Origin of the sequence: Luteimonas sp. BLCC-B24, assembly GCF_028550595.1 — a bacterium.
Taxonomy (GTDB): domain Bacteria; phylum Pseudomonadota; class Gammaproteobacteria; order Xanthomonadales; family Xanthomonadaceae; genus Luteimonas.
In genome coordinates, this window is the sequence record NZ_JAQQGN010000012.1 from 1 (window position 1) to 50,460 (window position 50,460).

Here is a 50,460-nt window from a genome sequence, read left to right on the forward strand (position 1 = left end):
AACAGAGCTTCCGCGCTGTTCGCGCGGCTTACTTTTGTCTTGTCAAAAGTAAGCACGACAGCGCCGATGCGCTGGCGAACGGCGAAGCCGGCCCGAAGGGCGAGTGCCGAAGGTGCGAGTCAAACCGCCATCGCCGGACGCGATCCGCCGCATGACGCCGCGGCGGGTCCCTGCGCTTCTCGGTCAGCGGGGCACGCAGCCCAAACTCGCTGCGCTCAGACATGGGCTGCTCTCCGGCCCCGCCGCCCTGCGATGCTCGGCTCGCTTTACGGCTCGAACGTCAAGGGCTGGAAGCCAAAGCCAAAGCCAAAGCCAAAGCCAAGGCCAAGGCGAGCGCCAGAGCCGAAGTGGACGCTCGAGCTGAAGCAGCCATCGAGGCAAACGCTGCCGAGAACAGTGCCGAAGGGCGAGTGCCTGCAAGGATCCTGCAACCGCCTGCGAGCCTCGACCAGCCCGGACGCACCAAAATCTGTCCCTCGCCGACCGGCGCCATTGTTTCGTGCGCAAGAAAAAAGCCGCGCGATTGCGCGGCTCTTTCCGATCGAACCAATTCTCAGCGCTGCGCGATCGCAGGCCGCAGGTCGCGGCGCAGCCAGTCGTCGATCAGCTGCTTCTCGTACCGCAGGGCATCGTTGTTCATCGCGCTGCCCGCGCGATTGAGAAAGCCCATGTCGCGCAGTTCGCGCGGCCCCTCGGCGATCACCCGGCCGTCGGTGTCGCGCAGCACGAAGTCCAGATCGATCCGCGGCGGGTAGTGGTCCTTGATGATCCGCACGTGATCCATCTGCGGGCCGCGCCAGGGCTCGTACATGCCGGCGCGGCGGATGTCGCGGATGGTCACGTCCAGCGTGCTGCCGGCCGGCAGTTCACGCTCGGCGCGCTGGCGCACGTAGCGGGCGATCTGTTCCACCCAGTCGCCGCGCCGTGCCTCCCATCGGTTGCCGCTGAACCGGATGTCCGAAAACGCTTCCGGATCGGTCCACTGCACCGCCACCGGGCTGTCGCCGGCCAGGCTGCGCGGCAGATCGGCATCGGTGACGTTGCGGGCGGCGAGCGCAGGGGCCGCGATCGCACTGAGCGCAGCGGCGAGCAGCAGGGGCAGGGAACGGCGGTTCATTGCAGTTGCTCCGGTTGCGCGGGCCGAGCGCGGCCCGCTGACGTCCCCGATCATGCGCCCGTCGGGCTTAACCTGCCATCAAATGGCCCGGCTCGTTCAGGCCAGCAGACTGGCGGGTCCGGACGCGGAACCGTCGCCCGCGTCGCCGCCTGGGCGCTGCTCCGCCGGCACGGATGCGTCCGGTCGCCGCCGCACCTCCGCATCGCCGATGATCCGGAGAAAGGGGCCGCCCCCATGGGAGCGGCCCGGTCGTGACCCGTGTCAGCCTTTCACGCACACCACCTGACGCAGGGTGTGGACGATTTCCACCAGATCGGACTGCGCCGTCATGACCGCATCGATGTCCTTGTAGGCAGCCGGTGACTCGTCGATCACCGACGCGTCCTTGCGGCATTCGACGTGTGCGGTCGCCTCCCGGTGCTGCGCCAGCGTGATCTGCTGGCGTGCCGCGGTACGGCTCATGACGCGGCCGGCACCATGGCTGCAGCTGTGGAAGCTGTCCGCGTTGCCCAGCCCGCGCACGATGAAGCTCTTCGCGCCCATGCTGCCGGGAATGATTCCGAGCTCGCCGGCCTTCGCGCTGACCGCGCCTTTGCGGGTCACGTAGAGCTCCTGCCCCGAATGGGTCTCCTTCTCGACGTAGTTGTGATGGCAGTTCACCGCCATCTTCTCGAGCTGGAACTTCGGCAGACGATGGCGCAGTTCGGCGAGCACCCGCGCCATCATCGCCTCGCGGTTCTCGCGCGCGTAGTCCTGTGCCCAGGAGACGGCTTCGACGTAGTCGTCGAACAGCGGTTCGCCCTCCATGAAGAACGCGAGGTCCTTGTCCGGCAGATGGAAGCCCAGCACGCGGTGCTCGAGCTGCGTGCGCGCCTGTTCGATGAAGTAGCTGCCGATCAGGTTGCCGGTGCCGCGCGAGCCCGAATGCAGCATCACCCACACGGCGTCCGATTCATCGAGGCAGAGCTCGATGAAATGGTTGCCGCCGCCGAGCGTGCCGGTCTGGCAGCCCAGCTTGTCGGTGCGCACCTTGCGGTGCTTCTGCTTGATCACGTCCAGACGCTCGACCAGGCCGGACCGCGCGATGCGCGTGGCGATGCCGTCGGGCAGCTTCCAGTGCTCGCCGCCGCGACCGTTGCCAACCGGCACTGATCGCTCGATGCCCGAACGGATCTGCGCGAGGCTGTCGGGCAGGTCCTTGGCGCGCAGCGTGGTCCGCACCGCGGCCATGCCGCAGCCGATGTCGACGCCCACCGCGGCCGGAATGATCGCGCCGCGGGTCGGGATCACCGAGCCCACGGTCGCACCCTTGCCGAGGTGTACGTCCGGCATCACCGCGACCCACGGTCCGACGAACGGGATCGATGCGATGTTGCGCAGCTGGTCGTGCGCCTGGTCTTCCAGCGGCACGCCGCGCACCCAGCCCTTGATCGGTGTGGTGCCCTCGGCGTGCAGAAATTCGAATTGCGTACTCATATCCGTGTCCTTTGCGTTCCATCGAAGCCCGCGCGACGCATCCCTGCATCGCACGGGTGTCCTACTTCATCGTCACCAGCTGCTTCAGCACGCCATCCAGGCCGCCGAACACGGTGAGCGTGTCGATCTTCTCGGTGACCTTCTCCAGCGCCTCGAGTTCCTTGAGGCGCATGAGGATCGGACTCTCCTCCACGAGCTTCGCGGTGTTGAGCAGGGAACGCGTGGCGTTCGCCTCCTCGCGACGGCGGATCACGTTGGCCTGGGCCGCCTTCTCCGCCTGCACGACGCCGTTGAGGATCGCCTTCATCTCGCCCGGCAGGATCACGTCCTTGACGCCCACGCCCAGCACCTCGATGCCGAGCCCGCCGACCTGACCGCGCACGTACGCGAAGATGTCGGCATCGAGCGAGGCCTTGTCACCGAGCAGCGCGTCGAGCGTTCGCGACGCGACCACCTTGCGCAGGCCGTACTGCAGTTCGCGGTAGAGGTGGTCGCCGAACTTCGCCACCTTGGTGCGCGCGGCGACGGGGTCGGTCACGCGCATGCTGGCGGCGAGGTTCACGCGCAACGACACCCTGTCGCGCGTCAGCAGCTCCTGGCCCGACACCTCGACCGATTGCACGCGCAACTCGATCACCTCGGCGACCACGTTCTTCTGAAAGTTCCAGAAGGCGTACGCGCCCGGGCCCAGCGTATCGAGCAGCTGACCGTCCACGAACACCAGACCGGCCGACTCCACCGGCACGTCCACGACGACCGCGACCTTCGACAGCGTGCCGAGCTGGCGCAGGCGGCGCATGACGTCCGCGCGCACGGCGAGGCCGGCGGCGAGCGACACGCGCTCGACCGCCACCTCGACCAGTCCGCGCCAGTACAGGCGGCGCGAGCCCGGCGGCAGCACGTCTTCCAGCTTGCCGTGCTTCGACACCAGGCCGACCTCATCGGCGCCGATGTCGGCACGCACGAAATGCGCCTCGAGCGCGGGTCCCAGTCGGGCAATCAGCGCATCGACATCGTGCCCGGCATATTCCGGTGCTGTGATGTTGAAGGTGCGCACCTCGACCCGCGACAGCGGGTCGAACATGCGATGCACGCCGGGGCCGAGCACGCGCTCGAACTGACGATTGCGATACACCAGGCCGCGCTCGCCGTCACCGATCACGACCCGCTTGGTCCAGAACATGCTGTGGATGTTCACGGCACTCTCTCCATGGTTTGGCACTGGTGGTCCGATCCGAAGTGTCGTCCCGCCGCGGTGGATCGGTTCCCGCGGCGGTCGTGCGTACACATCGCGCTGTGACGCGCGATGCGGTGCGGGACGAACCCCGCGAAGAAGATGGACACGGCCCTGGCAGCGCTGCCGCGGAGCGGGCGTGCTCCCGGCGCGGAGACGCGGTCCGGACGCACGCGACGCAATGGATTGCGGTTGCGCACGTTGCGAACCGGTCCGCGTGCCTCGAGGACGCGGGCCCGGCGACGGATCTGCTGCGGCGGCCGACAGGGCGACACGCCGGAGCGCATCGGATGACGGCACGCCGCGCAGGCCGTGTCCTGGTGTGGAACTCGCGTTCCGGTGTCATGACGTGACAGGTCATGATGTTTGGAGCGGGAGTCGAACCCGCGACACTCGGTTGACTAGACCGATGCTCTTCCTCTGAGCTATCCAGTGGTGGACGAACCGGATTCGAACCGGTGACCTTCGGCCTGCGCCGCTGCTCTCCCTCTGAGCTATCGCCCGCTTCGGTACATCGCCTCGCACGCGACGGCATACGCCGCGGCAGTGCCGTGCGCACCGGATGGGCGGCAAACCCAATACCGCTGGCGCGTGCTCGTCGATGGTCCGATCGATACCGCGTGGCATCGATTCTTCAAGCAGGGCCGGACCCGCCCGCTGCCCGTGCCCGGCATCGGGGCACAGCGTTCCACGCCATTTACCGGCGAACGCCTGGCAGCTGGATTCCCATAATCGGAACCGGGGTTCCGGATGCCTCGGGAAGATAATGTCGGCCCTGCGGATTCATTGAACTCGCTTCGCGAACGCGCAAACGAAAAACGCCCCCGGACAGATGTCCGAGGGCGTTCGCGTGCCTCGGAGATCGGGGTGGCCGATCTCCATGGACGTGAAGATCAGTCGGGAATACGGCTCAGTCCTGCCTGCAGTGCAGGCTTCGCGCACGCGTCAGCTGCGCGCTGGAAGCGCGGCCGGAGAAGCATGTAAGCGTGTGAGCGTGCGATTTTCATGGAAGGTCCGTTTGCGGACGTGCCGGTCTGGAGGATCGGCGCGCACGATACATCGACTTAATCGGGTGCGCAAGGTTTATCGGAAAATAATCCTGCGGACCGATGAGCGGTCGAATATCCGGAAGCAGCGGATGGGACGTGTTGACGCATCGCGCAGCACCGACGCGCTAGGCTCCGGCCATGCGCGCATGTCGTCTCCATTCGATCTGGCTGGCCGGTCTGCTGGCCTGTTCTTCGGTGCGCGCCGCCGACGCCACGCTCGACACGCTGGCGGCCGCGGCGCCTGCACTCGATCGCGAGGTGCTGTCGCTCGCACTCGATGCGCGCGCGTGCGCGGCGCGGGATCGCGACGTGGGGCGTCGACTCGCGATCATCGATTACGGGCGCCCGTCGACCGAGATCCGCATGTGGATCTTCGATGTCGAGACCGGGCGCCTGCTGCATGCCGAGCACGTGGCGCACGGACGCGGGAGCGGCGGCGACCTGGCCACCGCGTTTTCCGATGTCGAAGGCAGCCACCAGTCCAGCCTGGGGCTGTTCGCGACCGCCGAGACCTACATCGGCGAGAACGGCTATTCGCTGCGCCTGGACGGCCTCGAGCCCGGCATCAACGGCCGTGCGCGCGAGCGGCTGATCGTCATGCACGGCGCCGATTACGTGGACCCCGACCAGGCACGGCGCCAGGGCCGGCTGGGCCGGAGCTGGGGTTGCCCGGCGGTCCGCAGCGCGGCGGCGCGCCCGGTGATCGATGCGCTGAAGGATGGACAGGTGCTGTTCGCCTACGCCCGCGACCGCGCGTGGCTCGACGGCTCGGCCTTCCTGCACTGCGGCGCACGCTGAGCACCCGAGTGCCGGGCTTCACGCCGGGGCTGCGCCACCAGCCGGCAGGATGCGGGCCACGTCCGCACCCGGATCCTCTGGAGGTCGCATGTCCACACGCCACTCACCGCGCGCACTGGCCTGGTGCCTCGCGCTGCTCGTCGCCTGCCTGCCGCTGCATGCCGCGCTGGCCCGGGACGCCGCACTCGACGTCGATGCCGTGAATGCCGCCGCGCACGATGCCGGCGATGCCGCGCTGCTGCGCGCGCAGGTGTTGCTCGATCGCGCGCATTTCTCGCCCGGCGAGATCGATGCGCGCGGCGGCACGAACACCACACGTGCGCTGGCCGCGTTTCAGCGTCACCGCGGCCTCACGCCCAGCGGCGAACTGGACGCCGAGACCTGGCAGGCCCTGACCGCGGACGCGCCCGCGGCACTGATCGAGCACACCATCCGCGCCGAGGAGCTGGCGGGCGCGATGCGCGCCTTGCCTGAGGACATGATGGACAAGGCCGAACTCGACGCGCTGGGGTTCGAAACCCCGCTCGAAGCGCTGGGCGAGCGTTTCCATGCGGCGCCGGCGCTGCTGCAGCGGCTCAATCCCGGTGTGGCGTTCGCAGCCGGCCAGCGCATCGTGGTGCCGAACGTCCGCGATGCGGCGCCGCTGCCCACGCCCGAGCGCGTGGTCGTGAGCAAATCGGACTCGGTGGTCCGGCTGGTGGATGCCGAGGGCACGGTATTCGCGCAGTTCCCGGCCTCGACCGGCAGCGAACGCGACCCGTTGCCGATCGGTGAGTGGACGATCGACGGCGTCGCCACCGACCCCACCTTCCACTACAACCCGGCGCTGTTCTGGGACGCCGATCCGGCCCACGCGAAGGCCGTACTGGCGCCTGGTCCGAACAATCCGGTGGGTACGGTCTGGATCGACCTGTCGAAGCCGCACTACGGCATCCACGGCACGCCGGAGCCGGCGAACATCGGCAAGACGCAGTCGCACGGCTGCATCCGGATGACCAACTGGAGTGCGCGCCGGGTGGCCGAGGTGGTGCGTCCGGGCATGACGGCCGTGCTCGAGGAGTAAGCCGATGCGCCGGATCGGCCTGTGGGGCGCACTGGCGGCGGTGCTGCTGCTGGTGAACGTGGCGGTGTTCGTGTGGCGCTCGCCGGCGCCGCCGCAGCCGGCGGCCGCGTCCCCCGCGCCGATCGCTCCCGCAGCGGAACTCACTCGCGAGGACGCGGTGATCGATCCGGACATCGGGCCGCGGCCGACGACGCAGGCCCCGAGCCCGGTCGCGCCTGTGCGCGTACCCACGTCATCCGCGTCAGATACGCATCCACCCACGCTGCTGCTGCCGGTGCAGGGCGTCGACATCGCGGACGTCCACGACACCTTCGACGACGCGCGCGGCAGCGAGCGGGTCCATGAAGCGCTGGACGTCATGGCGCCCGAGGGCACGCCGGTCCTCGCCGCGGCCGATGGCCGCGTCGAGAAACTCTTCACCAGCGACCGCGGCGGCCTGACGATCTACCAGTTCGACCCCACCGGCACGTGGAGCTACTACTACGCCCACCTGAAGGCCTACGCCCCCGGGCTCGCCGAAGGCATGCAGGTGCGGCGCGGTCAGGTGCTCGGCACGGTGGGCAGTACCGGCAACGCCGATCCCTCGGCGCCCCATCTGCACTTCGCGGTGTTCCGGCTCACGCCGGAGCGGCAGTGGTGGACCGGCACGCCGGTGAACCCGTGGCCGCTGCTGGCCCGGGACCCCTGACGCCGTCAGCGCAGCAGCGGACGCAGCGCCGGCCAGACGTGATCCAGGATCTTGGCCTGCGCCTCCACCGTGGGGTGCAGGTTGTCGTCCTGGAAATTCGCGCGGTCGGTGGCGATGGGTTCGAGCAGGAACGGCAGCAGCGGCACGTCGAAGGTGTCGGCGAGCAGCCGGTAGTTGGCTTCGAAGCCGCGCGTGTACTCGGTGCCCAGGTTCGGCGGCATGCGCATGCCGACCAGCAGCACCTGCGCACCGACGTGCTGCGAGGCGCCGATCATCCGCGCCAGATTGCGGCGCGCCTCGGCCAGCGGCAGGCCGCGCAGTCCGTCGTTGGCGCCGAGCGCGATGACCACCACCGCCGGCCGCTCGCGCACCACCGCCTGCACGATCCGTGACGCGCCGCCGGCGCTGGTCTCGCCCGAAATGCTGCCGTTGACGACGCGCCAGCCGGGGGCCTCGCGCTGCAGGCGGCGTTCGAGCAGGCCCACCCAGCCCTGGTCGGCGGACATCCCGTAGCCCGCCGAGAGCGAATCGCCCATGACCAGTACGGTCTTCGCCGCGCCAGCGGGCGAGGGCGCGGGTGCGGTCTGTGCCGGCGCGACGAACGCACACAGCATCAGCAGGCAACCGATGGCACATTGCATGGAGGCGCGGATGGCCTCATACCGGACGCGCTTAATCATCATTTAAACCTCGTCTTCGAAGATGGCCGCCATTCGTGCAGGCCCATCAAAGGAACATCATGGCCGATTCCAACCCAGCGCAGGCTGAAACCCGCCGCGCCCTCGTCGTCGAGGCCCTCGGCAAGCGCGTCGCGCTGCCGTCGGGCGAACTGACCATCCTGCAGGACGTGGGCTTCGCCATCGGTCACGGCGATACGGTGGCGATCGTCGGCGCCTCGGGCTCGGGCAAGAGCACGCTGCTGTCGCTGCTCGCGGGTCTCGACACGCCGAGCACCGGCACGGTGGTGCTCGACGGCGCGCCGATTTCGACCCTCGACGAGGACGGCCGCGCGAAGGTGCGCGGCGAGAAGGTCGGCTTCGTGTTCCAGAGCTTCCAGTTGCTGCCGTCGCTGACCGCGCTGGAAAACGTGATGCTGCCGCTGGAGCTGCGCGGCGACCGCGACGTCGAAGGGCCGGCGCGCGACGTGCTCGCGCGCGTGGGCCTGGGTGAGCGCCTGGGCCATTATCCGCGCCAGCTCTCGGGCGGCGAGCAGCAGCGCGTGGCGCTGGCGCGTGCCTTCGTCACGCGGCCGTCGCTGCTGTTCGCCGACGAGCCCACCGGCAATCTCGACACCGCGACCGGCCAGTCGATCATCGAGCTGCTGTTCGCGCTCAATGCCGATGCCGGCACCACGCTGGTGCTGGTCACCCACGACGACCACCTGGCGCAGCGCTGCACGCGCCGGCTGCGCATCGACAGCGGGCGCCTGGTCGCCGACGAGGCGATGCCCGCATGAGGACGGCTGCGCTCGCGTGGCGCCAGCTGCGCCGCGATTTCACGGCCGGCGACATCCGCATCCTGTTCGCCGCTCTGGTGCTGGCGGTGGTCGCGGTCACCGCGGTCGGGTTCGTCACCGATCGCGCCGAACGCGCGCTGGCGATCGAGGCCAACCGTCTGCTCGGCGGCGATGCGGTCGTGCGCGGCGATGCGCCGATCGAAGGCGCGCTTCGCGATGCGGCCGATGCGCCGGGTCTCGAATCGGTCGACACCGTCGAACTCGACAGCATGATCCGCGTCGGCGCGGGCGATGCCGCGGCGTTGCAGCTCGGCGACGTGCGCGCGCTCGGCGACGGTTTCCCGCTGCGCGGCAGCTTCCTCATCGCCGGCGCCGACGGCGTCGAACGCAACGCCGAGGCCGTACCGGAACCCGGCACCGCCTGGATGAGCCGCGCCGGTGCCGACACGCTGGGCGCGTCGGTCGGCGATACCGTGCTTCTCGGCGACCGCAGTTTCCGTCTGACCGCGCTCGTGCTGCAGGAGCCGGATGCGTCGATCGACTATTTCAACGTGGCACCCAAGGTCTTCCTGCACCTGTCCGATCTCGAAGGCACAGGTCTGATCCAGCCGGGCAGCCGCATCCGCTATCGCCTCGTCATCGCCGGTGACGCGAACGCGGTCGACGGCTTCGCCACGACCGCGCGCGCGACTCTCGGCCGCGGCCAGCGCCTGGAGACCATCGGGGACGCACGCCCGGAAGTGCGCTCGGCGCTCGACCGTGCCGGTCGCTTCCTCGGGCTCGCCGCGCTGGTCTCGGTGATCCTGGCCGCGGTGGCGGTCGCGATGGCCGCGCGCCAGCATTCGGCGCGGCATCTGACTTCGGTCGCGGTGATGCGCTGCATGGGCGCGCAGCAACGCACGCTGGTCGGCATCCATGTCGGCGAACTGCTGCTGCTCGGCGTGATCGCCTGCACGCTGGGTGTGGTCATCGCGTTCGGTCTGCAGTGGGGCATCGGCCGCTGGCTGGAATCGCTGCTGGGCCTGTCGATTCCCGCCGCCGGGCCGATGCCGGCGCTGCAGGGCTACGGCGTCGGCCTCGTCGTGCTGATGGCCTTCGGCGCGCCGCCCGTGCTGGCGCTGCGCCGCGTGCCGGCACTGCGCGTGCTGCGGCGTGACCTCGGCGGCTTCGAGCCGAGCGCCTGGCTGGTCGGCGGTGCCGGTTTCGTCGGTCTCGCCGCACTGCTGTGGTGGAAGGCCGGCTCGGCGACGCTCGGGGCGGCGATGCTCGCGGGCATCGCCGCGACGTTCGCCGTGCTCGCGCTGCTGGCCTGGGGCCTGATCGCGCTGGTGCGCGCGCTGCGCACGCGGCTGCGCGGCAGCCTGCGCTACGGCCTGGCGAACGTCAGTCGGCGCGCCGGCACCAGCGTCGCCCAGGTCACCGCGCTCGGCCTGGGCCTGATGGCGTTGCTGTTGCTGACCTTTGTGCGCACCGATCTGCTCGACCGCTGGCAGCTCGCGCTCGGGCAGGACGCGCCGAACCGCTTCATCATCAACGTGCAGCCCGAGCAGCTCGATCCGGTGCGTGCCTTCATCGCCGAGCAGGGCGTCGATGCGCCGGTGCTGTTCCCGATGATCCGCGCGCGCCTCATCGAGCGTAACGGCGAACCCGTGCGCGGCGAGGATTACGCCGGCCGCAGCGGCGACGAGGCGCAGGACCGGCAGGCCCAGCGCCGCGCCGAGCGCGAGTTCAACCTGTCGATGCAGACCGATCTGCGCGACGACAACCGGGTCACCGCCGGCACGTTCTGGGGCGAGACCGCGCCGGCGACGCCGGAAATCTCGGTCGAGGAAAACTTCGCCAAGGACCTCGGTTGGCAGCTCGGTGATCGCATCGTCTTCGACATCGCCGGCCAGCGCTTCGAAGCGCCGATCACCAGCTTCCGCAGTATCGAGTGGGAGAGTTTCCGGCCGAACTTCTTCGTCGTCGCCTCACCGGGCGCGCTGGACGGCTATCCGGCCAGCCACATCACCGCGGTGCGCGTGCCGCCCGAGGCGACGCGGTTCACCGCCGATCTGGTGCAGCGCTTTCCCAACCTGTCGGTCGTCGATATCGATGCGGTGCTGAACCAGGTGCGCAGCACGGCTGATCAGGTATCCACGGTGGTGCAGGTGGTGTTCTGGTTTTCGCTCGCCGCCGGCGTACTGGTGCTGCTGGCCGCGGTGAGCGCCAGCCAGGACGAGCGCCTGCTCGAAGGCGGCGTGATGCGGGTGCTCGGTGGCAAGCGCGCGCAACTGCGACTGGCGCAGGCTTCGGAATTCGCGGCGATCGGACTGTTGTCGGGCCTGGTGGCGGCGATCGCCGCCTCGGTGCTGGCCGGCGTGATCGCCGTGCGGGTGTTCGACCTGCCGTGGACGCCGAACTGGACCCTGGCCGCCGTGGGCGGCGGGATCGGTGTGCTGATGACGTTGCTCGCCGGGCTGTGGGCGACCCGTCGCGTGCTCGATGCGCCGCCGTCGGTGACCCTGCGCGCATTGCAGGAGTAGGACCACGCGCGCCCGGCATTGCATGCCGGGCGCGCGCACGCTCAGCCGACGATGGTTTCCTCGGCCTCGAACCGCCGCGCGTACTCGCGCTCCTCGCTGACCCGCTGCACATCCTCGTGTGCGATGTCCGGCCCGCCGTAGACCGCATAGACGATCTCGTCGTCGCGCTTGCCGATCGCGTGCAGGCGGTACCGCGACTGGCCGCCGCCGGTGTCGGGCGGGTAGCGGTGCGGTGGCTCGGCGCCGTCGAGGTCGAGTTCGCTGTTGTCGATCGTGCCGCCGACGAACAGGGCGTGGATGGGCATCGGGATCTCCTCTGTCTGGGAATGCGCCCTCATCGTGCAGACCGGGATGTTGCGGTTCCATCAATCTCGCGTTGGCATGGCGTGCGGAGGCCGCCTCGGCCGGTGGTGCGGGTGGGCCGGTAGAATTCACGGCCGTCCCGTTCCGTCCGAGCCGATGTCCGATCCCGCACTCGATGCCCTGTTCCTGCCGCTCGAACAGCGTCAGCTCGCCTGGCCCGACGACGGCGCGCTGTTCCTGCGTGCACGTGCAGGCGTGCCCACCACCGGTGGACGCTGGCCGGGCCTGGTCTGCGAACAGAGCTTCAAGCCGCTGCATGCGGCCCTGCAGCGCGCCGGGCTGGACGCGCTCGACGGCGAGCCCGACGACGCGGTGTTGCCGCGCAGGTCGCTGGTGCTGGTGCTGCCGCCGCGTCAGCGTGACGAGTCGCGCGCGGTACTGGCGCGCGCGCTGCAGGCGGTGAGGCCGGGCGGCTGGGTGCTGGCCAGCGTGGCCAACGACGAGGGCGCGAAATCCGCGCAGGACGATCTCGCGACGCTCGCCGGCAACATCGGCGCGCTGTCGAAGCACAAGTGCCGTGTGTTCTGGGCCCAGGCCGGAGAGACCGTCGACACCGCGCTGGTCGAGCGCTGGGCCGCACTGGACCGGCCGCGCGACGTGCTGGGCGGCCGGTTCCGCAGTCGCCCGGGTGTATTCGCGTGGGATCGCATCGATCCGGCCTCCGCCCTGCTGGCGTCGCACCTGCCGACCACGTTGGCCGGGCGTGTCGCCGACCTCGGTGCGGGCTACGGCTATCTGTCGGCCGAGCTGCTGCAGCGCTGCCCGGGCATCACCGCGCTGGATGTGTTCGAGGCCGAAGGTCGCGCGCTGGCACTGGCCCGGCACAACCTCGCCGCCATCGACACGCGCGCCGCGCTGAATTTCCATTGGCACGACGTCACCACCGGCGTGCCGCCAGGCTACGACGTCGTGGTCAGCAATCCGCCGTTCCATGCGCACGGCCGCGAAGGCCGGCCCGACATCGGCCGCGCGTTCATCGCCGCCGCCGCGGCCGCGCTGAGGCCGGGCGGCGCGCTGTGGCTGGTCGCCAACCGCCATCTGCCCTACGAGGACGTGCTGGATGCGCGCTTCGGCGAGGTGAGCGAGGTCGCGTCCAGCGGCGCGTTCAAGGTGATCCACGCCGTGCGTGCGCGCGCGTCGGCGGCGAAGGCGCGCGCGTGAAGCTGGTCAAGCTGCTGGCGAACCTCGGCTATGGCAGCCGCAAGCAGGTGACGTCCATGTTCCGCGAGGGCCGGATCACCGATGCGGCCGGCGAGGTGCTGTACACGGACGACCAGGTCGGTCACGACACCATCCGCGTCGACGGCGAGCCGCTCGACCCGCCGCAGGGCCTGACCCTGATGCTGCACAAGCCGGCCGGCTACACCTGCTCGAACAAGGACATCGGACGCCTGGTCTACGATCTGCTGCCACCGCGGTTCCGGCTGCGCGCGCCGGCGCTGTCGAGCGTGGGCCGGCTGGATCGCGAGACCAGCGGCCTGCTGCTGTTCACCGACGACGGCCAGCTGCTGCACCGGATCATCTCGCCGAAGGCCGCGCTGCCCAAGGTCTACGAGGCCACGCTGGCCGAGCCGCTGCGTGGCAACGAAGGCGTGCTGTTCGCGAGCGGCGCGCTGCTGCTGGAGTCGGAAACCACGCCGCTGAAGCCCGCGGTACTCGAGGTGATCGCCCCCACGCATGCGCGGCTGACGATCACCGAAGGCCGGTATCACCAGGTGCGGCGCATGTTCGCGGCCGTGGGCAACCACGTCGACGCCCTGCATCGCTGCCGGGTCGGTGGTTTGTCGCTCGGCGATCTGCCCGAGGGCGCCTGGCGCGTGCTCGACGCCGGCGACGTCGCGACGCTGATGGCGGCCCATGACTGAGGTCGCTCCGCTGGCGTTCCGCCCTGCGGCGGTGATCTTCGACATGGACGGCCTGCTGCTCGACAGCGAGCGTGCGATTCTCGACTGCTTCCGCGCCGCTGCTGCCGGGGAAGGCGCGGACATCGAGCCCGACTGGTGGCTGGGCATGATCGGTCTGGGCGATGCGGTCTGCCGCGAGATGCTGGTGGAACGCGTCGGCGCGGCCGCCGCCGACGCCGTGCTGGCGCGCGGACGGTCCGCCTACGTGGCGATGGCCGAGGCCGGTCTGGCGCACCGCCCGGGCGTCGTCGCACTGCTCGATGTCCTCGCACGGCACGCCATCCCGCGCGCCGTCGCGACGTCCACGCGCACGCCACTGGCCCAGCGCAAGCTCGCGGCCGCCGGCTTGCTCGCGCATTTCGACGCGGTCTGCACCAGCAGTGACGTGGAGGCGCCGAAACCGGCGCCGGATGTCTATCTGCTCGCCGCCGCGCGGCTCGGCGTGCCGCCGGCACAGTGTCTGGTGCTGGAGGACTCGCCGACCGGCGTGCGCGCCGCGCTGGCGGCCGGAATGACCGTCATCCAGGTGCCGGACCTGCTGGCACCCGACGCGGACGCGCGGGCGCTGGGGCACCGCATCCTCGACTCGCTGGATGATGCGCGGGCGCTGCTGGCGCCGCACTTGACGATGCGCTGAGTGGCCGGCGCCCGGTCCGGCCGCTGCTCACGCGGCCCGACCGGCCTCGCCTGCGCGCGCGCCGCTGGGCGCGTGGCCTGCCCCGTGCGCGCCGCCGCTGCGCCTGGGGACACCGGCAGCGGGCAGCGGCGCTGGAACTGCTCGCGCCGTCGCGCCGTTGTTCCGGTCCGGCGGCCGGCGCGGGCTCCGGGGCGACCTCGACCGGCCTCAGCGGCGTCCGTCATGCGGCGGGTCGCCGCCGGCGTGCCCATGCCGGTGCGCGACCGCGCCATGGGCGTGCACCGGGCCCGACGGCGCTGCGGCGACCAGTGCGCAATCGTCCGGCGGCGCGTGCACCACTTCCACCGTGGAATGCTCGATCGCGAAGCGTTCGGCGAGCGCGCGTTTGACCGCAGGCACCACACGCGCCGGCTCGGCGCCGTCGGCGAGGCCCAGCTCCAGCGTCGCCAGCACCCGGCCGGAGGTGATCGACCACACATGCACGTGGTCCACGGCGGCAACCCCGGGCACCGCATCGAGCAGATGCCGGCGCAGCACCGCGATGTCGACATCCGGCGGCGTGCCTTCCATCAGGATGTGGAAGGCGCCGCGCAGCAGAGCCCAGGCACTGCGCAGGATCAGCAGGCACACCAGCACCGAGAGGATCGGATCGATCGCCATCCAGCCGGTGAAATGGATCACCAGCGCCGCGACGATCGCCGCGACCGAGCCCAGCAGATCACCCAGCACGTGCAGCGTGGCGCCCTTGATGTTGACGTGCGCCTGGTCGCCGCGGTGCAGGATCCAGAACACCAGGCAATTCACCAGCAGGCCGACCACGGCGACCGCCAGCATCGGCCCGGCCAGCACGTCGCCGGACATGCGCAGCCGCCGGATCGCCTCCCAGACGATCCAGGCGACCAGCGCGAACAGCGTGAGCGCATTGATCAGGCCCGCCAGCACCTCGAAGCGCATGTATCCGAACGTGCGTCGGGCGTCGGATGCGCGGCGTCCGATCCGGAACCCCACCCAGGCCAGCAGCAATGCCGCCGCATCGGTGAGCATGTGCCCGGCATCGGCGATCAGCGCCAGCGAGCCCGACAGCACGCCGCCGACCACTTCGACCAGCATGAAGCCCGCGGTCAGCACGAAGCCGGTCAGCACCACCCGCTCGTTGTTCGACGAGACCGTCGGCGCGTGGCCGTGACCATGTGCATGCTCGTGATCGTGATCGTGATCGTGATGGACGGGATGGACGGGATGCGGCGTCATGCGGGAATCCGGAGCGATCCGGCGGGGACGCCGGCACATGCGCATGGTGCGCCATCCCGCGCGCGCCCGGCGCGTTCAGGCATCACGCACATCCGGCCGGCGGGCATGCGCTAGGCTGGCGGTCCGGTTGCGTCGGGATGCGCGAAGGATCGCTATGACAGGGATGGAATCGACCCGCGGCCCGGGCGGCATCACCGGTGCGACACGCACCTGCCGTCTCGTGGCGCTGCTCGTCGCGGCGTTCATGTTGTCCGCCTGTGTGCTCGCGGTGCCGTCGGCGGACATTGCCGGCGAACGCGCCGCCGCGGCCCGGGCGTTCGACGATCCCCGGGCGCAGGCCCTGGCGGTCGCGGCGGCGACCGGAGATGCCGACGCCGTGCGCCGGCTGATGCAGGGCGAAGGCGTCGATCCCGACACGATCTTCTGGGGATCGAGCGCCGGCACCCCGTTGTTGGCCTGGCCGATCGTCCGCGGCAATCCCGACGGCCTGCGCGCGATGCTGGAGAACGGGGCGGATCCGAATGTCGCCAAGGCCTACGAGACGCAGGACCGTGGGATCAGGAACAACGCCAACGCGATGGTCTGGGCGGCCGAGCAGGACGATCCCGTCTATCTGCAGATACTGCTGGATCACGGCGGAGACCCGGACACGCGCAATGCCAACAACGAGGCGTTGCTGTTCCACGCCTTCATCAAGCAGAACCAATGGCGCAATGTTCACCTCCTGATCGAGCGCGGCGCGGACATCGATGCCCAGGTGTCGCCGGGCAGCACGATCGTCTCGAAGTACGCGGTGCGTGGCGGTTTCGAGATGACGCACTGGTTGCTCGAGCGCGGTGCCGATCCGACGCTCGACTACGCTTACAGCCAGCCGGTGCGCTCCACGGATTCACACACGATCAGAGCGATTTTCTGGCACCCCGGAAATCCCGACGACCCGAGCTGGCAGATCGCCTGTCAGCGTTGGCTGCTGGCACGCGGGATCGCACGCCCGCCGATGCCCGAGCAGTACCGCAGGATGCGACAGACGTTCGGCTTTCCGTATGAGGAAGACCGGATCCCTCTGCCCGACACGGATGACACGGGGAACGCGACATGACGTCACCACACGAAATTGCGCGAGAACCGGTGCCCCGGTTTCCGTTACGCGGTGCGGCGCGGCCCTGGCGTCTGCTGTCGGTGCTCGTTGCGGCGCTCGTACTGTCCGCCTGTGTGCTCGCGGTGCCGTCGGCGGACATCGCCGGCGAACGCGCCGCCGCGGCTCGGGCATTTGACGATCCCCGGGCGCAGGCCCTGGCGGTCGCGGCGGCGACCGGCGATGCCGACGCCGTGCGCCGGCTGATGCAGGGCGAAGGCGTCGATCCCGACACGATCTTCTGGGGATCGAGCGCCGGCACCCCGTTGTTGGCCTGGCCGATCGTCCGCGGCAATCCCGACGGCCTGCGCGCGATGCTGGAGAACGGGGCGGATCCGAATGTCGCCAAGGCGTATCCGCGCGAGGCCGGTCGCTCTCAGACCAACCATTCGAACGCGATGGTCTGGGCGGCCGAGCAGGACGATCCCGTCTATCTGCAGATTCTGCTGGATCACGGCGGAGACCCGGACACGCGCAATGCCAACAACGAGGCGTTGCTGTTCCACGCCCTGATCAAGCAGAACAAGTGGCGCAATGTGCAGACGCTCGTCGAGCGCGGCGCCGACGTGAACATCCTTGCGGGGATGGGCGGCACGATCATGGGGCACTACGCCTCGAGCGGTGAGTTCCCGAAGGTGCACTGGCTGCTCGAGCACGGCGCCGATCCGACGCTCGACTACGCCTTTGGCGAACCGGTGCGGTCGCCCAGTTCACATACGATCGAAGGCGTGTTCTGGCACCCCGGAAATCCCGACGATCCGAGCTGGCAGATCGCGTGCCAGCGCTGGCTGCTGGCACGCGGGATCGCACGCCCGCCGATGCCCGAGCACTACCGCAGGATGCGACAGACGTTCGGCTTTCCGCATGAGGAAGACCGGATCCCCCTGCCCGACATGGATGACACGGGAGACGCGACATGACGTCACGACACGAAACGGCGCGACACCTGCTGGCCGAGCTGCGGGCGCGCGGCACGGCGGACGCGGCCGAGGCTGCCGAGCGCCTGCAGGCCGCCCATCACGCGCGGGAGATGGCGCTGCTGTCCCAGGACGTCTACGACGCCGCACAGCAGGCCGGCGCGCCGCCTCCGGGATGGATCCGCGCGACTGCGGGCCTCGACATGCTGCGCTCGGCGTTGCCGGGACTCGACATGACGGACGTGCAGCTGCGGGATCTGCTCTCACCAGAGAAGTCCGGGTTCCGCGCCGAAATCTATCTTCCTGACCCGGCGGTGCTGGGGCCGGGCTACAAGCCGACCGTGGTCTTCAAGGGCTCGACGGGCGAGGTCATCGAGAACGGACAACGCCGTGACACGACGCTGGAAGATTTCCTCGGCAACAATCTGCCGCAGTCATTCGGGCTGCGCACCGATTACTACGATCGGGCCATGGATCTGGCCACGGAGTTGCGAAAGCGCGGCGTCGATTTCGATCTCGCCGGGCACAGCCTCGGCGGCGGCATGGCGTCCGCCGCCGCGGCGGTCACGGGCATGCGCGCGGTCACGTTCAATGCCGCCGGCCTGCATCCGGATACCGCGGCGCACTACGCGCGCGACCGCGGTCTGCCGCTGTACGACCCGCGTGACAGCGTCACCGCCTGGCAGGTGCAGGGCGACCTGCTCAATGACGGCGTGCAGACCGAGGTGCGCGGCATGAGCGATCTGCAACGCGCCCGTATGGATACGCTGTTGAGCAACACCGTCGATGCCATGCGCAGAACGCCGGCGGGGCGCGACTATCTGGAAGCCCGTCTGGTGGCCGCGGTGCCCGAAACCTCGCAGCCGGCCGTGCGCGCCTTTCTCGACCAGCTGCAGGCGGGAAACACGGCGGAGCGGATTCGCGAGCTGCCGGAAGCGGCCGGCGTGCGCAAGCCGGCGCTGGTGGCAATGACCGCGCAGGAACGGGCGCTCGTCGAACGCGAGGACCGGGCGTCACTCGGTGAACTGCAGCAGCTGGGCGGCCCCGTGCTGACGGTGCTCGCGATGGGCGCGCGCGGCGCCAACGTCGGCGCCATGTTCGGGCAGCGCGTGGCCGACAGCGGACGCATGGCCGGCCTCGGGATCGAAGGGACCGGCGATGTCGCCCGCGGCGCCCTCGGCGCCGGCGGCGCACATCTGGAGCAGACGTTCCGCGGGACCGGCCTGGCGCTCCAGCACGGCGCGCAGGGCCTGGGCGAGTTCGGCGCGCAGGCGCGGATGGTGGGCGCGCAGACCGAGGCCGCCATGGCACAGGCCCAGGGCTGGGCGCAGTCGACGGCCGCGCGCGTCCAGGGCGGCCTGCTGCGCACGCTCGGGCAGACGACAGGCGCGGTGTCCGGCACGTGGCGGGAGGATCTGGAGGCGCGGGCGCAGCGCGTCGAAGCTGCAGGCGATGCGGCGCGCGCGCGCGGCCACGCCGATGCCGCGTCCGCGATCGAACGGGGCGGATACGAGGCGCAGGTCCGCCGGACGTTCGCAGGCGAGGTCGGCGGGCATCTGCGCGCCGGGACCGAGACCGCCGGCGCCCGGGGGCGGGACCATCTGGTGTACGTGGGCGATCGGCTCGACGCGGGCCTCGAGGTGGTCGGCGCCCGGATCACCTCGACCACCGCGCATGCGCCCACGCTGGGCGCGGGCCTCGGCGGCACCACGGGCGTGCTGACGGCCGGCGCCTCGACCTTCAACCCCGGCACGCCGTGGGGCCGGCTCAACTGGTCCGGCGCGGTCGAGCTGGTGCGCGAGGCATCGCCGGGCGTGGTCGAGGCGGTCGAGCGCCACGGCATGGGCTCGGCGATGATTCCGAGTCTGGAACGTCATATCGGCGAGCAGGAGGCGGCGGCTCGGGCGCTGTTGCAGCGCGACCGTGTCCAGGCGGGCGAACCGGCGGCCTCCCGCTCGGGCCTGTGGTCCGGTCAGAGCGGACAGGTGCTCGATCGTCTGATGGCGGCGGTCGGTGCGGGCGATGCCACGGATGCACGCCGGGCCACGCGCGCCTTGCTCGAAACACCGGAGGCGGCCGCATGGCTGGCCGAGGGGCAGGCGCGCCTGGCGCTCCAACAATGCCCGGACGCCACCCGCCCGGCGATGCAGGCGCCGCATGCGGCCCCGACAGCCGTCGACGCCACTGAACTCGCCCGCTGATCGGCCGCCACCGTGCGTGGCCCGCAGCGGGCACGCATTCAGTCCTTCGCGTCGAACACCCGGGCCCAGCCCGCATGCCCCAGCCGCTCGAGCGTTTGGACGTTGCGGTCGGGGATGGAATCGGGATCCGGAAACGCGTCCACCGCGCGCGCCACGCTGTCCTCGCGCAACAGGTGCAGCGTGGGATACGGCGCGCGGTTGGTGAAGTTGGTGATGTCGTCGGGCGCAGTGCCGGCGAACTGGTAGTCGGGGTGGAAGCTGGCGACCTGGAGCACGCCGTCGAGCTCCAGCGCCTCCACCAGCCCGTCGGCCTCGTCGAGGAAATCGTTGTAGTCGAGGAAATCGCCGAGCACCTGCGGGTGCACGACCAGCGTGGTGTCGATCTCGGCGGCGTCCGTGTCGCGCAGGCGCAGCAGTTCCTCGCCCAGCTGTTCGAGCAGCGCCTCGGGCGTGGTCGCATCGCTCAGCACGAAGCGCACCTGGTTCTTGACCAGCACCGCCTTGGCGAAGGGGCACAGATTCAAGCCGATGACCGCGCGCTCCAGCCACAGGCGCGTATCGGCGATCGGGTCGGCGCTGCGCTGCACGACGCGGCTCAATCGCGGAAATTGTCGAACTGCAGCGGCAGTTCGAAATCGGTACCGCGCAGCAGCGCCATCGCCGCCTGCAGATCGTCGCGCTTCTTGCCGGTCACGCGCAGTTTGTCGCCGTTGATCTGGCTGTCGACTTTGAGCTTGGCGGTCTTGAGCGTGGTCTGGATCTTCTTGGCCAGCTCGCGTTCGATGCCCTGCTTGACGGTCACCGTCTGCCGCGCGCCGGCGAGATTGGTCTCGATGTCGCCGAAGTCGAGACACTTGATGTCGATCTTCCGCGCGGCCAGGCGCTGGCGCAGGATTTCGGTCATCTGCTGGACCTGGAACTCGCTCGGTGCCGACTGCTTGATGGCCGAATCCTCAAGCTCGAACTTCGCATCCACGCCCTTGAAGTCGAAGCGCGTGGTCAGTTCGCGATTGGCCTGGTCCACGGCGTTGGTGAGCTCGTGGGTGTCGACTTCCGAGACGATGTCGAAGGAGGGCATGGGGCACCTGCGATGGGACGAAGGCGCGCAGGGTACCGCACCCGTGGCGGGCGTTCCGGCGTCGACGGCCGCGCCGGGTGGGGCGGGGGGCGCGATGCCGACCTCGCCGGCGCCGTTGGTCCTGCCTCGCGTCGTCCGCGCCCAGGACAGGCGTGCGCGCGGCCGCGCGTCCTCGTGGCGGCGACGGCCGTGCGAGGATGCGCGTCCGTTCGTCACGCTGCTGCCCGCATGTCCGCTCCCGCGACTCCGACCCACGCCCGCGCCGCCGCCCTGTGGATGCTGCTGGCGGTGCTCGCGTTCGCGGGCATGGATGCGGGCATGAAATGGATCGCCGCGGATTACCCGGCCTTCCAGGTGGCGGTGTTCCGCAGCCTCGCCACCCTGCCGCTGGTGTTGGGCTGGATCGTGCTGCGCGGCCGTGCGGGCACGCTGCTGCGCATCCACTGGCCGTTGCATCTGCTGCGCGGGGCGCTGGGCGTCGGCATGATCGCCGGCTTCGTCTACGGCCTGGCGCGGATGCCGCTGTCGACGGCGTATGCGATCGTCTTCGTCTCGCCGCTGATGGTGACCGCGCTGGCGGTTCCGCTGCTCGGCGAACGGGTGGGGCCGCGCCGCTGGACCGCGATCGCGATCGGGGTCGTCGGGGTGCTGGTCGTGCTGCGGCCCACCGGCGAGGGGGTCGCCACGCTGGCCGGGCTGGCCGTCATCGGCGGCGCCCTGTGCTACGCGATCGCCTCGATCGCGGTGCGTTCGCTGGCCCAGCGCGACAGTCCCGAGGCGCTGGTGTTCTGGTTTCTGGTGCTGATGGCGGTGTTCGCCGGCGTGCTCGCCTGGCGTGACTGGCGGCCGCTGCAGGTCGAGCATCTCTGGGTGCTGGCGCTGATCGGCGTGACCGGCGCGCTGGGCCAGGTGGCGTTGACCCATGCCTTCCGGCTGGGAGAGGCCAGCCAGGTGGCGCCGCTGGAGTACACCGCGCTGGTGTGGGTGGTGCTGCTGGATCTGTTCGTCTGGCAGGTGCTGCCCGACGGCATGACCTGGCTCGGCGCCGCCATCATCGTCGCCAGCGGGCTGTACATGTTCCGGCGCGAGCGGGTGGTGGCGGTACCGCCGTCGCATCGTCCGGACACGACACCGCCGCCGTAGCGTCGTCATCGTCCCGCCCGGTGCGATCGTCGATCATCGCGCGTTCCGCCCGCCGTCCCGCGCCGACATGCCCATCCTGCTGCTGATCGTCTTTGCCCTCGTGCTGTTCGCATTGATGCTGCTGCTGTGGCCGCTGGCACTGTGGAACCGCTACCGCGTGGGCACCTCGCGCCGCCAGCCCGTGCGCTGGCTCACCCGGCTCAACGCCTGGTTGATTCCCGCCTCGGCGGTGCTGTTCCTCGGCGGCATGGCGATCACCGAGTTTTTCGTCGCCCACGCCCTGCCGTACGCGGCGCTCGGCGTGCTCGCCGGTCTCGGCACCGGCGCTCTGGGCTGGGCGCTGACCCGGGTGGAGCATCGGCCGGGCCAGGTCTGGTACACGCCCAACCGCTGGCTCGTGCTGGCCCTGACCGTCGTGGTCGTCGCCCGGGTGGTCGGGGCGATCTGGCAGGCCCTGGCACGCTGGCGCGGTGACGAGGCGGCACTGGCCGCCTGGGGCGCGCTCGGCGAGCCGGCCGGCCTGTTCGCCGTGGCCGGCCTGGTGATCGGCTACCACGCCGCCTACGCGGTGCTGCTGCAATGGCGGCTGGGGCCGTGGCTGCGCTGAGCGCGGATGGTGACGCGCGCCACAGATGCGGCTCACGGTGCCCATTCCCGTGAGCCCGCCCGGTCGTGATCCGGCCGGGACGCGACGCGACCATCCGGATCGGGCGCCGGGTCGCGGCACGTGCTGCTGCGAACGGCGTTCCACCTGCCGTCGGGTCCGGTGCGGTCCTTGGCCAGGAGTGAACAACTGCGCGCAGCGTCCCGGAACGACCGGCAGCGGATCGCTTCCGCGATACGCGGTCCGCCCAGGCCGGAACCGATGCCACGGCGCCCGGGTCTCGCCGAATTCCGGCCAAAAAAAGACCCGCCGAAGCGGGTCTTTTCGGGTGCACGCCTCTGGAGAGAGAGGTCAGAAACGCGCGCCGATACCGAAGCCGACGGTCCACGGGTCGAGCTTGAGCTCCTGTCCCGTGTTGACACCCGCCTCGCGCACGTCGGCGCGACTGCGCAGGTACCGCGCGTCGGCGCGCGCGAACCAGGTCGGGGTGATGTTCATGTCCACGCCGACCGTGCCGATCGCGCCCTTGGGCGTGGTCAGCGACACGTGGTTGCCGCCCGGGTTGAGGTCTTCGTTGTCGATGTTGGAGTGGTGATAGCCCAGGCCGACGAACGGACGGAAGGTGTTGTCCACGTCACCGAAGTGGTACTGGCCGCTCAGCGCCAGCGGACGCTGCTCGACGGTGCCGATCTTCGCGCCGTCGGCGCGCACGCGGTGGTCGAACGAATCCAGCGCTCCCCAGAGCTCGGCGCTGATGTTGTCGGTGAAGTTGTAGGAGACGGATGCCGTCGGCGCCGGGCCGCCGTCGACCTTGATGCCGTCGTTGCGGCCGGTGTCGTTGTTCGGCTGCAGCAGCGTGGCGCCGCCGACGACGGAGAAGCGCTTGCCGGCCGCGGTGTCGCTCTGGCCGAACGAATCCTGCGCGAATGCGACGGGCGCCGCTGCAACGGCGGCGAGGGTGGCGAGGGCCAGGGCGTGGGTACGGAACTTCAGCATGGGGATACTCCTCTTCTTTTTGATGTCGACGCCCGCGGCCGGGCCGGTGGGTGTCGTGTCGCGGCCGGCGGGGGCCGGCGCCGCGACCTTCCTCTGCGGGAAGGCCGGGCCATGCTGACCATCAATTCCTGAATGCGCGATTGGCGGAATCTGAAGGAATCCCGACTCTTCACCGTGTCTTCGGGAACCCGTCCGCGACGTTCAGTGCCGGTGCGGCGAGGACGCGGTTTCCGGGTCCGCGGCCGCGGAATGCGCCCTTGAATGCAGGCCGAACGGCGAGGGTGCGACGGAGTGTTCCAGCGGTCCGGCGGGCCGTTGCGGCGACCGGGCTGCGCCAGGGTGCCGGCGCGCCGCGGCACGACGCCGATGACACCGGGCGCCCCATACGCCGCTCGACAGTTGGCGCGGGGGGAGGCTGGGGCCACAATAGCGGGTCACGACCTGCCCGGAGGGCCGCATGGCCGACCTGAAAGAAGCGCGCGTTCCCGACATTGGCGGGTATGACGATGTCCCGGTGATCGAAGTGCTCGTCGCCGTCGGCGATACCGTCGAGGCCGATCAGGGTCTGGTGACGCTGGAATCCGACAAGGCCACGATGGAAGTGCCGGCGCCATTCGCGGGCGTGATCAAGGAACTCAAGGTCAAGGTGGGCGACACCCTGTCCGAAGGCGGCGTGGTCGCGATCATCGAAGCCGGCGGCGGCGACGCCGCCCGGACCGAGACGCCGGCGAAGGCCGAGATGCCCGCACAGGCCGAGACGCCGAAGGCCGCCGCGCCTGCCGCCCCCGCTGCCCCGGCCGAGGCGCCGAAGCCGTCGTCCGAGGGTGGCGGCGCGCAGGAATCGAAGGTCCCCGACATCGGCGGCTACGACGACGTGCCGGTGATCGAGGTGCTGGTCGCGGTCGGTGACACCGTGGAGAAGGACCAGGGCCTGATCACGCTGGAATCGGACAAGGCGACGATGGAAGTGCCGGCTGCGGTCGCCGGTGTCATCAAGGAGCTGAAGGTCAAGGTCGGCGACACCCTGTCCGAAGGCGCCGTGGTCGCGATCATCGAAGCCGCGGGCGGTGGCGCCGCGGCCGAGGACACCGCGCCGGCCGCGCCGGCCAAGCCGAAGGACGACACGGCTGTCGAACCGGTCGCACCGCAGGCCAAGGCCGATCCGATCGCGCAGGCATCGATCGAGCACCGTCCGGCCGGCGCCGGCAATCCGCCGGTGCGGTTCGACGCCGATGCGATCCTGCCCGACAAGGTGCCCTACGCCAGCCCCGCCGTGCGCCTGTTCGCGCGCGAGCTCGGTGTCGACCTGCTGCAGCTCAGGGGCAGTGCCAAGGGCGGCCGCATCGTCCGCGAGGACGTCCAGGCCTACGTCAAGAACGCGCTGCAGAGCGGGGGCGGCAAGGCGGCATCCGGCGCGACGGCATCCACGGGCGGCGGCCTCAACCTGCTGCCGTGGCCGAAGGTCGATTTCGCCAAGTTCGGCGAGGTCGAGGTCCAGGAACTCGGCCGCATCCAGAAGATCTCGGCCGCGAACCTCGCGCGCAACTGGGCGATGATCCCGCACGTCACCCAGCACGACGATGCCGACATCACCGACCTCGAAGCGCTGCGCGTGCAGCTCAACAAGGAAAACGAGAAGGCCGGCATCAAGCTGACCATGCTCGCGTTCCTGATCAAGGCCTCGGTCGCGGTGCTCAAACAGTACCCGCGCTTCAACAGCTCGCTCGACGCGTCCGGTGAAAACCTGACGCTCAAGAAGTACTTCCACATCGGCTTCGCCGCCGACACGCCCAACGGCCTGGTGGTCCCGGTGATCCGCGACGCCGACAAGAAGGGTGTGCTGGAGATCTCGCAGGAGATGTCCGCGCTGGCGAAGAAGGCGCGCGACGGCAAGCTCGGCCCGGCCGACATGCAGGGCGGCTGCTTCTCGATCAGTTCGCTCGGCGGCATCGGCGGCACCAGCTTCACGCCGATCGTCAATGCACCGGAAGTCGCGATCCTCGGCGTGTCGAAGTCGGCGATGAAGCCGGTCTGGGACGGCAAGGCCTTCCAGCCGCGCCTGACCCTGCCGCTGTCGCTGTCCTACGACCATCGCGTCATCGACGGCGCCGCGGCGGCGCGCTTCACCGCGACGTTGGCCCAGCTGCTCGGCGACATGCGCCGGGTGCTGCTGTAAGCGGCCGGACGGCGTGAGCGAGCAAGCGCCCACGCGCGAGCGGGCGCGGCTGACGCTGCGTCATGCCGGCATCGCCGACATCCCGGCGATCGTCGCCCTCAGCGAGCGGGTCTACGGGCCCGACAGCGGGTACACGGCCGAGATGCTCACCGGGCAGATCGCGCAGTTTCCGCAGGGTGTGTTCGTCGCGTTCTACGACGATGTCGCCGTCGGCTACTGCGCGACCTTCCGCATCGACGAGCGCACGGCCATGGCGCCGCACCGCTGGCTGGAGATTTCCGGCGGCGGTTACGCCTCACGCCATCTGTCGACCGGCGACTGGCTCTACGGCATGGAGGTCTGCGTCGACCCGGCGCACCGCGGCCTGCGCATCGGCCGACGCCTGTACGAACTGCGCAAGCGGCTGTGCCAGGACCTCGGCCTGAAGGGCATCGTCTTCGGTGGACGGCTGCCGGGCTACGGCCGGCGTGCGAAGGCGTTCGGCAACGACGTCAACGCCTACGTCGAGGCCGTCTGCGCCGGGCGCCTGCGTGACCGCGCGCTGAGTTTCCAGCTCCGCAACGGTTTCGAACTCGTCGGTGTGCTGCCGGGCTACCTGCCCAGCGACACCGAGTCGCGCGGCAATGCCGCGCACCTGGTCTGGCGCAATCCGAAGATCGACGCGCGCGCCGACGCGCGGCCGTCTGCGCGCCCGCTGCCCGAGTCGGTGCGCGTGGCGACCGTGCAGTACCAGCAGCGCCGTGTCGCCTCGTTCGAGGAATTCGCCACCCAGATCGAATACTTCGTCGACATCGCGGCCGACTACCGCGCCGATTTCGTGGTGTTCCCCGAGCTGTTCACGCTGCAGCTGCTGTCGGTGGAGAACAGGCCGCTGTCGCCGGTCGACTCGCTGCTCGCACTGACCGGCTACACCGAGCGCTTCGCCCAGCTGCTGTGCGAACTGGCGGTGCGCCACAACATCAACATCATCGGCGGCTCGCATCCCACGCGCACCGGCGATGATGAAGACGGCAAGGTGCGCAACATCTGCTACGTCGCGCTGCGCGACGGCTCGCTGCACACCCGCGACAAGCTGCATCCCACGCCCAACGAGCGCACCTGGTGGGGCATCGGCGGCGGCGACAGCGCGCAGGCGATCATGACCGACTGCGGGCCGATCGGGGTCATGATCTGCTACGACAGCGAGTTCCCCGAACTCGGCCGGCACCTCGTCGACCAGGGCGCGATGATCCTGTTCGTGCCGTTCTGCACCGACACCCGCGAGGGCTATCTGCGCGTGCGCTACTGCTCGCAGGCGCGCGCGGTCGAGAACCAGTGCTACGTCGTGCTGTCGGGCAACGTGGGCAACCTGCCCGGCGTCAACAACTTCGACATCCAGTATGCGCAGAGCTGCATCCTGACGCCCTGCGATTTCCCGTTCGCGCGCGACGGCATCGCCGCCGACACCACGCCGAACGTCGAGCAGGTGGCCTTTGCCGACCTGCGCCTCAACGATCTGACCGTGGCCCGCAACGACGGCACGGTGCAGAACCTCAACGACCGCCGCCATGACCTGTACGCGCTGACCTGGGCCCGTCGCCCGGCGTCGCGGGCGACGCGGTCCGAACCCAAGCAACAGAGCCCGGAGAACCCGTGATGGCCAAGACCTTCGAAGTGACAGTCCCCGACATCGGCGGCTACGACGACGTGCCGGTGATCGAGGTGCTGGTCGCGGTCGGCGATACCGTCGCCAAGGACCAGGGCCTGGTCACGCTGGAATCGGACAAGGCGACGATGGAAGTGCCGTCGACGGCCGCCGGTGTGATCAGGGCGCTGAAGGTCAAGGTCGGCGACACGCTGTCGGAAGGCGGCGTGGTGGCGGTGATCGAGGCCGAAGGAGAAGGCGGGAGCGATGCGCCTGCCGCCGCTACCACGGCCCCCGCACCCGGCAAGAAGGACGCGGCACCGGCGAACAACGGCGCTACGCCCGGCAGCAACCCCCCGGTCGCGCGTTCGCACGCCGCACCCGCCGAGCCCGAAGCGGTCAAGGCCGCGCCCTCGACCGGCCGCCAGGCCGATGTCGAGTGCCGCATCGTCGTGCTGGGCTCCGGCCCCGGCGGGTATACGGCCGCGTTCCGCGCCGCCGATCTCGGTCTCGATACCGTGCTGATCGAGCGTTACGCCACGCTCGGCGGCGTCTGTCTCAACGTGGGCTGCATTCCGTCGAAGGCGCTGCTGCACGCGGCCGAGGTCATCGACCAGGCCAGCCACGCCAGTGATTACGGCGTCGACTTCGGCGCGCCGACGATCGATCTGGACAAGCTGCGCAGCTACAAGGACAAAGTCGTCGGCCAGCTGACCAAGGGCCTGGCCGGCATGGCCAAGCAGCGCAAGGTGCGCGTGGTCACCGGCGAAGGCCTGTTCGTGTCGCCGCACGAGATCGAAGTCACCGGCAGCGACGGCAAGACCCAGCTCGTGCGCTTCGAGCAGTGCATCATCGCCGCCGGTTCGCAGGCGCTGAAGCTGCCCGGCTTCCCTTGGGACGACCCGCGTGTCATGGACTCGACCGACGCGCTGCAGCTTGCCGAAACACCGAAGAAGCTGCTCGTCGTCGGCGGCGGCATCATCGGCCTGGAAATGGCGACGGTGTACCACGCGCTGGGCTCGGAAGTGACCGTCGTCGAACTCGCCGACCAGCTGATGCCCGGCGCCGACAAGGACCTGGTCAAGCCGCTCGCCGATCGCCTGAAGAAGCAGGGCGTGGCCACGCATCTGAAGACCAAGGTTGTCGAGGCGAAGGCCGCGAAGGCCGGCATCGAGGTCACCTTCGACGGCGAGAGCATTCCCGATACGAAGACGTTCGACCGCGTGCTGGTCGCCGTGGGCCGCACGCCCAACGGCGGCAAGATCGCCGCGGGCAATGCCGGCGTGCGTGTCTCCGAGCGCGGCTTCATCGCCGTCGATGCGCAGATGCGCACCAATGTGCCGCACATCTTCGCCATCGGTGATCTGGTCGGCCAGCCGATGCTCGCGCACAAGGCCACGCACGAGGGCAAGCTCGCGGCCGAAGTCGCCGCCGGCGAGAAGAAGGAATGGGTGGCGCGGGTGATTCCGTCGGTCGCGTATACCGATCCGGAAATCGCGTGGGTGGGCATCACCGAGACCGAGGCCAAGGCCAAGGGTCTGAAGGTCGGCGTGGGCAAGTTCCCGTGGGCGGCCAGCGGGCGCGCGATCGGCATCGGCCGCACCGAGGGCTTCACCAAGCTGATCTTCGACGAGGCCACTCACCGCATCGTCGGTGCCGGCATCGTCGGCGTGCATGCGGGCGATCTGATCGCCGAGGCCGCACTGGCGATCGAAATGGGCGCCGAGGTCGCCGACATCGGCCACACCATCCATCCGCATCCCACGCTGAGCGAATCGGTGGCGATGGCGGCGGAGGTGTTCGACGGCACGATCACCGACCTCTACATTCCGAAGAAGAAGTAAGCCGGCGGCGCCTCGTCGCCAGCCGAAAAAAAGCCCCGGCATGCCGGGGCTTTTTCGTCGGATCCGTTCGTGTGGCCCATGTGCCCGGCCGGGCGCGTGGGCCTGCAGGATCAGAAGCGGAACGTCACGCCGGCCATCGGGCCATGGACCTTCAGGTCGCCGGTGACCTTGCCCGAATACGGGAACGGGCCCGCGTCGACGCCGGTCGGCGCGCGCGCGGTGCCGCGATACTCGTCCGAGAGCTTCAGGCGGAACCAGTCGTAACCGGCGTGGATGCCGACGCGATCACTCACCATGTACTCGACCAGCAGGCCGCCGCGTTCGAAATGGCCGCGCTCGTCGAGGAAATCGCCCCAGCGGGTGTCGAGGTACTGGCCTTCGAGGCTGACGGTCCAGCGGTCCGCCGGAATCCAGCTCAGGCGCGTGTGCAGGCCGGGCGAGAAGCCGTCGCGTTGCCAGCTCGCGTTCTCGAACTGCGGATCGACGAGATCGGTGCCGGTCGAGACGCCGTTGGCGTTGGCTTCCAGCTTGGCGTAGGTCACGCCGAGGCCGAGGCCCCACTCGAAGTTCTCGTTCTTGACCACGGCGTACTCGTAGTTGAGGTTCGCCAGGCGGAACGACAGGCGGCCATCGATGCGCGCGCCCGGCACTTCGATCGGGTCGCCGCCCGGGATGATCGTCCCGGTGTCGAGCACGTTGCCGCCGTACTCCCAGGTTTCGTCGCGCTGGTAATCGTAGAAATTGCCGACCAGGGCCTGGCGTTCGCTGATCCGGAAGCCGACCGCGCCGCGCGGACGCCATTCGCGGCCCGTGTCGAAGTCCTCGCTGAAACCGAAGGTGGCGTCGTCGGTGCCGTCGGTGACCACGCCATTGCCGGAGAAGCCCAGTTCGGCTTCGGGGTTGAACGCGCTCAGGCGCAGGACGAACCGGTCGTCGCGGTTCTGGGCCTGGGCGGGCATGGCGACGACGGCCAGGGCGAGGGCGGCCGGCAGAGCGGCGAGGGACAGGCTGCGAAGGGGGAGGTGCGGCATCGTGGGCGCCAATAGGTGGGGAACGGGCGGCAATGGTCGGCAAGTTAGGGTCTTGTCGACGTGAAGCGACAGTTCTGCAAACCATCGCGCCGGGCGGGCGTCTTCGCCGGCTCCGGCCCCAAACGACGCGCAAAAAGAAGCCCTGGCGGCGGGCCAGGGCTTCGGGTGGCGATCTGCGTACGGAACCGACGAGGAAAGTGCGGCAGATCGGGCACGTCAGGTACGACCACGCCGATACCGGCAAGTTCCGCGGTCTGCACGAAAAAATAATGAATGCGTGCGCAGCCGCGGAGTGCGTGCCCGAATGCGGCCGTGCGGACCGCGGCAGGACCTCCGCCGGTTGTCCCGTCCGAGACAGCGCTGCTATACTTCTGCGGCTCGACGGGGCCGTTTCCACGCTCCGGCGGCTCCTCCAAGTCCCGGGAATCTGATGTGTTGACGTCCGTCGCTGCAGGTCGGCGGCTGGCACAGCGCGCAATCGCCTGGCAGGCGGTCGCGATCGCGGTGACGGCGCTGGCGTTCCTTGCGAAAGGCGCGACCTGGTCACTGGCCGCCGTGCTCGGTGGTGCGGCCATCGCGGTCGGCGGATGGGTGTCGAGCCTGGTTGCGCTTGGGGGCGGCGTCAATCCTTCGGCAAGCGCGCTGGCGCGCCTGCTCGCGGGCGTGGCACTGAAGTGGGTCGTCGTGGTGGGTGTGCTGCTGCTGGGTGTGGGAACCGCGGGTCTTCCGCCGGTGCCGATGCTCGCCGGCGTCATCGTCGCACTCGTTGCACAGTTGATCGCGATGGCCTCCGGCCACGCGCAGAATCGTTAACAGGCAGGATTCCAGAGCTATGGCGGCTGACGCGGACCTCACCCCAACCAGCTACATCCAGCACCACCTGCAGAACCTCACCGTGTCGACGGGCGAGGGCGGCTTCTGGACCCTGCATCTGGACACGCTGATCACCGCGCTGGTCATGGGCGGTCTGATGGTCTTCATGTTCTGGCTGGCCACGCGCAAGGCCACCGCCGGCGTGCCGGGCAAGTGGCAGGCGTTCGTCGAGATCTGCCTGGAGTTCGTCGACAAGCAGGCCCGCGACACCTATCACGGGACCAGCAAGCTGGTGACGCCGATCGCGATCACCCTGTTCTTCTGGATCCTGCTGATGAATCTGCTGAAGATGATTCCGGCGGATTTCATCGCCAGGCCGCTCGAGTTGATGGGCGTGGGCTACTGGAAGCCGGTGCCGACCGCGGACGTCAACGCCACCCTCGGTCTGTCGGTCAGCGTGTTCTTCCTGACCGTGTTCTTCGCGCTGCGCGCCAAGGGCCTCGGCGGTCTGTCCAAGGAATTCCTGTTCGCGCCGTTCGGCAAGTGGATGGTGCCGTTCAATCTGATCCTCAACATCGTCGAATGGCTGAGCAAGCCGATTTCGCTGGCGATGCGACTGTTCGGCAACATGTTCGGCGGCGAGATCGTCTTCCTGCTGATCTGGGTGCTCGGCGGCGCCGGCATCCTCGGCATGCTCGGTGGCGGCGTGCTCGGCCTGGGCTGGATGCTGTTCCACCTGCTGGTGATTCCGCTGCAGGCCTTCATTTTCATGATGCTGTCGATCGTCTACCTCAGCCTGGCCGAGGACGACCACTGACCGGCAGCCTCGCGTCACCGTCTTTCGTTCCACCCTTCCCGCTTCATCCTTAACACTGCAATCCGTTCCGGAGAAAACCATGGAAATCGCACTGACCTCGTTCGCCCAGATCCAGGCTTCGACCGTTCTCGCCATCGGCATCATGATCGGCCTGGCCGCGCTGGGCGCAGGTCTGGGTCTGGCCATCATGGCCGGCAAGTTCCTCGAGTCGGCTGCGCGCCAGCCGGAACTGATCCCGGTGCTGCAGGTCCGCATGTTCATCACCGCCGGTCTGATCGACGCCGCGTTCATCATCTCGGTCGCGGTCGGCCTGCTGTTCGCGTTCGCCTCGCCGTTCGTCGGCCCGGTGGCCGCGCAGATCGTCGGCTGATCCAAGCCCGCCGGAGTACGGTGCGGTCGGCCTTTCGGGCGCGACCGCATCGCGGATGACAGGGGGCATGTCCGCATGCCCGACCCTTCACGACAGGCAGTCCCACGACCATGAGCCTCAATCTCACCCTGCTAGCCCAGGCCCTGGCCTTCGCCGCGCTGATCTGGATCATCGCGACCAAGATCTGGCCGCCGCTGCTCAACGCCATCGAAGAGCGCCAGAAGAAGATCGCCGAAGGTCTGGCCGCCGCCGACAACAGCCAGCGTGCGCTGGCCCAGGCGCAGGAAACCGCCAACGAGGAACTCAAGGCCGCGCGTGCGAAGGCCAACGAGATCATCGAGCAGGCCCACCAGCGCGCCAACCAGCTCGTCGAGGCCGCCAAGGCCGAGGCGGTGACCGAAGGCCTGCGCCAGAAGGCGCTGTTCGACGCCGAACTCCAGGCCTCCGCCACGCGGGCCCGCGAGGACCTGCGTCGCCAGGTCTCGCTGCTGGCCGTCACCGGCGCCGAGCGTCTGCTCAAGCGCGAGATCGATGCCGACGCCCACAAGGCGCTGCTCGACGAACTCGCCGCGGAGATCTGAGCCCGATGAGCCAGGCCATGACGATCGCCCGCCCGTATGCCCGTGCCGCGTTCGCGATCGCGCGCGACGACGGCCAGTTCGCGGCCTGGTCCGACGCGCTGGCATTCGCCGCGCGCGTCGCCGCCGATCCGAAGGCGGCCGCGTTGCTCGGCCACCCCGCGCTGTCGCATGACGACGCGGTGGCGCTGGTCGCGCCCGAAGCCGCCGGCGAGAAGCTGTCCGGCTTTCTCGCGCTGCTGGCGGAAAACGGCCGTCTCGCGGCACTGCCCGAAATCGCCGGCCTCTACGAAGAGCTCCGCGCCGAAGCCGAGCACGTCGTGCTGGCCAAGGTGACGTCGGCCTCGGCACTGCCCGAAGCCGAGGTCGAGCAGATCCGCGCCGCGCTCAAGCGCCGGTTCGGTCGCGAGGTCCAGGTGGAAACCGCGGTCGACGAGCGCCTGATCGGCGGCGCGGTGATCGCGGCCGGTGACGTGGTGATCGACGGCTCGCTCAAGGGCAAGCTGGCGCGCCTGCAGACCGCTCTGACGCACTGACACGATTTTCAATTGCAACGTCGGCGGCGACGCCGGCTCAAGGGAACCCCCGATGGCTACCACGCAACTCAATCCTTCCGAGATCAGCGAGCTGATCAAGACCCGTATCGAGAAGGTCAAGCTGTCCGCCGAATCGCGCAACGAAGGCACCGTGACCTCGGTCGCCGACGGCATCGTGCGCATCCACGGCATCGCCGACGTGATGCAGGGCGAAATGATCGAGCTGCCGAACAACACGTTCGCGCTGGCCCTGAACCTCGAGCGCGACTCGGTCGGCGCCGTGGTGCTGGGCGACTACGAAGGTCTGCGCGAAGGCGACGTGGCCAAGACCACCGGCCGCATCCTCGAAGTGCCGGTCGGTCCGGAACTGCTGGGCCGCGTGGTCAACGCGCTCGGCGAGCCGATCGACGGCAAGGGCCCGATCGACGCCAAGCTGACCGCGCCGGTGGAGCGCGTCGCGCCGGGCGTGATCTGGCGCAAGTCGGTCGACCAGCCGGTGCAGACCGGCTACAAGTCGGTCGACGCGATGATTCCGATCGGCCGCGGCCAGCGCGAGCTGGTCATCGGTGACCGTCAGACCGGCAAGACCGCGCTGGCGATCGACACCGTGATCAACCAGAAGTCGACCGGCATCAAGTGCGTCTACGTGGCGATCGGCCAGAAGGCCTCGACCGTCGCCAACATCGTGCGCAAGCTCGAAGAGAACGGCGCGCTGGCGCACACGGTCGTCGTCGCCGCCACCGCGTCCGAGTCGGCCGCGATGCAGTACATCAGCGCCTACTCCGGCTGCACCATGGGCGAGTACTTCATGGACCGCGGCCAGGACGCGCTGATCGTGTACGACGATCTGTCCAAGCAGGCCGTCGCCTACCGCCAGATCTCGCTGCTGCTCAAGCGCCCGCCGGGCCGCGAAGCCTATCCGGGCGACGTGTTCTACCTGCACTCGCGCCTGCTCGAGCGCGCCGCGCGCGTGTCGGCCGAGTACGTGGAGCAGTTCACCCAGGGTGAGGTCAAGGGCCAGACCGGTTCGCTGACCGCGCTGCCGATCATCGAGACCCAGGCGGGCGACGTCTCGGCGTTCGTGCCGACCAACGTGATCTCGATCACCGACGGCCAGATCTTCCTGGAAACCGACCTGTTCAACGCCGGCATCCGTCCGGCCGTGAACGCCGGTATCTCGGTGTCGCGCGTCGGTGGTTCGGCGCAGACCAAGATCATCAAGAAGCTCTCGGGCGGCATCCGCATCTCGCTGGCGCAGTACCGCGAGCTGGCGGCGTTCGCGCAGTTCGCGTCGGATCTCGACGAGGCCACCCGCAAGCAGCTCGAGCGCGGCCAGCGCGTGACCGAGCTGATGAAGCAGAAGCAGTACGCGCCGATGTCGGTCGCGCACCAGGCGCTGACGATCTACGCGGTCAACGAGGGTTACCTCGACGACGTGCCGGTCAACAAGCTGCTGGCGTTCGAAGCCGGTCTGCACGCGCACTTCGACAACACCGATGGCGCGCTGGTCGAGAAGATCAACGCCTCCGGTGCCTGGAACGACGAGATCGAAGCGGCGTTCAAGAAGGGCATCGGCGAGTTCAAGACCACGGGCTCTTACTGAGCCCGCGGGATTGGATATTCGGAATTCGGGATTAGGCACATCAGGGCTTCGTGACGGGACTGGATCGCTTTTGCGAATTCCCACTCCCCAGTCCCGAATCCCCGCGAGCGGAGCGAGCTAATGGCCGGCGGCAGAGAAATCAAGACCAAGATCAAGAGCGTGCAGAACACCCGCAAGGTGACGCGTGCGCTGGAGATGGTGTCGGCGTCGAAGATCCGCAAAGCGCAGGACCGCATGAAGGCCTCGCGGCCCTATGCGACCGCGATGAAGCAGCTGATCGGGCACCTCGCGCAGGCGAATTCGGAGTTCCAGCATCCCTACCTCGTCGAGCGTGAGGTCAAGCGGGTCGGCTACATCGTCGCCTCGTCGGATCGCGGCCTGGCCGGCGGCCTGAACAACAACCTGTTCCGCAAGCTGCTCGGCGAGATCCGCGCGTGGCAGGAGAAGGGCGTGCAGGTGGACGTGGTCACGATCGGCCAGAAGGCGACGGTGTTCTTCCGCCGGCTCAAGGTCGACATGCTCGCCAGCGTCACGCATATCGGCGACACGCCGGAAGTCGAACAGCTGGTCGGCATCATCAAGGTGATGCTCGACGGTTACAGCGACGGCCGCCTCGACCGCGTGTTCCTGGCCTACAACCACTTCGTCAACACGATGACCCAGAAGGGCAGCTTCGACCAGCTGCTGCCGCTGCCGGCCGCCGAGACCAAGGTGGTCAAGCACGACTGGGATTACATCTACGAGCCGGACGCCGAATCGGTGCTCGCGCACGTGCTCACGCGCTACATCGAATCGCTGGTCTACCAGGCGGTGATGGAGAACGTGGCGTCCGAGCACGCTGCGCGCATGGTCGCCATGAAGGCCGCGAGCGACAACGCGACCAAGCTGATCGACACGCTGAACCTGGTCTACAACAAGGCCCGGCAGGCGGCGATCACCCAGGAAATTTCCGAGATCGTGGGCGGCGCTGCGGCGGTCTGACGACCGCCGAGGCATTGGGAATTCGGGATTCGGGATTCGAGCAGGCAGCAGAATGCGCTCTTCCCAATCCCAGGATCCCGAATCCCCATTCCCGACACCAGATTCAACAGACATCAGTGGAGTTACCCAAATGAGTCAGGGCAAGATCGTTCAGATCATCGGCGCGGTCGTCGACATCGAGTTCCCGCGCACCGAAGTGCCGAAGGTGTACGACGCGCTGACGGTCGAGGGCACCGCCGTCACGCTGGAAGTGCAGCAGCAGCTCGGCGACGGCATCGTGCGCGCGATCGCGCTCGGCTCCACCGACGGCCTCAAGCGCAACCTGGTGGCCACCAACACCGGCCGCGGCATCGCCGTGCCGGTCGGCGCGGGCACGCTCGGCCGCATCATGGACGTGCTGGGTTCGCCGATCGACGAGGCCGGCGACATCGACGCCGCGACCACGTGGGAAATCCACCGCGACGCGCCGAGCTTCGACGAGCAGGCCTCGGCCACCGAACTGCTCGAGACCGGCATCAAGGTCATCGACCTGATGTGCCCGTTCGCCAAGGGCGGCAAGGTCGGCCTGTTCGGCGGCGCCGGCGTCGGCAAGACCGTCAACATGATGGAACTGATCAACAACATCGCCAAGGCGCACAGCGGCCTGTCGGTGTTCGCCGGCGTGGGTGAGCGCACCCGCGAGGGCAACGACTTCTATCACGAGATGATCGAGTCGGGCGTCGTCAACGTCGACAATCCGAAGGAGTCGAAGGTGGCGATGGTTTACGGCCAGATGAACGAGCCGCCGGGCAACCGCCTGCGTGTCGCGCTGACCGGTCTGACGATGGCCGAATACTTCCGCGACGAGAAGGACGAGAACGGCAAGGGCCGCGACGTGCTGTTCTTCGTCGACAACATCTACCGCTACACGCTGGCCGGTACCGAGGTTTCGGCACTGCTCGGCCGCATGCCGTCGGCGGTGGGTTACCAGCCCACGCTCGCCGAGGAAATGGGCGTGCTGCAGGAGCGCATCACCTCGACCAAGACCGGTTCGATCACCTCGATCCAGGCCGTCTACGTGCCCGCCGACGACTACACCGACCCGTCGCCGGCCACGACCTTCGCCCACCTCGACTCCACTGTTGCCCTGTCGCGCAGCATCGCCTCGCTGGGCATCTACCCGGCCGTCGATCCGCTCGACTCGACCTCGCGCATGATGGACCCCAACGTCATCGGCACCGAGCACTACGAGACCGCGCGCCGCGTGCAGGCCACGCTGCAGAAGTACAAGGAGCTCAAGGACATCATCGCGATCCTGGGCATGGACGAGCTGTCGGAAGAGGACAAGCAGGCCGTGTCGCGCGCGCGCAAGATCGAGCGCTTCTTCTCGCAGCCGTTCCACGTGGCCGAAGTCTTCACTGGCTCGCCGGGCAAGTACGTCTCGCTGAAGGACACGATCCGCGGCTTCAAGGGCATCGTCGACGGCGAGTACGACCACCTGCCCGAGCAGGCGTTCTACATGGTCGGCACCATCGACGAGGCCGTCGAGAAGGCCAAGAAGATCGCTGCTTAAGCAGCGATTTTTCGGGATTCGTAATTCGGAATTAGGGATTCGGAAAGACGGGTGTGCGGAGGCGGTGAGGTTGCGGATGCGCAGGCGGTTGTTCCAGCGAATCCCGAAATCCCCAATCCCGAATCCCGTTTCCGAGCGAAGCGAGGAAACATGACCACCACCATCCGTTGCGACATCGTCAGCGCCGAAGCCGAGATCTTCCACGGTGAGGCGACCATGGTCGTGGCCACCGGCGAGCTCGGCGAGCTCGGCATCGCGCCGCGCCACGCGCCGCTGATCACGCGTCTGAAGCCGGGCAAGGTCGTCGTCACCCAGCCCAACGGCGAAGTGCTCGACTTCGCGATCGGCGGCGGCATCCTCGAGGTGCAGCCGCAGGTGGTGACGATTCTCGCCGACACCGCGATCCGCGCCGACGACATCGACGAGGCCGCGGTCAAGGCGGCCAAGGACGAGGCCGAGCGCATCCTGGCCGGTCGCGGGGAAGCGATGGACGTCGCCGAGGCGCAGCAGAAGCTGGCCGAGGCCGTCGTGCAGCTCCAGGCGCTGGAGCGCCTGCGCAAGAACCTGAAGCACTGAGCAGGCGGCGCCGCCCGCACATGCAGGTTCGACGACCCCGCTCCGGCGGGGTTGTCGCGTTATGGGCCGCGCGTTCGCGGTCTGCAGGCGCGCCTCACGTGGGCGGCGTCGGCGCGACGTGCCGGGTGACGGCGGCCGCAGTCCGCGGCGCGGAATGCCAACGCCTCCAGGCGCGATGCGACGCGATCGGGCATTGTCCCGGCGCTCAGCGCGGCGGGCGCCGCGTCCGTCCGGGTTCGAACACACGGGCGGACACGCGAACGGCTCAGCGCTTGTAGATCCAGTAACGCGACAGCACGAAGCCGACGATTCCCAGTGCCACTTCGACCGCCGGCTTCGCCAGCCACACCCAGCGCAGCCCCAGCACATCGTCGATCTGGGTCAGCGCCCAGGTGCTGAGCAACGTGGTGCCGACCCACATCGTCATGAAGCGCTGGAACTGGGGCGCACCCACGGCGGTACGATCGCTCGCGAACGTCCATTTCCCGTTGAGCCAGTATCCGAGCAGCGCCCCGGTGATGCGTCCCATGACGTTGGCCGGTGCGACCGGCAACCCGATATGCGTCAGGCTCACCACGACGCCCCAGTCCAGCAGCCACTGCAGCAGACCGACGATGAGATAGTCGCGGCCTTGACGGCCGAGACGCGGGCCAGGCCGGCGGGCGTGCGAAGGGCGGCGCAAATGCGGCATCGGCTGCAGTCGGATGGGAGAGGGCGCATCCTAATGCGCGCGCCGTTAGAATTTCCTGCATTCCGTCCCGGCCGCTCCCATGACCGCACCCCTGCACGTCGTCATCCTCGCCGCGGGCGAGGGCAAGCGCATGAAGTCCAAGCGGCCGAAGGTGCTGCAGCGCATCGCCGGTCGTCCGATGCTGTGGCACGTCGTCGAAGCCGCGCGCGCACTGGCGCCGGCGGGCATCCACGTGGTGCACGGCCATGGCGGCGACCAGGTGCGTGCGGCCTTCGAGGATCAGGCCGACATCGTCTGGGCCGAGCAGGCCGAGCAGCTCGGCACGGGCCATGCCGTGCGCCAGGCGATGCCCGAGGTGCCCGATGGCGCGCAGGTGCTGGTGCTCTACGGCGACGTGCCGCTGCTGCAAGCCGAGACGCTGCGTCGTCTGGTCGCCGTCGAGGGGCGGCTGGCCGTGCTCGCGGCCGAACTCGAAGATCCCACCGGCTACGGCCGCATCGTGCGCGATTCGGAAGGCCACGTCGGCGCGATCGTCGAACACAAGGACGCGACCGGCGAGCAGCGGCGCATCACGCTCGTCAACACCGGCATCATCGCCGCCGAGGCGACCGCGCTGAAGCGCTGGCTCGGCAGCCTGTCGGCGGAGAATGCGCAGGGCGAGTACTACCTGACCGATGTCTTCGCGATGGCCGCCGGCGAGTACAGCGCGGCCGAGCTGGTGATGGTGGACGATCCGCTCGAAGCCGAGGGCGCCAACGATCCCTGGCAGCTCGCGCAGCTCGAACGCGCCTGGCAGCTGCGCGCGGTGCGTGCGCTGTGCGCGGCCGGCGCGCGCGTCGCCGATCCGGCACGGGTCGACATCCGCGGCGAGGTCACGGTGGGGACCGATGTCGAGATCGACGTCGACGTCGTCTTCGAAGGGCGCGTGGAACTGGGCAACGGGGTGCGCGTCGGCCCGTTCTGCCGGCTCAGGGACGTCGTGCTGGGCGCGGGCACCGAGATCCGTGCGCATTGCGACCTCGACGGCGTGCGCGCCGAAGGGGCGGTGACCATCGGGCCGTTCGCGCGGTTGCGCCCCGGCACCGTGCTCGCCGACGGCGTGCACATCGGCAATTTCGTCGAAACCAAGAACACGGTGATCGGCGTCGGCAGCAAGGCCAACCACCTCACGTATCTGGGGGACGCCGAGATCGGCGCCGGCAGCAACATCGGCGCGGGCACGATCACCTGCAACTACGACGGCGTGAACAAGGCGAAGACCGTGATCGGCGACCGCGCCTTCATCGGTTCGAACGCCGCGCTCGTGGCACCGGTGCGCATCGGGGACGACGCGACCACCGCCGCCGGTTCGGTGATCGTCAGCGACGTGCCCGACGGCAAGCTGGCGGTCGCGCGCGGCCGGCAGTCGATCGTCGAAGGCTGGACCCGTCCGAAGAAGCGCTGAGCGTCAGTCCGCGGGCAACACCAGCGACACGCACAGGCCGCCATCGATGCGGTTCGACAGCGCGATCCGGCCGCCGTGCGCTTCCGCGATCTCCCGCGCCAGCGCCAGGCCCAGGCCCGTGCCGTTGCGTTTGGTGGAATAGAACGGCAGCAGCGCGTTGGCGAGCACGGCCTCGCTCATGCCCGCCCCGCGGTCGAGCACGTCGAGGCGCCAGCCTTCGGTCGTGCGGCGCAGGGCCATCGTGACCTGCGCCTCGGCGACGCCCGATTCGTGCGCGTTGCGCAGCAGGTTCAACAGCGCCTGTTCCACCTGTCCGGCATCGAAACGGGCCGTGGCGTCGGGGTCGAGCCTGCCCTCGAACGCGAACGGAATCTGCGTGCGCAAGCGGTCGAGGAACGGCGCGAAGCGCACCGGATCCCGGCGCGGGGCCGGCAGCTTCGCGAAGCGCGCATAGCCGCGGATGAAGCCTTCGAGATGGCGCGCGCGCTCCTCGATCGTGCTCAGCGCGTCGGGCAGGCGCTCGAGCTGGCCGCGGCGCAGCAGTTCGGCGCCCGAGTGGGCCAGCGATGCGATGGGCGCGAGCGAATTGTTGAGCTCGTGGCTGATCACCCGGATCACCTTCTTCCAGGTCTGCACTTCCTGGCGCCGCAGCTCGGTGGTCATCTCGCGCAGCAGCACGAGTTCATGACGCCGGCCGTTGAGGCGGAAATGCCGGCGCGACAGGTGGTACACCGCCTCGGCATCCGATTCGCCGACGGTGAACAGGCCGTCGCCGCCTCGCGCAAAGGCGTCGGCCATCGACGGCGGCGCATCCACGAGCAATGCGGTGAAGGCGGCGCCCTCGAGCCGGCGTCCGCCGCCGAGCGCGCGGCGTGCAGCGAGGTTGGCGTGGACCACCCGGTCAACGGGGTCGATCAGCAGCATCGCGACCGGCGTGTTCTGCACCATCGTGTCGAGCAGCAACTCGCGCTGCACCAGCGACTGGCGCTGCTGACGCAGCGTCTCGCCGAGCGCGTTGTGCGCCTCGACCAACTCGCGCAGCGCGCCCCGTCCCGACCACGCCAGACTGAAGCCGTACTCGCCGTCGCGGTAACTGGCGACGGTGCCGGCGAGTGCACGGAACAGCGCATGCGCGGGCATCAGCGCCCAGCGCACGGCGCCGTACGCGAGCGGGGCCAGCACGAGCAGCGCGAGCGCGAGGGCCGCCCAGGATGGCACCCAGCGCGACAACAGCAGGGTGAGCCCGGTCGCGCCTGCGGCGTGAAGCAGCACGATCGCCACGAGCCAGCCCGCCAGAGGAATGCGATAGCCCGCCATCGTCAGTCGCGGCGGATGCCGAGCCGGTCGAGACGCCGGTACAGCGCCTGCCGGGACAGCCCGAGATCGCTGGCCGCCTGCGCGAGCACGCCGCCCGCGCGCGACAGGGCGGCTTCGATTTCGACGCGATCGGGTTCGTGCATGTCCTGTTCGACGACGGCCGCGGGCGGCGCCGGCAGTGCGAGGTCGCCGGCCTCGATCGCGGCGCCACGCGCCAGCAGCTCCGCGCGCTGGATCACGTTGCGCAGCTCGCGCACATTGCCGGGCCATGCGTGGCGCAGCAGGGCGCGTTCGGCCGCCTCGGACAGCGGCGTGCGCCCGCTGAGGAAATGCCGTGCGAGCGGCAGAATGTCGCGCGGCCGCGCGCCGAGCGGCGCCAGGCGCAGCTCGATGCCGTTGAGCCGGTAATACAGGTCTTCTCGGAACCGGCCGTCGGCGATCATCGCGGTCAGGTCGGCATTGGTCGCGCTCAGCACGCGCACCGACACGCTGCGTTCGCGATGGGCGCCGAGGCGCGCGAAGCGCCCGGTCTCGAGCACGCGCAGCAGCTTGACCTGGCCCGACGGCGGCAGCGTGCCGATCTCGTCCAGGAACAGCGTACCGCCGTCGGCCGCCTCGAAGCGTCCCTCGCGGGCACGTGTCGCGCCGGTGTACGCGCCCGCTTCCGCACCGAACAGCTCGGCCTCGACCAGCTCGTTCGGCAGCGCGCCGCAGTTCACGGCGACGAACGGCCCGTCGCGCACCGCGGAGTTGGCATGCAGGATCTCGGCGTACTTCTCCTTGCCGCTGCCGTTGGGCCCGGTGATCAGCACCGGCAACGACGAGGCGGCGACCTGCAGCGCCAGCGAAAGCGTGGTTTCGCTCGCCGGGTCATCCCAGACCAGCCCGCGCAGATCGCGGCCGTCGACCAGTGCATCGCGGCGGCGGCGATCGCCGCGGGTGCGCGCGTCCAGCTCGCGTCGCGTCGAGGACAGTTCCAGCAGCGTGTTCACCGTCGCCAGCAGCTTGCCGTCGTCCCAGGGCTTGCCGAGGTAGTCGGCGGCGCCGGCGCGGATCAGGTCGACGGCCGATTCGAGATGCGTCCACGCGGTCAACAGGATCACCGGCAGATCGGGATCGAAGCGGCGGATCTCGTGGAACAGCGCAATGCCTTCCTCGCCGGACGTGGTGTCGGTATGGAAGTTCATGTCCTGCACGACCAGATCGACATCGCCCGCGCGCAGGCGCGCCAGACCGGCGTCGGGCGTGGCGGCGTACGCGGTGGCGATGTCGTGCAGCGAGAACAGCAGCTCCAGTGCGGTGGCCACGGTGGGGTTGTCGTCGATGACGAGGATCGTGGGCATCGGGCGCGGCTGTCCGGAACGTCGGGGCGTGAACGAAAAAGGCATGGTCGTCGCCGGCCGCGATGGACGCAACCGGCGCGACGGAGAGGCATCAGCCGCCGCGGGTCGCGACCGCCGGCGGCACCAGTGCGGCGCGACGCGCGGGCCAGTACACGGCGAACTGGCCGAGCAGCCACAGCGCGACCGCGCCGATCGGCAGGTACACGAGCGGCAGCCGGCCCAGCTCGTAGCGCGACATCAGCACATGGTTGAGCGAATAGGCCGCCAGCATGCCGAGCGCGATGCCGATCGTGGCCAGCAGGAAGTTCTCGACCTGGAAGTAGCGCAGGATCTGGCCGCGGGTCGCCCCCAGGGCGCGACGGATGCCGATCTGTCGCGTCCGCTGCTGCACCCAGAAACTCGCGAGGCCGACGATGCCCAGCGCGGTGATGATCAGCAGGGCCACGCAGACGATGCCCAGCAGCCAGGCCATCGAGCGCTGCGGCTGGTAGAACTCGGCGCGCAGTGCCTCGAACGTCTTGGTGGCGTCCTCGAGGATCACCCGACGGGGGCCGTTGGTCTGCAGCGCGGCGACCGCCGCTTCGAGCACCTCCTGACGGCGGTCCGGCGTGGTGCGGATCACGTAGTTCCCGCCGAGGTCGTAGTTGGCGACGAGCGGGAAGATCATCGTCAGCTCGCGCGCCGTGGGGCCGCCCTGGTTGCCCGGACGCACCAGATGCTCGACCACGCCGACCACCCGGGTCGGCGCGTCACCGAACACGTAGATCGTCTTGCCCAGCGGATCCTCGCCCGGGAACAGACGCTCGGCCATGACCCGGGTGATCAGCACCGACGGAATGACGGCGGCGTCGCCTGCAGCGTTGACCGCCTCGAACGTCATGTATTCGTCGGGCAGGAAGCCGCGTCCGGCCACGAGCGTCAGCCCGAAGGTCTCGACGAACTGTTCGTCGGCCATGTAGTTCGACGCGTTCAGCGTGGGCTGCTCCTGGCCGGGACGCAGATTGACGCTGCTGTTCCAGGACGAATTGACGAACGGCACCTGGTTCACCGACGTGGCCGCGGTGACGCCCGGCAGTCCGCGCAGCACGGCCAGGTCGGATCGGGTCTGGGCCTCGGCGTTCGCATCGCCGCCCACGGGCACGATCTGGATACGCACCAGTTCGTCTTCGGCGATGCCACTGACCTCGTTCACCTGCTGGAGGCGGTCGCCGATCATGAACATCGCATTGCAGATGATCGCGCAGGTCAGTGCGAGCTGCAGCACGATCAGCGTGGCCGCGGTCTTGTGGCGGAGCAGCGTGGAGAGGATGGGACGGATTTCCATGGCGGGTCTCGGTCGGCATCGACGCCGCGCGTGCGCGGCGGATGGGGAAGGGGGCTACTGGGTCTTGAGCTGGATGGCCGGTGTGATCTGCATGGCCCGCCATGCGGGCAGGACACCGGCGAGCAGACTGGCGGTCACTGCCAGCGCGAACGTCGTCAGCAGCATCGGCACGTCCAGATGGGCGAGCGATGCATAGCTGGCCGGTTGCTGGCGCACGGCCCAGAGACCGAGCAGCGACAGTCCCAGGCCCAGCACGCCCCCGGCCAGGCCGATCATTCCGGCCTCGACCAGGCACTGCTGGAAGATGTCGCGGCGGGAGGCGCCGAGCGCGCGGCGCACGCCGATCTCGCCGCTGCGGCGCAGAAACTTGGCCAGCAGCAGGCCGACCGTGTTGAGCAGGCAGACCAGCAGGAAGCCGAAGCCGAGCCACAGCTGCATCACCACGTCGCGGGGCACCACGCGGTTGTAGGTCAACCACGCCATGACGTCGCTCAACCGGGTGTTGGGCGCGCGCTCGAAACGGCCTGCCGCCTTCTGCTGCGCCGAATAGGCGTCGAGGTAGGCCTTGAAGTCCGCCGCCTGTGCGGGCGATTCCAGCTCCACCCAGTACTGGATCCACACGCAGGGCGCATTGAGGCCGGTGTCGTCGGCGGTCGTGTTCCAGCAGCTCATGTTGCCGCTTCGCCCCATCGACAGGGCACGCGAGGTCGAGAAGGGCAGGAAGATGTCCTCGCCGTCACCGAAGGTCTGGCTGTACATGTCCCAGAAGCGTGGGGTCGGACGCCAGGCATCGAGTACACCGGCCACGCGGAACTCGTTGCCGCCGAGCATCAGGCTGCGGCCGACGCTGTTCTCGCCGCCGAACACGCGTTCGTTGAGCGACCGGCTGATCACGGCCACGCGCGCGCTGCCGGCATCGTCTTCAACGCTCCACCCGGCGCCGTACTGGAAGGGGGCCGCGAACATCGCGAAGAAGTCACGGCTGGTGTAGCGCGCCGGTGCGAAGAACGGCGGCAGGTCGGTCCGCTCCGGCGTCACCGATACCGAGCCGCTGGTCATCATCGCCTGGCGCAGGCCTTTCGCTTCGCCCAGCAATGTTTCCGCGTCGAAGCGCGTGAGCTGGGTTTCGGGATCCTCGCCGGGCTGCGCGCCGCGGGCACTGCGCGGATCCAGTTGCACGTAGAACAGGCGATCGCTCTTGTCGGGAATCGGATCCCCCGACAGCACGCGGAAGACGGTGAGCGTGGTCATGCATGCCCCGATGCCAAGCGCGATCGCCAGTACCATCAATGCGGTCAGGACACGGCTGTTGCGGAAGCTGCGCAGTGCGAGCTGGAGGTAGTAGCCGAACATGCCGCTCTCCTCAGGCCTCGGCGGGAACGTGATGCGCCGCGGCGGCGGGGCGCGCGGCGTGCAGGGGCTGCACGTCGGTCGCCATGCCGTCGACGATGTGCACGTTGCGGTGCGCCCGTGCGGCCAGTTCCGGATCGTGCGTGACCATGACGATGGTGGTGCCGCGGGCGTTGATGTCCTCCAGCAGCTCCAGCACGCTGCGCGCCATCTGCGAGTCGAGATTGCCGGTGGGTTCGTCGGCCAGAAGCAGGCGCGGGCTGCCGGCGATCGCGCGGGCGATCGCCACGCGCTGTTGCTGGCCGCCGGAGAGTTCCGCCGGATAGTGCTTCATGCGCGAGCCCAGGCCGACCAGCGACAGCGACTCCTCGATGCGCAGCTTGCGGTCGGCGGCGGCCATGCCGCGATAGCGCAGCGGCACGTCGACGTTGTCGAACAGATTGAGGTCGGGAATCAGGTTGAAGCCCTGGAAGATGAAGCCGATCTTCTCGTTGCGCAGTTTCGAGCGTGCGTCGTCGCCGAGGCCGCGGACCTCGACGCCGTCGATGCGGTATTCGCCGCCGGTGAAGGTTTCCAGCAGCCCGGCGATGTTGAGAAAGGTGGTCTTGCCGGAACCGGACGGGCCGGTGACGGCGACGAACTCACCTTCCGCCACGTGCAGGTCGAGCGACCGCAGCGCGTGGGTTTCGACGAGTTCGGTGCGGTAGACCTTGGCGACCTGGCGCATGTCGAGCATGGGAAATGTCCTGGAAAGAAGCGTGGAAGGGAACGGCGCGCCGCGGTCAGCGGACGCGGAAGAGCGTCGGCAGGCCCCGGTCCAGCGGGCGCCGTGCCCGGCGCAGTGCGCCGGGCTCCCGCAGGCCGCTGGCGGCTGTCGGCGCGGTACCGACGCAGTCGAGCGACGACAGACGGCGTGGCATCGCATCGGCGAGTTCGTCGGCGGTGAAGGAGACGGGGAACGGGCGGTAGGTGTGCATGGTCAGAGTCCCGAGATGCGGACGCGCTCCGCGTTGTCGAACAGATCGGAACCGGCGATGACGATGCGATCGCCGGGCTGGAGGCCGTCCACGATTTCGACGGCGGACAGGCTGGTGGCGCCGGCGGTGATGGGCCGGCGGACGGCGGTGCTGCCGTCGAGGACATAGGCGGCGCGGCCGCCGTCCTGATCCACGAAGGGCCCGCGCGCGACCATCAGCACATCCTTGCGGGTATCCAGCAGGATGCGGGCGGTCAGGCGCTGGCTCTGGCGCAGGCCCGGTGGCTGGCTGCCCGCATCGAAGCGCAGACGCGCGACGACCTCGCCATTGACCACTTCCGGCGAAACCGCCGACACCTGCGCGGGATACGCCGTGCCCGCACTGCGCAACTCGGCGGGCATGCCGATCTCGAGATCACGCGCGAAACTCTCCGGCACCCGGATTTCGACCTCGAACACCGAGAGGTCGACGACCGAAAGCACCGGCGCATTGGCCGCGACGTTGCTGCTCTGCACGGCCTGGATCTGGCCGACGATCCCGTCGAAGGGCGCTCGCAGCGTCAGCGCATCGACCTGTCGGCGCATCTCCGCGACCACGCTGCGCTGGCGCTCGGCGACGAGCTGCTTGTTGCGCATGTCGAGCCCGGCGCCGCGCCCCTGGAGCCCGAGATCCTGCGTGGCCGACGCCACGCCGATCTCGGTTTTCTGCAGTGCGTCCTGCGCCCGCGCCAGATCGACCTGGGCGACCGCGCCGCCCTCGAACGCCCGCTGATAGCGCTGGAGATCGCGCTGCGCGGCGGTGCGGTCGATCTTCGCCTGGTCCAGTACCTTGCGTGCCTCGGCCTGGCGCAGCTGCGCATCGAGCGCGGCACGGCCGGCCTCGGCCTCGTAGCCGGCGAGCGTGGCTTCTTCCTGCGCAAGCTTGCTGCGCAGCTCGGGGCTGTCGATCTCGGCCAGCGCCTGGCCCTTCTCGACCCGATCGCCGGCGACCACCTTCAGGGTGAGCGTGCCGCCCGAGATCGCATACAGCGTGGGACTGTTGGCGGCGATCACCCGGCCCTCGGCCGCGATGTCGCGCACCAGGTCGCCCCGGGTGACATCGGCGAACCGCAGCCGCTGCGCATCGACCGAGCGCGCGCCCGAGGCCCAGCCGCTCATCAGCCATGCAAGCCCGGCAACCAGGATCGCGGCGATGCCGCCGCCCAGGATCCATGCGCGCCGCCGCGTGCCGCGCACGGCCCGGCGGACGGTGTCCTGGCCACTGGTGTCGCGGATGCCGGCCGGGCGGGAGGAGAAAACGGGTGGGGTGTCGGTCATGCGGGCGCTCTCGTGCTGTTGAAGTCTTCAAAGCAGATTGCGTGCCAAACTTAAATATCTGTTTTTCAAGATAAAAACTGGTGTGTCCGCGCGTCCGGGTGGTGTCCGGACGTCCGCCGCCGGACATCACCCCGCCCGTCATCGCGGCCGTCCGCCCTCGACCTGGCGCGCCATTCGCGCCATCCGCCACGCCTGCCACCAGACGGATCGGCGTTCGCTCGCGCCGGCGCTGCGCGGTGCGAGCGCAGCGTGTTTGGCCACGCGCTAACGCCCACCGGCGTGCATCGCCGTCGCGCGCTGAACGGCCCGGCGCACGTGACCGTCGCGGTCGGCGGCGCTCGGTAGAATGGCGGCCCCTATCTCAGGAGCAGGCCGCATGTGCGGAATCGTCGGCGCGATCGCAGGTCGCGATGTGGTCCCCGTCCTCGTCGAGGGCCTCAAGCGGCTGGAGTATCGCGGCTACGACTCGGCCGGCATCGCCGTCGTGGTCGGCGACGGTGTCCGCCGCGTCCGCCGCACCGGTCGCGTGGCCGAGATGGAAGCAGCGGCGATCGCGGACGGCCTGACCGCGGGCCTCGGCATCGGCCACACGCGCTGGGCAACGCACGGCGGCGTCACCGAAACCAATGCCCATCCGCACATCAGCCACGACAGCCTGGCCCTGGTGCACAACGGCATCATCGAAAACCACGAGGCGCAGCGCGAGCGGCTCATGCAGCTCGGATACGTGTTCGAATCGCAGACCGACACCGAAGTCATCGCCCACCTCATCCACCACCATCAGGGCCAGGGCCTCGATCTGCTGGCCGCGCTGCAGGCCGCGGTACGCGAACTCGAAGGCGCCTATGCCCTGGCCGTGATCGACAAGGCCGATCCCGACCGGATGGTGGTGGCGCGGATGGGCTGTCCGCTGCTGGTCGGCCTCGGCGAGGGCGAGAACTTCGTCGCCTCCGATGTGTCCGCCATCCTGCAGGCGACGCGCCGGGTGATCTTCCTGGAGGAAGGCGACACCGCCGTGCTGACCCGCGCGGCCGTCCAGATCTTCGACGCGGGCGGCGACAACGTCGCACGCGAGGAACATCTGTCCGACGTCTCACTCGCATCGCTGGAGCTCGGCCCCTACCGCCACTTCATGCAGAAGGAGATCCACGAGCAGCCGCGCGCACTCGCCGACACCATCGAGGCGATCATCGATGCGGCCGCGTTCGAGCCCACGCTGTTCGGCAAGAACGCAGCCGAGGTGCTCGGTGACATCGAGGGTGTGCAGATCCTCGCCTGCGGAACGAGCTTCTATGCCGGTTCGGTGGCGCGCTACTGGATCGAAGCCATCAGCGGGTTGCCGTGTTCGGTCGAGATCGCCAGCGAGTACCGCTACCGGACCGCCGTCGCCAATCCCCGGCATCTGGTCGTCACCATCTCCCAGTCCGGCGAAACGCTCGACACGATGGAGGCGCTCAAGTACGCCAAATCGCTCGGTCACACCCGCACGCTGTCGATCTGCAACGTCCCCGAGAGCGCGATCCCGCGCGCGAGCGGTCTGGTGTTCTACACCCGCGCCGGCGCCGAGATCGGCGTGGCGTCGACCAAGGCCTTCACAACCCAGCTCGTCGGTCTGTTCGCGCTCGCGGTCACGCTGGCCAAGCTCAACGGCCGTCTGACGTCCGAGCAGGAGGCGGCCTTCATCGAGGACCTGCGCCAGTTGCCGGGCAGCGTGCAGCATGCCCTCAATCTCGAACCGCAGATCACCTCCTGGGCCGAGAAGTTCACGCCCAAGCACCATGCACTGTTCCTCGGCCGCGGCGTGCACTATCCGATCGCCCTGGAAGGCGCGCTCAAGCTCAAGGAAATCTCGTATATCCACGCCGAGGCCTACCCGGCCGGCGAGCTCAAGCACGGTCCCCTGGCGCTGGTCGATGCGGATATGCCGGTCGTCGTGATCGCGCCCAAGGACGCCCTGCTCGAGAAGGTGAAGTCGAACATGCAGGAAGTCCGGGCGCGCGGCGGGGAACTGTTCGTGTTCACCGATGCCGACAGCAACTTCAGCGGATCGGAAGGTGTGCACGTGATCCGGACCCCGCGCCACGTCGGCGTCCTGAGTCCGATCGTCCACACGATCCCGGTCCAGCTGCTCGCGTACCACACCGCGCTCGCGCGCGGGACGGATGTCGACAAGCCGCGGAATCTGGCCAAGTCGGTCACGGTCGAATAGTCCTGTCGGACGGATTGCCCCTGAACGCGAGAACGGGCTCCGCGGGGGCCAAGCGATTTTTTTGTGACAACCACTTTGCAAACCCGTTCGATCTATGCATAATTCGCGCCCCGCTTGACGGGCTGCACTTCGGCGCAGCGGTCTGGCGGGGACGAGTTGGAAAGCACGCTTCACACGGTGTTGACAGACTCGAAAGCCGCGGTAAGATGTGCGGCTCGCTTCAACGAAAAGCCCTTCGGGCCGAACGCTGAAGCCGGCAGAACTCTCCCCCTCACAGGGTGTTGACGAAAGCCAAAACCGCGCTAGAATGGGCGGCTCGCTTCGGAGGAAACGACGAAGCATCGGGAAGCAGG

44 protein-coding genes, 2 tRNA genes and 1 pseudogene are annotated in these 50,460 nt (G+C 69.2%); 27 read left to right on the forward strand and 20 right to left on the reverse strand.

Features of this window, described 5'->3' with window-relative positions:
- Window positions 1-553: 553 nt before the first annotated feature.
- The 5 genes from PQS31_RS16520 to PQS31_RS16540 all read right to left on the reverse strand — a co-directional run bounded on the left by PQS31_RS16520 (window position 554) and on the right by PQS31_RS16540 (window position 4,330).
- The gene (locus PQS31_RS16520) at window positions 554-1,117 is read right to left on the reverse strand and encodes a DUF3016 domain-containing protein (protein WP_272763947.1); all 564 of its coding nucleotides are present in this window, start codon (window positions 1,115-1,117) and stop codon (window positions 554-556) included.
- Window positions 1,118-1,378: 261 nt separating this feature from the next.
- On the reverse strand, window positions 1,379-2,593 hold the full coding sequence (locus PQS31_RS16525; RefSeq protein WP_272763948.1) for an RtcB family protein: 1,215 nt from the start codon (window positions 2,591-2,593) through the stop codon (window positions 1,379-1,381).
- A 61-nt stretch (window positions 2,594-2,654) separates the two neighbouring features.
- Window positions 2,655-3,776 carry a slipin family protein gene (locus PQS31_RS16530; protein WP_272763987.1) on the reverse strand — a complete coding sequence of 374 codons (1,122 nt, stop codon included), beginning with the start codon at window positions 3,774-3,776 and terminating at the stop codon, window positions 2,655-2,657.
- Window positions 3,777-4,193: 417 nt separating this feature from the next.
- A tRNA-Thr gene (locus PQS31_RS16535) sits at window positions 4,194-4,259 on the reverse strand.
- Window position 4,260: 1 nt separating this feature from the next.
- Window positions 4,261-4,330 (reverse strand) — tRNA-OTHER (locus PQS31_RS16540).
- A gap of 684 nt (window positions 4,331-5,014) precedes the next feature.
- Between PQS31_RS16540 and PQS31_RS16545 the strand changes: the two genes are divergently transcribed.
- From PQS31_RS16545 to PQS31_RS16555, 3 genes are all read left to right on the forward strand, one after another.
- Complete coding sequence (locus PQS31_RS16545; RefSeq protein WP_272763949.1) at window positions 5,015-5,674, forward strand: murein L,D-transpeptidase catalytic domain family protein; 660 nt, start codon at window positions 5,015-5,017, stop codon at window positions 5,672-5,674.
- An 88-nt stretch (window positions 5,675-5,762) separates the two neighbouring features.
- Complete coding sequence (locus PQS31_RS16550; protein ID WP_272763950.1) at window positions 5,763-6,737, forward strand: L,D-transpeptidase; 975 nt, start codon at window positions 5,763-5,765, stop codon at window positions 6,735-6,737.
- A gap of 4 nt (window positions 6,738-6,741) precedes the next feature.
- The gene (locus PQS31_RS16555; protein ID WP_272763951.1) at window positions 6,742-7,425 is read left to right on the forward strand and encodes a M23 family metallopeptidase; all 684 of its coding nucleotides are present in this window, start codon (window positions 6,742-6,744) and stop codon (window positions 7,423-7,425) included.
- 5 nt (window positions 7,426-7,430) lie between these two features.
- On the opposite strand, the gene PQS31_RS16560 is transcribed toward PQS31_RS16555, so the two are convergent.
- Window positions 7,431-8,066: an arylesterase gene (locus tag PQS31_RS16560; protein ID WP_272763952.1), complete on the reverse strand. Its 636-nt coding sequence runs from the start codon at window positions 8,064-8,066 to the stop codon at window positions 7,431-7,433.
- Between the two features lie 98 nt (window positions 8,067-8,164).
- On the opposite strand from PQS31_RS16560, the gene PQS31_RS16565 reads away from it, so the two are divergent.
- Window positions 8,165-8,881 (forward strand): ABC transporter ATP-binding protein, encoded by a 717-nt coding sequence (locus PQS31_RS16565; protein ID WP_272763953.1) that lies wholly within the window; start codon window positions 8,165-8,167, stop codon window positions 8,879-8,881.
- The gene (locus tag PQS31_RS16570) at window positions 8,878-11,406 is read left to right on the forward strand and encodes an FtsX-like permease family protein (protein ID WP_272763954.1); all 2,529 of its coding nucleotides are present in this window, start codon (window positions 8,878-8,880) and stop codon (window positions 11,404-11,406) included. The genes PQS31_RS16565 and PQS31_RS16570 overlap by 4 nt, the downstream gene beginning before the upstream one ends.
- A gap of 41 nt (window positions 11,407-11,447) precedes the next feature.
- Here the strand turns inward: PQS31_RS16570 and PQS31_RS16575 are convergent, their stop codons facing one another.
- A complete protein-coding gene (locus tag PQS31_RS16575) occupies window positions 11,448-11,705 on the reverse strand; it encodes a hypothetical protein (protein WP_272763988.1) in 258 nt (85 codons plus the stop codon).
- 160 nt (window positions 11,706-11,865) lie between these two features.
- Here PQS31_RS16575 and PQS31_RS16580 point away from each other — a divergent pair, with 160 nt between their 5' ends.
- The 3 genes from PQS31_RS16580 to PQS31_RS16590 are packed head-to-tail and all read left to right on the forward strand — an operon-like array spanning window position 11,866 to window position 14,310.
- Window positions 11,866-12,930, forward strand: coding sequence for a class I SAM-dependent methyltransferase (locus tag PQS31_RS16580; protein WP_272763956.1), 1,065 nt, complete (start codon window positions 11,866-11,868; stop codon window positions 12,928-12,930).
- Window positions 12,927-13,634 (forward strand): pseudouridine synthase, encoded by a 708-nt coding sequence (locus tag PQS31_RS16585; RefSeq protein WP_272763957.1) that lies wholly within the window; start codon window positions 12,927-12,929, stop codon window positions 13,632-13,634. The genes PQS31_RS16580 and PQS31_RS16585 overlap by 4 nt, the downstream gene beginning before the upstream one ends.
- The gene (locus PQS31_RS16590; protein ID WP_272763958.1) at window positions 13,627-14,310 is read left to right on the forward strand and encodes an HAD family phosphatase; all 684 of its coding nucleotides are present in this window, start codon (window positions 13,627-13,629) and stop codon (window positions 14,308-14,310) included. The genes PQS31_RS16585 and PQS31_RS16590 overlap by 8 nt, the downstream gene beginning before the upstream one ends.
- A 207-nt stretch (window positions 14,311-14,517) precedes the next feature.
- On the opposite strand, the gene PQS31_RS16595 is transcribed toward PQS31_RS16590, so the two are convergent.
- Window positions 14,518-15,561, reverse strand: coding sequence for a cation diffusion facilitator family transporter (locus tag PQS31_RS16595; RefSeq protein WP_272763959.1), 1,044 nt, complete (start codon window positions 15,559-15,561; stop codon window positions 14,518-14,520).
- 163 nt (window positions 15,562-15,724) lie between these two features.
- Between PQS31_RS16595 and PQS31_RS16600 the strand changes: the two genes are divergently transcribed.
- Genes PQS31_RS16600 through PQS31_RS16610 form a run of 3 tightly spaced genes read left to right on the forward strand, consistent with a single transcriptional unit; the run spans window position 15,725 to window position 19,814 of the window.
- Complete coding sequence (locus PQS31_RS16600) at window positions 15,725-16,660, forward strand: ankyrin repeat domain-containing protein (RefSeq protein ID WP_272763960.1); 936 nt, start codon at window positions 15,725-15,727, stop codon at window positions 16,658-16,660.
- Window positions 16,657-17,616 carry an ankyrin repeat domain-containing protein gene (locus PQS31_RS16605; RefSeq protein ID WP_272763961.1) on the forward strand — a complete coding sequence of 320 codons (960 nt, stop codon included), beginning with the start codon at window positions 16,657-16,659 and terminating at the stop codon, window positions 17,614-17,616. The genes PQS31_RS16600 and PQS31_RS16605 overlap by 4 nt, the downstream gene beginning before the upstream one ends.
- The gene (locus PQS31_RS16610; RefSeq protein ID WP_272763962.1) at window positions 17,613-19,814 is read left to right on the forward strand and encodes a hypothetical protein; all 2,202 of its coding nucleotides are present in this window, start codon (window positions 17,613-17,615) and stop codon (window positions 19,812-19,814) included. The genes PQS31_RS16605 and PQS31_RS16610 overlap by 4 nt, the downstream gene beginning before the upstream one ends.
- A 38-nt stretch (window positions 19,815-19,852) precedes the next feature.
- On the opposite strand, the gene PQS31_RS16615 is transcribed toward PQS31_RS16610, so the two are convergent.
- Complete coding sequence (locus PQS31_RS16615; protein ID WP_272763989.1) at window positions 19,853-20,401, reverse strand: DUF1415 domain-containing protein; 549 nt, start codon at window positions 20,399-20,401, stop codon at window positions 19,853-19,855.
- 8 nt (window positions 20,402-20,409) lie between these two features.
- Entirely contained in the window at window positions 20,410-20,892 is a 483-nt protein-coding gene (locus PQS31_RS16620; protein WP_272763963.1) for a YajQ family cyclic di-GMP-binding protein, read from the reverse strand.
- Between the two features lie 228 nt (window positions 20,893-21,120).
- Between PQS31_RS16620 and PQS31_RS16625 the strand changes: the two genes are divergently transcribed.
- The gene (locus tag PQS31_RS16625; protein WP_272763964.1) at window positions 21,121-22,035 is read left to right on the forward strand and encodes a DMT family transporter; all 915 of its coding nucleotides are present in this window, start codon (window positions 21,121-21,123) and stop codon (window positions 22,033-22,035) included.
- Between the two features lie 67 nt (window positions 22,036-22,102).
- Window positions 22,103-22,642 (forward strand): DUF1453 domain-containing protein, encoded by a 540-nt coding sequence (locus tag PQS31_RS16630; RefSeq protein WP_272763965.1) that lies wholly within the window; start codon window positions 22,103-22,105, stop codon window positions 22,640-22,642.
- Window positions 22,643-22,990: 348 nt separating this feature from the next.
- Here PQS31_RS16630 and PQS31_RS16635 read toward each other — a convergent pair whose 3' ends face one another.
- Complete coding sequence (locus PQS31_RS16635) at window positions 22,991-23,635, reverse strand: OmpW family outer membrane protein (protein WP_096210443.1); 645 nt, start codon at window positions 23,633-23,635, stop codon at window positions 22,991-22,993.
- Window positions 23,636-24,092: 457 nt separating this feature from the next.
- Here PQS31_RS16635 and aceF point away from each other — a divergent pair, with 457 nt between their 5' ends.
- Genes aceF through lpdA form a run of 3 tightly spaced genes read left to right on the forward strand, consistent with a single transcriptional unit; the run spans window position 24,093 to window position 29,279 of the window.
- Window positions 24,093-25,811, forward strand: a complete 1,719-nt coding sequence (aceF, locus tag PQS31_RS16640; protein WP_272763966.1) for a dihydrolipoyllysine-residue acetyltransferase — start codon at window positions 24,093-24,095, stop codon at window positions 25,809-25,811.
- Window positions 25,812-25,824: 13 nt separating this feature from the next.
- Entirely contained in the window at window positions 25,825-27,447 is a 1,623-nt protein-coding gene (locus PQS31_RS16645; protein WP_272763967.1) for a bifunctional GNAT family N-acetyltransferase/carbon-nitrogen hydrolase family protein, read from the forward strand.
- Window positions 27,447-29,279: a dihydrolipoyl dehydrogenase gene (lpdA, locus tag PQS31_RS16650; protein WP_272763968.1), complete on the forward strand. Its 1,833-nt coding sequence runs from the start codon at window positions 27,447-27,449 to the stop codon at window positions 29,277-29,279. The genes PQS31_RS16645 and lpdA overlap by 1 nt, the downstream gene beginning before the upstream one ends.
- Window positions 29,280-29,389: 110 nt before the next feature.
- On the opposite strand, the gene PQS31_RS16655 is transcribed toward lpdA, so the two are convergent.
- Window positions 29,390-30,310, reverse strand: a complete 921-nt coding sequence (locus PQS31_RS16655) for a hypothetical protein (RefSeq protein WP_272763969.1) — start codon at window positions 30,308-30,310, stop codon at window positions 29,390-29,392.
- Window positions 30,311-30,742: 432 nt separating this feature from the next.
- On the opposite strand from PQS31_RS16655, the gene PQS31_RS16660 reads away from it, so the two are divergent.
- The 9 genes from PQS31_RS16660 to PQS31_RS16700 all read left to right on the forward strand — a co-directional run bounded on the left by PQS31_RS16660 (window position 30,743) and on the right by PQS31_RS16700 (window position 38,136).
- Window positions 30,743-31,123 carry a hypothetical protein gene (locus tag PQS31_RS16660; RefSeq protein WP_272763970.1) on the forward strand — a complete coding sequence of 127 codons (381 nt, stop codon included), beginning with the start codon at window positions 30,743-30,745 and terminating at the stop codon, window positions 31,121-31,123.
- Between the two features lie 19 nt (window positions 31,124-31,142).
- A complete protein-coding gene (gene atpB, locus PQS31_RS16665; RefSeq protein WP_272763971.1) occupies window positions 31,143-31,940 on the forward strand; it encodes a F0F1 ATP synthase subunit A in 798 nt (265 codons plus the stop codon).
- A gap of 79 nt (window positions 31,941-32,019) precedes the next feature.
- Complete coding sequence (gene atpE, locus PQS31_RS16670) at window positions 32,020-32,310, forward strand: F0F1 ATP synthase subunit C (RefSeq protein ID WP_096210450.1); 291 nt, start codon at window positions 32,020-32,022, stop codon at window positions 32,308-32,310.
- Between the two features lie 110 nt (window positions 32,311-32,420).
- Window positions 32,421-32,891 (forward strand): F0F1 ATP synthase subunit B, encoded by a 471-nt coding sequence (locus PQS31_RS16675; RefSeq protein ID WP_272763972.1) that lies wholly within the window; start codon window positions 32,421-32,423, stop codon window positions 32,889-32,891.
- A gap of 5 nt (window positions 32,892-32,896) precedes the next feature.
- Window positions 32,897-33,424, forward strand: coding sequence for a F0F1 ATP synthase subunit delta (locus PQS31_RS16680; protein ID WP_272763973.1), 528 nt, complete (start codon window positions 32,897-32,899; stop codon window positions 33,422-33,424).
- A 52-nt stretch (window positions 33,425-33,476) separates the two neighbouring features.
- Window positions 33,477-35,027: a F0F1 ATP synthase subunit alpha gene (atpA, locus tag PQS31_RS16685; RefSeq protein ID WP_272763974.1), complete on the forward strand. Its 1,551-nt coding sequence runs from the start codon at window positions 33,477-33,479 to the stop codon at window positions 35,025-35,027.
- A gap of 120 nt (window positions 35,028-35,147) precedes the next feature.
- A complete protein-coding gene (atpG, locus tag PQS31_RS16690; protein WP_272763975.1) occupies window positions 35,148-36,008 on the forward strand; it encodes a F0F1 ATP synthase subunit gamma in 861 nt (286 codons plus the stop codon).
- Between the two features lie 130 nt (window positions 36,009-36,138).
- A complete protein-coding gene (gene atpD / locus PQS31_RS16695; RefSeq protein ID WP_272763976.1) occupies window positions 36,139-37,560 on the forward strand; it encodes a F0F1 ATP synthase subunit beta in 1,422 nt (473 codons plus the stop codon).
- Window positions 37,561-37,710: 150 nt separating this feature from the next.
- Window positions 37,711-38,136: a F0F1 ATP synthase subunit epsilon gene (locus tag PQS31_RS16700; RefSeq protein WP_272763977.1), complete on the forward strand. Its 426-nt coding sequence runs from the start codon at window positions 37,711-37,713 to the stop codon at window positions 38,134-38,136.
- Between the two features lie 265 nt (window positions 38,137-38,401).
- Here PQS31_RS16700 and PQS31_RS16705 read toward each other — a convergent pair whose 3' ends face one another.
- A complete protein-coding gene (locus PQS31_RS16705; protein ID WP_272763978.1) occupies window positions 38,402-38,818 on the reverse strand; it encodes a GtrA family protein in 417 nt (138 codons plus the stop codon).
- An 88-nt stretch (window positions 38,819-38,906) separates the two neighbouring features.
- Between PQS31_RS16705 and glmU the strand changes: the two genes are divergently transcribed.
- Window positions 38,907-40,271 carry a bifunctional UDP-N-acetylglucosamine diphosphorylase/glucosamine-1-phosphate N-acetyltransferase GlmU gene (gene glmU, locus PQS31_RS16710; RefSeq protein ID WP_272763979.1) on the forward strand — a complete coding sequence of 455 codons (1,365 nt, stop codon included), beginning with the start codon at window positions 38,907-38,909 and terminating at the stop codon, window positions 40,269-40,271.
- A 3-nt stretch (window positions 40,272-40,274) separates the two neighbouring features.
- Here the strand turns inward: glmU and PQS31_RS16715 are convergent.
- From PQS31_RS16715 to PQS31_RS16745, 7 genes and pseudogenes are all read right to left on the reverse strand, one after another.
- Window positions 40,275-41,666: pseudogene (locus tag PQS31_RS16715) on the reverse strand (PAS domain-containing sensor histidine kinase); the annotation flags it as partial.
- Window positions 41,591-42,931 (reverse strand): sigma-54 dependent transcriptional regulator, encoded by a 1,341-nt coding sequence (locus PQS31_RS16720; RefSeq protein ID WP_272763980.1) that lies wholly within the window; start codon window positions 42,929-42,931, stop codon window positions 41,591-41,593. The gene PQS31_RS16720 and the pseudogene PQS31_RS16715, both read right to left, overlap by 76 nt.
- Window positions 42,932-43,022: 91 nt before the next feature.
- On the reverse strand, window positions 43,023-44,255 hold the full coding sequence (locus PQS31_RS16725) for an FtsX-like permease family protein (RefSeq protein ID WP_272763981.1): 1,233 nt from the start codon (window positions 44,253-44,255) through the stop codon (window positions 43,023-43,025).
- Between the two features lie 54 nt (window positions 44,256-44,309).
- Window positions 44,310-45,608 (reverse strand): ABC transporter permease, encoded by a 1,299-nt coding sequence (locus tag PQS31_RS16730; protein WP_272763982.1) that lies wholly within the window; start codon window positions 45,606-45,608, stop codon window positions 44,310-44,312.
- A 10-nt stretch (window positions 45,609-45,618) separates the two neighbouring features.
- Window positions 45,619-46,341, reverse strand: a complete 723-nt coding sequence (locus PQS31_RS16735; protein ID WP_272763983.1) for an ABC transporter ATP-binding protein — start codon at window positions 46,339-46,341, stop codon at window positions 45,619-45,621.
- Between the two features lie 46 nt (window positions 46,342-46,387).
- Entirely contained in the window at window positions 46,388-46,582 is a 195-nt protein-coding gene (locus tag PQS31_RS16740; protein ID WP_272763984.1) for a hypothetical protein, read from the reverse strand.
- Window positions 46,583-46,584: 2 nt separating this feature from the next.
- On the reverse strand, window positions 46,585-47,898 hold the full coding sequence (locus PQS31_RS16745) for an efflux RND transporter periplasmic adaptor subunit (RefSeq protein ID WP_272763985.1): 1,314 nt from the start codon (window positions 47,896-47,898) through the stop codon (window positions 46,585-46,587).
- A 376-nt stretch (window positions 47,899-48,274) separates the two neighbouring features.
- On the opposite strand from PQS31_RS16745, the gene glmS reads away from it, so the two are divergent.
- Entirely contained in the window at window positions 48,275-50,107 is a 1,833-nt protein-coding gene (glmS, locus tag PQS31_RS16750; protein ID WP_272763986.1) for a glutamine--fructose-6-phosphate transaminase (isomerizing), read from the forward strand.
- Window positions 50,108-50,460 lie beyond the last annotated feature (353 nt).

Excerpts from the sequence above, each read along its gene's own strand:
- PQS31_RS16570 (WP_272763954.1), top strand. The coding sequence starts at position 8,878 with ATGAGGACGGCTGCGCTCGCGTGGCGCCAGCTGCGCCGCGATTTCACG.
- PQS31_RS16675 (WP_272763972.1), top strand. The coding sequence starts at position 32,421 with ATGAGCCTCAATCTCACCCTGCTAGCCCAGGCCCTGGCCTTCGCCGCG.
- PQS31_RS16635 (WP_096210443.1), bottom strand. The coding sequence starts at position 23,635 with ATGCTGAAGTTCCGTACCCACGCCCTGGCCCTCGCCACCCTCGCCGCC.
- PQS31_RS16595 (WP_272763959.1), bottom strand. The coding sequence starts at position 15,561 with ATGACGCCGCATCCCGTCCATCCCGTCCATCACGATCACGATCACGAT.
- PQS31_RS16735 (WP_272763983.1), bottom strand. The coding sequence starts at position 46,341 with ATGCTCGACATGCGCCAGGTCGCCAAGGTCTACCGCACCGAACTCGTC.
- PQS31_RS16730 (WP_272763982.1), bottom strand. The coding sequence starts at position 45,608 with ATGTTCGGCTACTACCTCCAGCTCGCACTGCGCAGCTTCCGCAACAGC.
- atpA (WP_272763974.1), top strand. The coding sequence starts at position 33,477 with ATGGCTACCACGCAACTCAATCCTTCCGAGATCAGCGAGCTGATCAAG.
- PQS31_RS16565 (WP_272763953.1), top strand. The coding sequence starts at position 8,165 with ATGGCCGATTCCAACCCAGCGCAGGCTGAAACCCGCCGCGCCCTCGTC.
- PQS31_RS16525 (WP_272763948.1), bottom strand. The coding sequence starts at position 2,593 with ATGAGTACGCAATTCGAATTTCTGCACGCCGAGGGCACCACACCGATC.
- PQS31_RS16745 (WP_272763985.1), bottom strand. The coding sequence starts at position 47,898 with ATGACCGACACCCCACCCGTTTTCTCCTCCCGCCCGGCCGGCATCCGC.
- PQS31_RS16590 (WP_272763958.1), top strand. The coding sequence starts at position 13,627 with ATGACTGAGGTCGCTCCGCTGGCGTTCCGCCCTGCGGCGGTGATCTTC.
- PQS31_RS16655 (WP_272763969.1), bottom strand. The coding sequence starts at position 30,310 with ATGCCGCACCTCCCCCTTCGCAGCCTGTCCCTCGCCGCTCTGCCGGCC.
- PQS31_RS16580 (WP_272763956.1), top strand. The coding sequence starts at position 11,866 with ATGTCCGATCCCGCACTCGATGCCCTGTTCCTGCCGCTCGAACAGCGT.
- PQS31_RS16700 (WP_272763977.1), top strand. The coding sequence starts at position 37,711 with ATGACCACCACCATCCGTTGCGACATCGTCAGCGCCGAAGCCGAGATC.
- atpB (WP_272763971.1), top strand. The coding sequence starts at position 31,143 with ATGGCGGCTGACGCGGACCTCACCCCAACCAGCTACATCCAGCACCAC.
- PQS31_RS16680 (WP_272763973.1), top strand. The coding sequence starts at position 32,897 with ATGAGCCAGGCCATGACGATCGCCCGCCCGTATGCCCGTGCCGCGTTC.
- atpD (WP_272763976.1), top strand. The coding sequence starts at position 36,139 with ATGAGTCAGGGCAAGATCGTTCAGATCATCGGCGCGGTCGTCGACATC.
- glmU (WP_272763979.1), top strand. The coding sequence starts at position 38,907 with ATGACCGCACCCCTGCACGTCGTCATCCTCGCCGCGGGCGAGGGCAAG.
- PQS31_RS16550 (WP_272763950.1), top strand. The coding sequence starts at position 5,763 with ATGTCCACACGCCACTCACCGCGCGCACTGGCCTGGTGCCTCGCGCTG.
- PQS31_RS16555 (WP_272763951.1), top strand. The coding sequence starts at position 6,742 with ATGCGCCGGATCGGCCTGTGGGGCGCACTGGCGGCGGTGCTGCTGCTG.
- atpE (WP_096210450.1), top strand. The coding sequence starts at position 32,020 with ATGGAAATCGCACTGACCTCGTTCGCCCAGATCCAGGCTTCGACCGTT.
- PQS31_RS16630 (WP_272763965.1), top strand. The coding sequence starts at position 22,103 with ATGCCCATCCTGCTGCTGATCGTCTTTGCCCTCGTGCTGTTCGCATTG.
- PQS31_RS16530 (WP_272763987.1), bottom strand. The coding sequence starts at position 3,776 with ATGTTCTGGACCAAGCGGGTCGTGATCGGTGACGGCGAGCGCGGCCTG.
- PQS31_RS16605 (WP_272763961.1), top strand. The coding sequence starts at position 16,657 with ATGACGTCACCACACGAAATTGCGCGAGAACCGGTGCCCCGGTTTCCG.
- PQS31_RS16560 (WP_272763952.1), bottom strand. The coding sequence starts at position 8,066 with ATGCAATGTGCCATCGGTTGCCTGCTGATGCTGTGTGCGTTCGTCGCG.
- PQS31_RS16725 (WP_272763981.1), bottom strand. The coding sequence starts at position 44,255 with ATGGAAATCCGTCCCATCCTCTCCACGCTGCTCCGCCACAAGACCGCG.
- PQS31_RS16545 (WP_272763949.1), top strand. The coding sequence starts at position 5,015 with ATGCGCGCATGTCGTCTCCATTCGATCTGGCTGGCCGGTCTGCTGGCC.
- PQS31_RS16620 (WP_272763963.1), bottom strand. The coding sequence starts at position 20,892 with ATGCCCTCCTTCGACATCGTCTCGGAAGTCGACACCCACGAGCTCACC.
- PQS31_RS16610 (WP_272763962.1), top strand. The coding sequence starts at position 17,613 with ATGACGTCACGACACGAAACGGCGCGACACCTGCTGGCCGAGCTGCGG.
- PQS31_RS16720 (WP_272763980.1), bottom strand. The coding sequence starts at position 42,931 with ATGCCCACGATCCTCGTCATCGACGACAACCCCACCGTGGCCACCGCA.
- aceF (WP_272763966.1), top strand. The coding sequence starts at position 24,093 with ATGGCCGACCTGAAAGAAGCGCGCGTTCCCGACATTGGCGGGTATGAC.
- lpdA (WP_272763968.1), top strand. The coding sequence starts at position 27,447 with ATGGCCAAGACCTTCGAAGTGACAGTCCCCGACATCGGCGGCTACGAC.
- atpG (WP_272763975.1), top strand. The coding sequence starts at position 35,148 with ATGGCCGGCGGCAGAGAAATCAAGACCAAGATCAAGAGCGTGCAGAAC.
- glmS (WP_272763986.1), top strand. The coding sequence starts at position 48,275 with ATGTGCGGAATCGTCGGCGCGATCGCAGGTCGCGATGTGGTCCCCGTC.
- PQS31_RS16520 (WP_272763947.1), bottom strand. The coding sequence starts at position 1,117 with ATGAACCGCCGTTCCCTGCCCCTGCTGCTCGCCGCTGCGCTCAGTGCG.
- PQS31_RS16625 (WP_272763964.1), top strand. The coding sequence starts at position 21,121 with ATGTCCGCTCCCGCGACTCCGACCCACGCCCGCGCCGCCGCCCTGTGG.
- PQS31_RS16600 (WP_272763960.1), top strand. The coding sequence starts at position 15,725 with ATGGAATCGACCCGCGGCCCGGGCGGCATCACCGGTGCGACACGCACC.
- PQS31_RS16740 (WP_272763984.1), bottom strand. The coding sequence starts at position 46,582 with ATGCACACCTACCGCCCGTTCCCCGTCTCCTTCACCGCCGACGAACTC.